The organism is Kitasatospora sp. NPDC030952 (genome assembly GCF_055571335.1).
In genome coordinates, this window is the sequence record NZ_JBVIFM010000003.1 from 179,988 (window position 1) to 237,456 (window position 57,469).

At 72.5% G+C, this 57,469-nt stretch carries 47 protein-coding genes and 1 pseudogene (2 of these 48 only partly in view); 28 read left to right on the plus strand and 20 right to left on the minus strand.

All coding sequences use genetic code 11. The annotated features are described in order from the left end of the window. From ACZ47G_RS08430 to ACZ47G_RS08450, 5 genes are all read right to left on the minus strand, one after another. A protein-coding gene (locus tag ACZ47G_RS08430) for an amino acid ABC transporter ATP-binding protein (protein ID WP_465740886.1) crosses the window boundary here: on the minus strand, positions 1 to 367 show its beginning. 386 nt of this gene lie to the left of the window's left edge; only the first 367 of its 753 coding nucleotides appear in the window; its start codon is at positions 365 to 367; its stop codon lies off the left edge, out of view. Positions 368 to 480: 113 nt separating this feature from the next. Next, a complete protein-coding gene (locus ACZ47G_RS08435; protein ID WP_465740681.1) occupies positions 481 to 1,515 on the minus strand; it encodes an amino acid ABC transporter permease in 1,035 nt (344 codons plus the stop codon). Between the two features lie 28 nt (positions 1,516 to 1,543). Continuing rightward, a complete protein-coding gene (locus ACZ47G_RS08440) occupies positions 1,544 to 2,488 on the minus strand; it encodes an ABC transporter substrate-binding protein (RefSeq protein WP_465740682.1) in 945 nt (314 codons plus the stop codon). A 10-nt stretch (positions 2,489 to 2,498) separates the two neighbouring features. Continuing rightward, complete coding sequence (locus ACZ47G_RS08445) at positions 2,499 to 3,002, minus strand: GNAT family N-acetyltransferase (protein ID WP_465740887.1); 504 nt, start codon at positions 3,000 to 3,002, stop codon at positions 2,499 to 2,501. Positions 3,003 to 3,061: 59 nt separating this feature from the next. After that, positions 3,062 to 4,216, minus strand: coding sequence for an LLM class flavin-dependent oxidoreductase (locus ACZ47G_RS08450; protein ID WP_465740683.1), 1,155 nt, complete (start codon positions 4,214 to 4,216; stop codon positions 3,062 to 3,064). A 754-nt stretch (positions 4,217 to 4,970) separates the two neighbouring features. Here ACZ47G_RS08450 and ACZ47G_RS08455 point away from each other — a divergent pair. Both ACZ47G_RS08455 and ACZ47G_RS08460 read left to right on the plus strand, forming a co-directional pair. Then, positions 4,971 to 5,930 carry an amino acid ABC transporter permease gene (locus tag ACZ47G_RS08455; protein ID WP_465740684.1) on the plus strand — a complete coding sequence of 320 codons (960 nt, stop codon included), beginning with the start codon at positions 4,971 to 4,973 and terminating at the stop codon, positions 5,928 to 5,930. Then, complete coding sequence (locus ACZ47G_RS08460; RefSeq protein ID WP_465740685.1) at positions 5,927 to 7,852, plus strand: FAD/NAD(P)-binding protein; 1,926 nt, start codon at positions 5,927 to 5,929, stop codon at positions 7,850 to 7,852. The genes ACZ47G_RS08455 and ACZ47G_RS08460 overlap by 4 nt, the downstream gene beginning before the upstream one ends. Positions 7,853 to 7,891: 39 nt before the next feature. On the opposite strand, the gene ACZ47G_RS08465 is transcribed toward ACZ47G_RS08460, so the two are convergent. Then, the gene (locus tag ACZ47G_RS08465; protein WP_465740686.1) at positions 7,892 to 9,757 is read right to left on the minus strand and encodes a serine/threonine-protein kinase; all 1,866 of its coding nucleotides are present in this window, start codon (positions 9,755 to 9,757) and stop codon (positions 7,892 to 7,894) included. A gap of 136 nt (positions 9,758 to 9,893) precedes the next feature. Between ACZ47G_RS08465 and ACZ47G_RS08470 the strand changes: the two genes are divergently transcribed. After that, the gene (locus ACZ47G_RS08470) at positions 9,894 to 12,179 is read left to right on the plus strand and encodes an FdhF/YdeP family oxidoreductase (RefSeq protein ID WP_465740687.1); all 2,286 of its coding nucleotides are present in this window, start codon (positions 9,894 to 9,896) and stop codon (positions 12,177 to 12,179) included. Between the two features lie 102 nt (positions 12,180 to 12,281). Here ACZ47G_RS08470 and ACZ47G_RS08475 read toward each other — a convergent pair whose 3' ends face one another. Next, positions 12,282 to 13,820: an NlpC/P60 family protein gene (locus ACZ47G_RS08475; protein WP_465740688.1), complete on the minus strand. Its 1,539-nt coding sequence runs from the start codon at positions 13,818 to 13,820 to the stop codon at positions 12,282 to 12,284. 368 nt (positions 13,821 to 14,188) lie between these two features. Here ACZ47G_RS08475 and ACZ47G_RS08480 point away from each other — a divergent pair, with 368 nt between their 5' ends. Both ACZ47G_RS08480 and ACZ47G_RS08485 read left to right on the plus strand, forming a co-directional pair. Next, complete coding sequence (locus ACZ47G_RS08480; protein WP_465740689.1) at positions 14,189 to 15,373, plus strand: inorganic phosphate transporter; 1,185 nt, start codon at positions 14,189 to 14,191, stop codon at positions 15,371 to 15,373. A 25-nt stretch (positions 15,374 to 15,398) separates the two neighbouring features. Then, the gene (locus tag ACZ47G_RS08485; RefSeq protein ID WP_465740690.1) at positions 15,399 to 15,647 is read left to right on the plus strand and encodes a hypothetical protein; all 249 of its coding nucleotides are present in this window, start codon (positions 15,399 to 15,401) and stop codon (positions 15,645 to 15,647) included. Positions 15,648 to 15,787: 140 nt separating this feature from the next. Here ACZ47G_RS08485 and ACZ47G_RS08490 read toward each other — a convergent pair. Both ACZ47G_RS08490 and ACZ47G_RS08495 read right to left on the minus strand, forming a co-directional pair. After that, positions 15,788 to 17,269, minus strand: a pseudogene (locus tag ACZ47G_RS08490) (MDR family MFS transporter); the annotation flags it as partial. A gap of 203 nt (positions 17,270 to 17,472) precedes the next feature. Next, entirely contained in the window at positions 17,473 to 17,922 is a 450-nt protein-coding gene (locus ACZ47G_RS08495) for a MarR family winged helix-turn-helix transcriptional regulator (RefSeq protein ID WP_380452836.1), read from the minus strand. 112 nt (positions 17,923 to 18,034) lie between these two features. Here ACZ47G_RS08495 and ACZ47G_RS08500 point away from each other — a divergent pair, with 112 nt between their 5' ends. After that, the gene (locus ACZ47G_RS08500) at positions 18,035 to 19,084 is read left to right on the plus strand and encodes a DUF3533 domain-containing protein (protein ID WP_465740691.1); all 1,050 of its coding nucleotides are present in this window, start codon (positions 18,035 to 18,037) and stop codon (positions 19,082 to 19,084) included. 91 nt (positions 19,085 to 19,175) lie between these two features. Here ACZ47G_RS08500 and ACZ47G_RS08505 read toward each other — a convergent pair whose 3' ends face one another. The 4 genes from ACZ47G_RS08505 to ACZ47G_RS08520 form a co-directional block, all read right to left on the minus strand. Then, positions 19,176 to 20,387: an ROK family transcriptional regulator gene (locus ACZ47G_RS08505; protein WP_465740692.1), complete on the minus strand. Its 1,212-nt coding sequence runs from the start codon at positions 20,385 to 20,387 to the stop codon at positions 19,176 to 19,178. 71 nt (positions 20,388 to 20,458) lie between these two features. Next, entirely contained in the window at positions 20,459 to 21,001 is a 543-nt protein-coding gene (locus tag ACZ47G_RS08510; protein ID WP_465740693.1) for a GtrA family protein, read from the minus strand. A gap of 46 nt (positions 21,002 to 21,047) precedes the next feature. Beyond that, positions 21,048 to 23,444 (minus strand): endopeptidase La, encoded by a 2,397-nt coding sequence (gene lon / locus ACZ47G_RS08515; RefSeq protein WP_465740694.1) that lies wholly within the window; start codon positions 23,442 to 23,444, stop codon positions 21,048 to 21,050. A gap of 165 nt (positions 23,445 to 23,609) precedes the next feature. Beyond that, positions 23,610 to 24,425, minus strand: a complete 816-nt coding sequence (locus ACZ47G_RS08520) for a rhomboid-like protein (protein ID WP_465740695.1) — start codon at positions 24,423 to 24,425, stop codon at positions 23,610 to 23,612. A 562-nt stretch (positions 24,426 to 24,987) separates the two neighbouring features. Here ACZ47G_RS08520 and ACZ47G_RS08525 point away from each other — a divergent pair. The 7 genes from ACZ47G_RS08525 (at position 24,988) to ACZ47G_RS08555 (ending at position 35,520) form a co-directional block, all read left to right on the plus strand. After that, positions 24,988 to 25,725, plus strand: a complete 738-nt coding sequence (locus ACZ47G_RS08525; RefSeq protein WP_094742879.1) for a response regulator transcription factor — start codon at positions 24,988 to 24,990, stop codon at positions 25,723 to 25,725. Positions 25,726 to 25,804: 79 nt separating this feature from the next. Then, positions 25,805 to 26,935, plus strand: a complete 1,131-nt coding sequence (locus ACZ47G_RS08530) for a sensor histidine kinase (RefSeq protein WP_380452827.1) — start codon at positions 25,805 to 25,807, stop codon at positions 26,933 to 26,935. 285 nt (positions 26,936 to 27,220) lie between these two features. Beyond that, positions 27,221 to 30,976 carry a multifunctional oxoglutarate decarboxylase/oxoglutarate dehydrogenase thiamine pyrophosphate-binding subunit/dihydrolipoyllysine-residue succinyltransferase subunit gene (locus ACZ47G_RS08535; protein WP_465740696.1) on the plus strand — a complete coding sequence of 1,252 codons (3,756 nt, stop codon included), beginning with the start codon at positions 27,221 to 27,223 and terminating at the stop codon, positions 30,974 to 30,976. A 249-nt stretch (positions 30,977 to 31,225) separates the two neighbouring features. Continuing rightward, positions 31,226 to 33,133 (plus strand): serine/threonine-protein kinase, encoded by a 1,908-nt coding sequence (locus ACZ47G_RS08540; RefSeq protein WP_465740697.1) that lies wholly within the window; start codon positions 31,226 to 31,228, stop codon positions 33,131 to 33,133. A gap of 33 nt (positions 33,134 to 33,166) precedes the next feature. Next, positions 33,167 to 33,349, plus strand: a complete 183-nt coding sequence (locus ACZ47G_RS08545; RefSeq protein ID WP_350504423.1) for a DUF6104 family protein — start codon at positions 33,167 to 33,169, stop codon at positions 33,347 to 33,349. A gap of 193 nt (positions 33,350 to 33,542) precedes the next feature. Beyond that, complete coding sequence (locus ACZ47G_RS08550; RefSeq protein ID WP_380462648.1) at positions 33,543 to 34,466, plus strand: DUF4097 family beta strand repeat-containing protein; 924 nt, start codon at positions 33,543 to 33,545, stop codon at positions 34,464 to 34,466. Between the two features lies 1 nt (position 34,467). Further along, a complete protein-coding gene (locus tag ACZ47G_RS08555) occupies positions 34,468 to 35,520 on the plus strand; it encodes a helix-turn-helix transcriptional regulator (protein ID WP_465740698.1) in 1,053 nt (350 codons plus the stop codon). Positions 35,521 to 35,732: 212 nt separating this feature from the next. Here ACZ47G_RS08555 and ACZ47G_RS08560 read toward each other — a convergent pair whose 3' ends face one another. Both ACZ47G_RS08560 and ACZ47G_RS08565 read right to left on the minus strand, forming a co-directional pair. After that, on the minus strand, positions 35,733 to 36,695 hold the full coding sequence (locus ACZ47G_RS08560) for a zinc-binding dehydrogenase (protein ID WP_380462644.1): 963 nt from the start codon (positions 36,693 to 36,695) through the stop codon (positions 35,733 to 35,735). Positions 36,696 to 37,003: 308 nt separating this feature from the next. After that, positions 37,004 to 38,197, minus strand: coding sequence for an NAD(P)-dependent malic enzyme (locus tag ACZ47G_RS08565; RefSeq protein ID WP_465740699.1), 1,194 nt, complete (start codon positions 38,195 to 38,197; stop codon positions 37,004 to 37,006). 598 nt (positions 38,198 to 38,795) lie between these two features. Between ACZ47G_RS08565 and ACZ47G_RS08570 the strand changes: the two genes are divergently transcribed. The 5 genes from ACZ47G_RS08570 (at position 38,796) to ACZ47G_RS08590 (ending at position 43,688) form a co-directional block, all read left to right on the plus strand. Continuing rightward, entirely contained in the window at positions 38,796 to 39,722 is a 927-nt protein-coding gene (locus tag ACZ47G_RS08570; RefSeq protein ID WP_465740700.1) for an ABC transporter substrate-binding protein, read from the plus strand. Positions 39,723 to 40,223: 501 nt separating this feature from the next. Further along, the gene (locus ACZ47G_RS08575) at positions 40,224 to 41,153 is read left to right on the plus strand and encodes an ABC transporter substrate-binding protein (RefSeq protein WP_465740701.1); all 930 of its coding nucleotides are present in this window, start codon (positions 40,224 to 40,226) and stop codon (positions 41,151 to 41,153) included. 37 nt (positions 41,154 to 41,190) lie between these two features. Beyond that, the gene (locus ACZ47G_RS08580; protein WP_465740702.1) at positions 41,191 to 42,165 is read left to right on the plus strand and encodes an amino acid ABC transporter permease; all 975 of its coding nucleotides are present in this window, start codon (positions 41,191 to 41,193) and stop codon (positions 42,163 to 42,165) included. Beyond that, on the plus strand, positions 42,162 to 42,965 hold the full coding sequence (locus tag ACZ47G_RS08585) for an amino acid ABC transporter ATP-binding protein (RefSeq protein WP_465740703.1): 804 nt from the start codon (positions 42,162 to 42,164) through the stop codon (positions 42,963 to 42,965). Before ACZ47G_RS08580 ends, ACZ47G_RS08585 begins: the two co-directional genes overlap by 4 nt. A gap of 135 nt (positions 42,966 to 43,100) precedes the next feature. Then, entirely contained in the window at positions 43,101 to 43,688 is a 588-nt protein-coding gene (locus ACZ47G_RS08590) for a CGNR zinc finger domain-containing protein (RefSeq protein WP_465740704.1), read from the plus strand. A gap of 7 nt (positions 43,689 to 43,695) precedes the next feature. Here ACZ47G_RS08590 and sodX read toward each other — a convergent pair whose 3' ends face one another. Beyond that, positions 43,696 to 44,058 carry a nickel-type superoxide dismutase maturation protease gene (sodX, locus tag ACZ47G_RS08595; protein WP_465740888.1) on the minus strand — a complete coding sequence of 121 codons (363 nt, stop codon included), beginning with the start codon at positions 44,056 to 44,058 and terminating at the stop codon, positions 43,696 to 43,698. Positions 44,059 to 44,325: 267 nt separating this feature from the next. On the opposite strand from sodX, the gene sodN reads away from it, so the two are divergent. The 8 genes from sodN to ACZ47G_RS08635 all read left to right on the plus strand — a co-directional run bounded on the left by sodN (position 44,326) and on the right by ACZ47G_RS08635 (position 50,587). Continuing rightward, on the plus strand, positions 44,326 to 44,721 hold the full coding sequence (gene sodN, locus ACZ47G_RS08600) for a superoxide dismutase, Ni (RefSeq protein WP_045699892.1): 396 nt from the start codon (positions 44,326 to 44,328) through the stop codon (positions 44,719 to 44,721). 330 nt (positions 44,722 to 45,051) lie between these two features. Further along, positions 45,052 to 46,104, plus strand: a complete 1,053-nt coding sequence (locus tag ACZ47G_RS08605) for a FecCD family ABC transporter permease (protein ID WP_465740705.1) — start codon at positions 45,052 to 45,054, stop codon at positions 46,102 to 46,104. Continuing rightward, positions 46,101 to 46,898: an ABC transporter ATP-binding protein gene (locus ACZ47G_RS08610; RefSeq protein ID WP_465740706.1), complete on the plus strand. Its 798-nt coding sequence runs from the start codon at positions 46,101 to 46,103 to the stop codon at positions 46,896 to 46,898. The genes ACZ47G_RS08605 and ACZ47G_RS08610 overlap by 4 nt, the downstream gene beginning before the upstream one ends. 17 nt (positions 46,899 to 46,915) lie before the next feature. Continuing rightward, complete coding sequence (locus ACZ47G_RS08615; RefSeq protein WP_465740707.1) at positions 46,916 to 47,908, plus strand: ABC transporter substrate-binding protein; 993 nt, start codon at positions 46,916 to 46,918, stop codon at positions 47,906 to 47,908. 111 nt (positions 47,909 to 48,019) lie between these two features. Beyond that, the gene (locus ACZ47G_RS08620; protein WP_465740708.1) at positions 48,020 to 48,403 is read left to right on the plus strand and encodes a nuclear transport factor 2 family protein; all 384 of its coding nucleotides are present in this window, start codon (positions 48,020 to 48,022) and stop codon (positions 48,401 to 48,403) included. A 9-nt stretch (positions 48,404 to 48,412) separates the two neighbouring features. Continuing rightward, the gene (locus tag ACZ47G_RS08625; protein WP_465740709.1) at positions 48,413 to 48,889 is read left to right on the plus strand and encodes a GNAT family N-acetyltransferase; all 477 of its coding nucleotides are present in this window, start codon (positions 48,413 to 48,415) and stop codon (positions 48,887 to 48,889) included. 137 nt (positions 48,890 to 49,026) lie between these two features. Beyond that, the gene (locus tag ACZ47G_RS08630; RefSeq protein WP_350504437.1) at positions 49,027 to 49,437 is read left to right on the plus strand and encodes an ATP-binding protein; all 411 of its coding nucleotides are present in this window, start codon (positions 49,027 to 49,029) and stop codon (positions 49,435 to 49,437) included. A gap of 154 nt (positions 49,438 to 49,591) precedes the next feature. Continuing rightward, complete coding sequence (locus ACZ47G_RS08635; protein WP_465740710.1) at positions 49,592 to 50,587, plus strand: RNA polymerase sigma factor SigF; 996 nt, start codon at positions 49,592 to 49,594, stop codon at positions 50,585 to 50,587. A gap of 79 nt (positions 50,588 to 50,666) precedes the next feature. Here the strand turns inward: ACZ47G_RS08635 and ACZ47G_RS08640 are convergent, their stop codons facing one another. After that, on the minus strand, positions 50,667 to 51,083 hold the full coding sequence (locus ACZ47G_RS08640; RefSeq protein ID WP_465740711.1) for a hypothetical protein: 417 nt from the start codon (positions 51,081 to 51,083) through the stop codon (positions 50,667 to 50,669). Positions 51,084 to 51,133: 50 nt separating this feature from the next. Here ACZ47G_RS08640 and ACZ47G_RS08645 point away from each other — a divergent pair, with 50 nt between their 5' ends. Together ACZ47G_RS08645 and ACZ47G_RS08650 are read left to right on the plus strand one after the other, a co-directional pair. Next, complete coding sequence (locus tag ACZ47G_RS08645) at positions 51,134 to 52,105, plus strand: diacylglycerol/lipid kinase family protein (RefSeq protein WP_465740712.1); 972 nt, start codon at positions 51,134 to 51,136, stop codon at positions 52,103 to 52,105. Positions 52,106 to 52,473: 368 nt separating this feature from the next. Continuing rightward, positions 52,474 to 52,725 carry a WhiB family transcriptional regulator gene (locus ACZ47G_RS08650; protein WP_014138019.1) on the plus strand — a complete coding sequence of 84 codons (252 nt, stop codon included), beginning with the start codon at positions 52,474 to 52,476 and terminating at the stop codon, positions 52,723 to 52,725. Between the two features lie 507 nt (positions 52,726 to 53,232). On the opposite strand, the gene ACZ47G_RS08655 is transcribed toward ACZ47G_RS08650, so the two are convergent. The 3 genes from ACZ47G_RS08655 to ACZ47G_RS08665 form a co-directional block, all read right to left on the minus strand. After that, a complete protein-coding gene (locus ACZ47G_RS08655) occupies positions 53,233 to 54,753 on the minus strand; it encodes a sensor histidine kinase (protein ID WP_465740713.1) in 1,521 nt (506 codons plus the stop codon). A gap of 424 nt (positions 54,754 to 55,177) precedes the next feature. Further along, entirely contained in the window at positions 55,178 to 56,236 is a 1,059-nt protein-coding gene (locus ACZ47G_RS08660; RefSeq protein WP_465740714.1) for an SIS domain-containing protein, read from the minus strand. A gap of 227 nt (positions 56,237 to 56,463) precedes the next feature. Beyond that, positions 56,464 to 57,469, minus strand: partial view of an extracellular solute-binding protein gene (locus ACZ47G_RS08665; RefSeq protein ID WP_465740715.1) — the 3' portion only. It continues 308 nt past the right edge of the window; only the last 1,006 of its 1,314 coding nucleotides appear in the window; the start codon falls outside the window, past its right edge; its stop codon occupies positions 56,464 to 56,466.

Here is a 57,469-nt window from a genome sequence, read left to right on the forward strand (position 1 = left end):
CCCCGGCCCGGGGCCGGCCCAGCGCGGCGATCGGCGCCTCGACCAGGTTCTCCAGCACGGTCAGGTGCGGGAAGAGGTTGAAGTTCTGGAACACGAAGCCGATGCCGGTGCGCTGGCGCAGCACCTCGCGCTCCTTGAGCTCGTACAGCCGGTCGCCGGAGCGCCGGTAGCCGATCAGCTCGCCGTCGATGGCGACGTGGCCGCGGTCGAGCTTCTCCAGGTGGTTGATCGCCCGCAGCAGGGTGGACTTGCCGGAGCCGGACGGGCCGAGCACCACGGTGACCGAGCCGGCCGGGACGTCCAGGTCGACCCCGCGCAGCACCTTCAGCCGGCCGAAGCTCTTGTGCAGGCCGCGGACCTGCACCATCGGGGCGGCCTCGGTCGGATCGGCCTCGGTCGGATCGGCCTTGCTCGGGGCGGCCTTGCTCGGCGCGGTCTTGGTCGGCGCGGTCGTGGTCGGCGCGGTCGTGGTCGGCGCGGTCACGGGGTCCCTCCGGGGGTACGGGCGGCGATACGGACGGCGGTATGGACGGCGGCACGGGCACTGGTACGGGCGGGCAGGCTCCGCAGGAAGGTCCGCAGGCGCTGCAGCGGGGTGGGCGGCGGGGTGCGCAGGGTGCCGCGGGAGAAGTAGCGCTCGACGTAGTACTGGCCGATCGACAGCACCGTGGTCAGCACCACGTACCAGACGGTGGCGACCATCAGCAGCGGCACCACCCGGCCGGTCCGGCCGTAGATCACCTGGGCCTGGTAGAACAGCTCGCCGATGGCCATCACATAGACCACCGAGGTGCCCTTGAGCAGCGAGATCACCTCGTTGGCGGCGGCCGGCAGGATGCCCCGCATGGCCTGTGGCAGCACGATCCGCCAGGCCTGCCGCCGGCGCGGGATGCCGAGCGCGGCGGCGGCCTCGCGCTGGCCGGCGTCCACCGCGATGATGCCGCCGCGGATGATCTCGGCGGCGAACGCGGCCTGGTGCAGCCCGAGGCCGAGCACGGCGGCGCCGAGCGCGCCGAGCACGCCGACCGTCTCGAACTCGCCGAAGGTCGGGCCGAACGGGATGCCGAAGCCGAACCGCTTGTAGAGGTAGGAGAGGTTGAACCAGAACACCAGCTGGACGATCAGCGGGATCGAGCGGAACACCCAGACGTACGCCCAGGCGATGGTCCGCAGCACCGCGCTGCGGGACAGCCGCATCCCCGCCACCACGGCGCCGAGCAGGAAGCCCAGCCCGGTGCCGTAGGCGGTGAGTTCGAGGGTGCGGCCGATCGCCTGGAGGATGGTGTCGGCGGTGAAGTACCGCCGGAAGGTGGGCCAGTCCCAGGCGGGGTTGGTGGCCAGGCCGTGCAGGAACTGGGCCAGTACGACGAGGGCGGCGAGCCCGGCCGCCCAGCGCCACGGGTGCCGGGCGGGGACGGTCCGCAGGCCGTCCAGTTCGGCGGCGTCCAGGCCGGGGCCGGTCGCGGGTCCGGGCGGGGACGGCGGTGCCGGGGTGTCGACGGTCACGGGGGTCATCGGGGGACTCCTTCAACGGGCCCTGGCGTCACGGGTGTTCGGGCGGGCTGATCAGCGACTCCGGGATCGCCGAGTCGGTGAGCCCCCACTTGCGGAGGATCCGCTCGTACGTCCCGTCCTTGATCAGCTGGTTGACGGCCGCCTGGAACGCCGGGGTGAGCGGGGAGCCCTTCTTGAAGGCGAAGCCGACGTCCAGCCGGTGGAACTCGTTGAGGAAGCGCACCCCGGCGGCCTCCTGCGCGGCCTGGTGGCGCAGCCCGTTGATGGTGGACATCTCGACGTCCACCCGGCCCTGCTGGAGGCCGGTGAGCAGGGCGCCGCCCTCGCTGAACGCCTTGACCTCGTACGGCTTCTTCCCCGCGTCGGCGCACACGCCCTTCTTGCTGTTGAGCGTGGTCTCGAAGGTGGTGCCGGCGCCGGTGCCGATGGTCAGCCCGCAGAGCTGGGTCAGGTCGGTGACCGGCTGGACGGCCGTGTTGTCCTTCTTCACCGCGAAGCCCTGGCCGTCGTCGATGTAGGTGACGAAGTCGACGGTCTTCAGCCGCGCGGCGGTGACCCCGAAGTTCCCGGTGCCGACGTCGAACTTGCCGCTGTCCAGGGCGGGCAGGATGGTCTCGAAGGCGGCCTCCTGGCGCTGCACGGTCAGGCCGAGCAGCTTGGCGACGGCGTCGGTGAAGTCCACGTCGACCCCGACCGGCTTCTTGCTCGCCTGGTCGGCGTAGAAGGCGCTGGGCGGGGCGCCGACGGACGAACCGAACTTCACCACACCGGACTTGCGCACCTCCTCGGGCAGCAGCGCGGCGGCGGCCTCCGACCTGGCCAGGCCGGAGACGACGTCCTCGGTGGCGGCGGCCGGCCCGCCCGCCCCGGCCGCGCCCGCGATCTTCGGGTCCGAGCCGCACGCGGCCAGCGCCAGGACCGGCAGCAGGGCGGCGGCCGCGAGGAGGCGGCGGCGGACGGTGGTGGTTCTCACGGGGGGCCTTTCAGTGGGTCGGGAGCAGAGCCGGCAGGGGCTTCTCGAACGGGAGCGGGCCGGTGGGAACGGGCCGCCCCTCCTGCCCGTCGGCGGTGACGTCGAACAGCGGGGTGTAGCCGGCCGCCAGGTAGAGGGCCTTGGCCTCGGGCTGGCGCGGGCCGGTGGTGAGGTACATCCGGTGGTAGCCGGCGGCCGCGGCCGTGCGCTCCAGCTCGGCCAGCACCCGGCGGGCCAGGCCGCGGCGGCGGTGCGCGGAGTGTGTCCACATCCGCTTGACCTCGGCGGTCCGCTCGTCGTGGCGCATGTAGGCGCCGCCGGCCACCGGTTCGCCGCCCGCCAGCAGGAGCAGCAGCGCGCCGTGCGGCGCGGCGAAGGCGTCGGCCGGGTAGCGGGCCATCTCCTGATGGGCGCCGGGGCCGTAGCGGGTGACGTACTCGTGGGTGAGTTCGCGCAGCAGCGGTTCGACCAGCGGGTCGTCCAGGGTGACCTTGCGGAACTCCTCGCGGGGCACCTCGCGGAACTCCTCACCGGGCACCTCGCTCACGACTGCACCGCTCACGCCCCTGCCGCTCACGCCTGCACCGCGATCAGCTGGTGCCGGTCCCGTTCGGCGCGCGTCGCGGCCTCGGCCTTGGCGGCATCCCGCTTGGCGACCTCCTCGCGGACGATCGGGATGACGTACCGGCCGAAGTCGATCGCGTCGTCCAGCAGGTGGTAGCCGCGGGCGGAGAGAATGTCCACGCCGAGGTCGTAGTAGTCCAGCAGCGCCTGGGCGACCGTCTCCGGGGTGCCGACCAGCGCGTTGGAGTTGCCCGCCCCGCCGGTGGCCGCGGCGGTCGGGGTCCACAGTGCGCGGTCGTAGCGCTCGCCGGCCTCGGCGATCTCGATCAGCCGCTGGGAGCCGGTGTTTTCGGGCTGGGCGGTGACCGGGCGGCGGCGGGACGCGAGCTCGCCGCTCTCCCGGCGGGCCCGGATGGCGGCCACCGTGCGGTGCGCCTTCTCCCAGGCCAGCTCCTCGGTCGGCGCGATGATCGGCCGGAAGGCCACCTGGATCCGCGGCGGGTCCGTCCGGCCGGCGGCCAGCGCGGCCTCCTTCACCCGCTCGATCTGCTCGGCGGTGCGGGCCAGCGGCTCGCCCCACAGGCAGTAGATGTCGGCCTCCGCGCCGCCGGCCGCGTAGGCGGCGTCCGAGGAGCCGCCGAAGGAGACCGCCGGGCGCGGCTGCTGCACCGGGAAGACGTCGGAGACGAAGTCGTTGAAGCGGTAGTGGGGGCCCTCGTGGTCGAAGGGCTCCCGGCTGGTCCACGCCTTCTTGACGATGCCGATGTACTCGCGGGTGCGCTCGTAGCGCTGGTCCTTGGTGACGAAGTCGCCCTCGCGCCGCTGCTCGTGGTCGGTGCCGCCGGTGATGAAGTGGACGGTCAGCCGGCCGTCGCTGATCCGGTCGAGGGTGGCGAAGGTCTTGGCGGCGAAGGTCGGGTACGAGACGTTCGGCCGGTGGGCGAGCAGGATCTGCAGCTTGTCGAGGTGCGAGGCGAGGAAGGCCGCCGCGGCGGCGGGCTCCGGAGAGCCGGAGCCGTACGCGAAGAGCACCCGGTCCCAGCCGTGGTCCTCGTGCGCCCGGGCCAGCCGCAGGGTGTAGTCGCGGTCGAAGGAGGCGGTGGTGCGCGGACTGGTCTCCGAACCGTCGCCGGTGGCGGCGATGCCGAGGAATTCGACGGGCATGGCGGAACCTTTCGGGGTGGGTCTGATCCGGGGGGCTGCGGGTGGGCAGGCCGGAGGTGGCCGTGGCGGGGCGCGGCCGTCGGGCAAAGGGGCGGTGGAGCGGTGGCGGGGCGAGCGGGTGCGAAGGGTGCGAGGAGGGCGCGAGGAGAGGGAGAACGGCCGGAGCGCGGTGCGAGGGCGGTGCGAGGGCGGTGCGAGGGCGGTGAAGTGCGAGGCGGCAGCGTGCGCCTGACGGTCCGCCAGTTCAACTGGCGGACGACGGTTCCCGGCCCGCGACGGGGCACACCGAGGGAGGACTCCCCGAAGGGATCAGGGCCGGACGGGCGGCCCGCTGCCGGGTCAGCCGCGACACGCCGCGGACCACACCCGACCGAAGTCGATGTGGTCGCGGGTGACCAGGGGCTGCTCGGCGTACATGGCCTCAAGTTGAGCAGTCGGCCGAGCGGTACGTCAACCATCCATCATTGCCGCACTGTTGCGATCTCCTGTCGCGTTTCCGGCGTGTTGCGGGCGGCCCCGAAGCGGACCGGATCGCCGTCCGATCACCGTCCGATCGAGGCCCGATCGCCGTCCAGTCGAGGACCGGTCGCGGCCCGGTCACCCTTGACAGCCGTCGATCGCGCATGCGTACGATCGCAGCGGAGTGCAGTGCGCTGCGCCGGCCGTGTTGAGGGACGCGGGCCGGCGCCCGAGGGCCCGTACGTGATCACCCCCGTACCTCTCCCCGCCCGCACTCCGCCCAGGAGCCGCCGCCATGGCCACCCCGCAGGACGTCCTGCCCGCCCCCGCCCCGGCCCTCGCCGGGAGCCCGCCGCCGCTCCCGGCCCCGGAGGCCCGGATCGTCGCCCGCCGCAAGCCCGGGCAGTGGATCGCCGCCGCCGTCGCCCTGCTGCTGGCCGCGATGGCGGTCGGCTCGGTGATCCGCAACCGGGCCTTCCAGTGGAGCGTGGTCGCCGAGTGGTTCACCGCCCGGTCCGTGCTCGACGGCCTGGCCCTCACCCTGTGGCTGACCGCCGTCACCCTCGCCCTCGGCTTCGTGTTCGGCACCGTCCTCGCCACCATGCGGCTGTCCACCAACCCCGTGCTGCGAAGCATCGCTTGGGCCTACATCTGGATCTTCCGCTCCACCCCGCCACTGGTGCAGCTGCTGTTCTTCTTCAACATCGGCGCGCTCTACCCGACCCTCGGCCTGGGCATCCCGTTCGGCCCCGAGTTCGTCACGGTGAGGACCGTCAACCTGATCGGCCCCACCCTGACCGCCGTCATCGGCCTCACCCTGCTGGAGACCGCGTACGCCGCCGAGGTGATCCGCGGCGGCATCCTCTCCGTCGACCGCGGCCAGTTGGAGGCCGCCGCCGCGCTCGGGCTGGGCCGGTGGCGGGTGCTGCGCCGGATCGTGGTGCCGCAGGCGATGCGCTCGATCGTGCCGACCGCCGGGAACATGCTGATCGGCGCGCTCAAGGGCACCAGCATCGTCAGCGTGCTGGCCGTCTCCGACCTGCTCTACTCGGTGCAGCTGGTCTACCTGCAGTCCTACCGGGTCATCCCGATGCTGATGGTCGCCACCATCTGGTACCTGGTGGTCACCACCGTGCTGTCCGTCGGCCAGTACTACCTGGAACGCCACTTCGCCCGGGGCGCCACCCGGGACGGCCTGCCGCCCACCCCGCTGCAGCGCGCCCGCGCGGCCCTCGGGAAGGCGGTCCGGGCATGACGTCCCTGGTCATCGTCGGCGCCGGGCCGCGCGGCACCGGACTGCTGGAGCGGATCGCCGCCAACGCCGCCGAACTACTGCCCGCCGACCGGGCGTTGGAGATCCACCTGGTCGACCCGTACCCGCCCGGCGCGGGCCGGATCTGGCGCCACGAGCAGTCCCCGCTGCTGCGGATGAACTCGATGGCCGAGGACGTCACCATGTTCACCGACGAGCGCGCCACCATCGAAGGCCCGGTCCGGCCCGGCCCCTCACTGGCCGAATGGGCCGTCCGGCAGCGGGAGTTCGCGCCCTACCGGGAGGTCGCCGACCCGGCCGTCCGGGCCGAGCTGGCCGCCCTGGCGGCCACCGACTTCCCCACCCGGCGGGCCCAGAGCGCCTACCTGGACTGGGTGTTCCGCCGCGCCGTCGCCGACCTGCCGGCCCACGTCACGGTCACCGTCCACCGCGGCACCGTACGGCGGATCGACGGACCGGCCGACGGACCGCAGACCGTCCACCTCGACGACGGCACGCTCACCGCCGACCACGTCGCCCTCACCCTCGGCCACCTCGACTCCGCCCCGCACCCCCGGTACGCCGCCGACACCGCCTTCGCCGCCCGGCACGGCCGCTTCCACCTCCCGCCCGCCTACTCCGCCGACGTCGAGGCGGAGCTGGCCCGGATCGCCCCCGGCGAACAGGTGGTGCTGCGCGGCCTCGGCCTGGCCTCCGTCGACCTGGTCGCGATGCTCACCGAGGGGCGCGGCGGCCGCTTCGCCCCCATCGGCGACGGGCCCGCCCTGCGCTACCTGCCGTCCGGCCGCGAACCGGTGCTGCACCTGGGCTCCCGGCGCGGCGTCCCGTACCACTCCAAGACCGACTACCGGCTCCAGGGACCGCCCGCCCCGCTGCCCCGGTACTTCGACGCGACCGCCGTGGACGCCCTGCTCGCCACCGGCCGTCCGCTCGAACTGCGCCGCGACGTCTGGCCGTCGATGGCCAAGGAGATCGGCTTCGGGCACTACCACGAGCTGTTCCACGCCCACCCGGAGCGCACCGCCCTGCCCTGGCCGGAGTTCCTGGCCCGCTACGACCGGTACGACTGGTACTCCCCCGAACTCGCCGCGCTGGTCGCCGAGGCCGTCCCCGACCCGGCCGACCGGATCGACTTCGAACGGCTCGACCACCCGCTGGCCGGCCTCGAACTCGGCTCCACCGAGGAACTCCAGGCCCGGCTGCGCGGGTACGTCACCGCCGACGTCGACCGCCGCGCCGACCCGGCCCACAGCGCCGACCTCGGCGCCTTCCTCGCCCTGCTCTCGCTGTTCGGCCAGCTCCCCCGGCTGCTGGCGGCCGGCCGGCTCACCGCCCGCTCGGTCGCCGAGGAGGTGGACGGCTGGTTCTTCGGCTACTTCGGCTTCCTCGCCTCCGGCCCGCCCGGCTTCCGGCTGCGCCAGCTGGTCGCGCTCTCCGAGGCCGGGGTGGTGCGCTTCCTCGGCGCGGGCGTACGGGTCGAACGGGACGAGTCCACCGGCACCTGGCGGGCCTCCGGAGCCACCGTGCCCGGCCACAGCGTCACCGCCACCGCGCTGGTCGAGGCCTACCTGCCCAAGCACGCGCTGGCCCGCACCCTCGACCCGGTCCTGGGTGAACTCCACCGCGCCGGAAGGGTGGTGGAGGAGGTGGTCAGCGACCGGGAGCACACCCACCGCTCCGGCCTGGTCACCATCGACCCGGCCGACAGCCGGCTGATCGACCCCGCCCTGGGCGGCGCCCCGCACCCCCGCCGCACCGCGCTCGGCCCGCACACCAGCCTGCGGGCGGCGACCGCCTTCGCCCGCCCGCGCACCGACTCGCCGGGGTTCCGGCAGAACGACGCCGCCGCCCGGGCGCTGCTACGGGCCCTGGCGGCGCTCCCGACGGCGGCACTGGTGGGGTGAACCGCGCCGGGGCCGGCCGCAGCGGCTCGCCCCGGGCGGTCAGGGGCCGAAGATCTCCTCCACCAGGTCCTCGTCCGTGACGAAGGGCGGCGCGGCGATCACCCGCTCCCCGGCACCCTTGGCGCCCGTCCCGCGCTCCAGTTCGCGGACCAGCTCCGGGACGGACTCCCCGCCGGCCTTCCGGATCCACCCGACCAGCCGCAGTGCCCGGTCGCGGTCGATCCGTACCCGCCAGGCCCGGACGATCCGGTGCGGCGCGCGGTGGAACCGGGCCTGCTTCCGGTACTCCGCCAGGTCCACCCGGGCCTGCACGCACCGCCGGTCGGTCGGGCCGAAGGCCTCGATCAGCTGGGGCAGCAGTTCCTCCAACCGGGCCACCGCGCCGGGGAAGTCGCCCCGCCGGGCCTGGCAGGCCGCGAGGTCGGCCCCGGCCTGGAGGACGAGCGGGCCGCGCGGTCCCCGGGCCGACCTCAGTGCGGGCAGCAGCGCGGTCAGCAGGCGGATCGCGGTGACCGACTGACCGCTCTCCCGGACCAGTGCGGTCAGCTCGTACCGTGTCTCCAGGGTGAGCGGATCGATCGGCCCGAGCACCTGGGTCAAGTCCTCGATCAGGCCCTCCAGCTGCCGGACGGCCTCGCCCGGCCGGTCGGACTTGCCGAGGTACCGGGCGAGGTCCCGCCGGGCGGCGACCACCTCCGGATCGGTCCCTCCGAGCGCCCGCACGGCGGCCGCCACCACCGGCCGGAGCCGGTGCGCGGCCAGCGCGGGCCGCTCGTCCGCCGCCACCCGTACGGTCGTCGCCAGCCGGGCCCGGACGGCCGCCGCGTCCTCGACCGGCACCGGCGCCGGCCGCCCGCCCCGGACGCCGCCGGGCACCGGCCGGGGGTACAGCAAGGCGGGCCGGCCCACCGGCCGCAGCAGCGGCTCCCCGGGCTGCCGGAACCGGCCGCTTCGGACCGGTTTGACCGGCTTGACCGGCTTGACCGGCTTGACCGGTGGAGCGGGCGCCACTCGGTCCTTCACGGTCCGGACCACGGGTGGCGCCGCGGGGAGCTCCGCCGGGGGCAGCTCCCGCCCCTCCGCCAGGTCGGCGAGCCGCTGGGCGACCGTACGGGCGTCGGCCGGCCGGTCCTCCGGCTTCTTCGCCAGCAACTGGGCTAGCAGCAGCGGGAGTTGGCGGGGCAGCCGGTACTTCTCCGGGTCCACCTCCGGCGGCGGCTGGTCGAGGTGCTGGTACATCAGCACCGGCGTCGAGTCCCCGCTGAACGCCCGCTTGCCGGTGAAGAGTTCGACCAGCACGCAGCCCAGCGCGTAGAGGTCCGCCCGCCCGTCCACCCGGCCGCCGGTCCAGCGCTCGGGCGCCAGGTACGGCGGGCTGCCGATGACCGTCCCGGTGGTGGTCAACCCGCTGCCGCCGACGTCGAGTTGGGCGATGCCGAAGTCCAGCACCTTGGCGAGGCCGTCCTCGGTGATCATCACGTTGTCCGGCTTGATGTCCCGGTGCACCATGCCCGCGTCGTGGGCCGCCGCCAGCGCCTCGCAGATCTGCCGCGCCCAGCACAGGCCCTGCTGCGGCTCCGGCCGGCCCTCCCGGATCACCTGGGTCAGGGTGCGGCCGGTCAGCAGCTCCATCACCAGATAGGTGACCTGCTGCTCGTCGGCCTCGCCGTGGCCGAGGTCGTGCACGGTGACGATGTGCGGGTGCGACAGGTTGCCCGCCGCCGACGCCTCGCGGGCGAACCGCAGCGCGGCCTTCGCCTGGTCGCCGTCGTCGTGCCGGATGACCTTGACCGCCACCGGCCGCTGGACCCGGGTGTCCTGGGCCCGCCACACCACCCCGAAACCGCCCTGGCCCAGCTTCTCCCGCAGCTCGTACCGGCCGTCCAGAACGTCCCCGACTCGCACTGCGCCCGCCCCTCCCGTGGTGACGCCCAGACTCTACCGACGGCCCTCCCCACCCGATGGCTCAGGTGGAAGGATGGGCGGAGAGCCCCGCAACGGTGCGCCGGCTCGTACCAGCACAGCCCCGAGGAGCGCAGTCATGGCCAAGCAGGCCCCGCAGAGCGACCCGGCGCAGGACGCCCCCGAGGTGTCCGCGCCCCAGCACGCGGCCGCCGGCCTGCCCGCCGTCGGCCACAGCCTGCGGATGGCCGCCGAGCAGATGGGCGCCCGCCGCACCGTCGCCACCCTGCTCAAGGTCAACCAGCCGAACGGCTTCGACTGCCCCGGCTGCGCCTGGCCCGAGCCGGACAGGACCCACACCGCCGAGTTCTGCGAGAACGGCGCCAAGGCCGTCGCCGAGGAGGCCACCGAGCGCCGGATCCGGGCCGAGTTCTTCGCCGCCCACCCGGTCGCCGACCTGGCCGAGCGCTCCGGCTACTGGCTGGGCCAGCAGGGCCGGCTCACCCAGCCGATGCTGCTGGACGAGGGCGCCACCCACTACACCCCGGTCTCCTGGGACGACGCCTTCGCGCTGATCGCCGAGGAGCTGCGCGCCCTGGACACCCCGGACGGCGCCGCCTTCTACACCTCCGGCCGCACCAGCAACGAGGCCGCGTTCGCGTACCAGCTGTTCGCCCGCCGGCTCGGCACCAACAACCTGCCGGACTGCTCCAACATGTGCCACGAGTCGTCCGGTTCGGCGCTGACCGAGACGCTCGGCGTCGGCAAGGGCAGCGTCAGCCTCAAGGACCTCTACCAGGCCGACCTGATCATCGTGGCCGGCCAGAACCCGGGCACCAACCACCCCCGGATGCTCTCCGCCCTGGAGCGCGCCAAGCGGGCCGGCGCCACCGTCGTCAGCGTCAACCCGCTGCCGGAGGCGGGGCTGGAGCGGTTCAAGAACCCCCAGCACGCGCGCGGCCTGGTCGGCCACGGCACCAAGCTCACCGACCTGTTCCTGCAGATCCGCCTCGGCGGGGACCTCGCGCTGTTCCGCGCGCTCAACCGGATCGTGCTGGAGCAGGACGGCGTCGACCGCGCCTTCGTCGCCGAACACTGCCACGGCTACGAGGAGTTCGAGGCGCAGGCGCTGAAGACCGAGCGCGACGAGGTGCTCGCCGCGACCGGCCTGCCCTGGGAGCAGATCGAGGAGCTGGGCCGGCTGGTGCTGGCCTCGAAGAAGATCATCGTCTGCTGGGCGATGGGCCTCACCCAGCACAAGCACGCCGTGCCGACCATCCGCGAGGTGGTCAACTTCCTGCTGCTGCGCGGCAACATCGGCCGCCCCGGCGCCGGGGTCTGCCCGGTGCGCGGGCACAGCAACGTCCAGGGCGACCGCACCATGGGCATCTTCGAACGCCCCAGCAAGGCGTTCCTCGACGCACTGGAGAACGAGTTCGGCTTCGAGCCGCCGCGCGAGCACGGCCTCGACTCGGTGGACACCATCCGCGCGATGCGGGACGGCCGGGTCAAGGTGTTCTTCGCGATGGGCGGCAACTTCGTCGCGGCCACCCCGGACACCGAGGTCACCGAGGCGGCGATGCGGCGCTGCCGGCTGACCGTCCACGTCTCCACCAAGCTCAACCGCTCGCACGTGGTCACCGGCGCCCGCGCCCTGATCCTGCCCACCCTCGGGCGCACCGACCGGGACGTCACCGGCGCCGGCGCCCAGTTCGTCAGCGTCGAGGACTCGATGGGCCAGGTCCACTCCTCCCGCGGCGGACTGCGCCCGCCCGCACCCGGCCTGCTCTCCGAGACGGCGATCGTCTGCCGCCTGGCCCGCACCGTCCTCGGGCCGCGGGACACCGTGCCGTGGGAGGACTTCGCGACCGACTACGACACCCTGCGCGCCCGGATCGCCCGGGTGGTGCCGGGCTTCGAGGACTTCAACGAGAAGGTCCGCCGCCCCGGCGGCTTCACCCTCCCGCACGGCCCGCGCGACACCCGCACCTTCCCCACCGCGACCGGCAAGGCCAACTTCACGGTCAACCCGCTGACCGCCCCCGAGGTCCCGCCGGGCCGCCTGCTGCTGCAGACCCTGCGCTCCCACGACCAGTACAACACCACCGTCTACGGCCTGGACGACCGCTACCGCGGCATCAAGGGCGGCCGCCGGGTGGTCCTGGTCAACCCCGCCGACGCCACCGAACTCGACCTCGCCGAGGGCCGGTACGTCGACCTGGTCAGCGAGTGGACGGACGGCACCGAACGCCGCGCCCCGCACTTCCGGGTCGTCCACTACCCCGTCGCCCGCGGCGGCGCGGCGGCCTACTACCCGGAGACCAACGTCCTGGTCCCGCTCGACTCCACCGCGGACATCAGCAACACCCCCACCTCCAAGGCCGTCGTCATCCGCTTCGAGCCCGACTCGGCGCCGACGGGCTGACCCGCCCCCGAACAGCACGGAGGCCGCCCGGCGTCCCAGGACGCGGGGCGGCCTCCTGGTGTCCGGCCGGACAGGGCGGCCGGACAGGGCCTCGGTGCCGGGTCAGTGCAGCAGGCCGCCCAGCGGCAGCGTGGCCGTGGGGCTGCCCGGTGCGGCGGCGCTCGACGAGCCGGTGGTGCTCGGCGTGCCGGTACCGGTCGGGGTCTGCGTCGGACTCTGGGTCTGGGTCGGGCTGCCCGTGGGGGTCTGGGTGGGCGTGCCGGTCGGCGTCTGGGTCGGCGTGCCCGTCGGGGTCTGGGTCGGGGTGCCGGTGGGCGTCCCGGCCGGCGTGCCCGGGTCGGTCGGCGTGGGCGTGCCGGTGGCCGGCGTGCCGCCCGGGGCGGGCGTCGCCGGGGTGCCGCCGGGCGCGGGGGCCGGGGTCGACGGGGCCGGGCTGGGCGCGATCGGGGTGGCGGAGTCCCAGCCCTTGGGCAGGTCCGGCACCTTCCAGGCGCCGCCGGCGTCGTCCGCCGCGCCGTCCGGGTCGGGCCGGACGGCGCCGAGGATCGGCATCGAGCCGATCGGCGACACCTTGATGAAGGCGCCGGGCCGCGGGGCCTGGACGATGAGTCCGCCGCCGATGTACATCGCGACGTGCGAGGCGTCCTGGAAGTAGACCACCAGGTCGCCGGGCCGCAGCTGGTTGAGCGGGACGTGCTGGAGCTGCGCCCACTGCTCCTGGCTGGTGCGCGGGATGGCCTTGCCGGCGTGCAGCCAGGCCTGCGAGGTGAGGCCGGAGCAGTCGTAGGAGTCGGGGCCGGTGCCGCCCCACAGGTACGGCTTGTTCAGCTGGGCGAGGGCGTAGGCGACGGCGCCGCGGCCGGCCAGTGAGGGGGTGCGCTCGCCCTTGCCGAGGGCGCCGGAGGCGAGGAAGGCGAGCTGGGCCTCGTCGGCCTGGGCCTTCTCCAGCTGTTCGAGTTCGGTCCGCTGGGCGCCGGTCAGCGAGGAGACCAGTTGTTCGACCGAGGCGAGGTCGGCGGCGACCTTGGTCTTGGCCGCGTCCTGCTGGCTGACCAGCGTCCGGGAGGTCGTGAGGGCGTCCTCGGTCTGCTTCTTCAGGCCGTCGAGGGCGTCCCGGTCGGCCTTCAGCTTGTCCAGGAACTCGGACTGCGAGCGGCTGGCCGCGGCGAGCAGTTCGGCGATGGTGACGGCCTCGTACGGGTCCTTGGAGAGCAGCAGTTCGGCGTAGGCGGAGGTGGCGCCGTTGCGGTACTGGGCGGCGGCGAGCTGGGAGGCGATGTCCGTCCCGGCGTCGACCTGCTTCTGCTGCCGGTCGAGCTTGCCCTGGAGGTCGGTGAGCGCGGCCTGCTGCTCGGTGACCTTGGCGACCGCGCCGTTGTACTGCTCGGTGGCGGCCTCGGCGCTCTGGTAGAGCCCGTGGAGCTGGTCGAGCAGCGGTCCGAGGGTGGCCTTGGCGGCGGCGAGCGGGTCGGCGCCGGGCGCGACGGCGATGCCGGTCCCGGGGTCGGGCGAGGCGTAGGCGGCCTGGGTGGCGACCGGCAGGGCGAGTGCGGCGGCCGCGAGGACGGCTCCGCACCTCAGGGCCGCCCGTACCCAGGGACGTGCCCCCGACGTCTCCGTGCGCTGTGCAGCCCCGCCCATGGGTTGGTCCTCCCCGCCCTTGCCCTGTCCTGCCCCGGTGGCGCCGTCCGCGGGCTCCCCCCGGGGACGATCCCGGAGATCCTCCCACGGGTTACTCGGCGGAAACAGAGCGCACGCGGACCAGGAGGTTAATTTCCGATTGATCTGTTGATCTGTGAGACAGCTCTCAGCAAACGGGGGCGAACCAGGACGTTCTCGGCTAAGGTCCAGCTCAGCGCGGCCGAGGTCACCCTCCCGAAAGCTCCCGGCCACCGCCGGGACACCGGCGGAACCACGATTCCCGACCCAGTTCACCTTCCGTTCACCAGACGGACCTACGGTCGCGACGTCATCAACGTCCGTGCGACAACTAAGACGATTGTTTGGGTATGGAACACATCTCGTTCCTGGTGGCCGTGGTGATCATCACGGCGCTCGCCTTCGATTTCACCAACGGGTTCCACGACACCGCCAACGCGGCCGCCACCGCGATCGCGACCGGTGCCCTTCGTCCCAAGGTCGCGGTCACCATCGCGGCCCTGCTCAACTTCGCGGGCGCGTTCCTGTCCGTGAAGGTCGCCACCACCATCTCCGGCGGCATCGTCAACGAGAAGGCGGGCGTCCATCCCGAGATCATCTTCGCCGCACTGGCCGGAGCGATCCTGTGGAACCTGCTGACCTGGCTGCGCGGCCTGCCGTCCAGCTCCTCGCACGCGCTGTACGGCGGCCTGATCGGCGCCACGATCGTCGGCGTCGGCATGAACGGCGTCAACTTCGACACCGTGATCACCAAGATCATCATCCCGGCGGTCGCCTCCCCCGTCGTCGCCGGACTCGCCTCCTGGGGCGCCACCAAGCTGGCCTACGCGATCACCCGCAAGGGCAACGGCGCCGCCACCGACAAGGGCTTCAAGACCGGCCAGATCTTCTCCTCGTCGCTGATCTCGCTCGCGCACGGCACCAATGACGCCCAGAAGACGATGGGCATCATCACCCTGACCCTGGTCTCCGTCGGCGCCCTTCCGCACGGCGCACTGCCCCCCACCTGGGTGATCGTCTCGGCCGGCGCCGCGATCGCGCTCGGCACCTACATGGGCGGCTGGCGGATCATCCGCTCGATGGGCAAGGGCCTGGCGGACATCAAGCCGCTGCAGGGCTTCGCCTCCGAGTCGGCCGTCTCCACCGTCATTCTGACCTCCTCGCACATGGGCTTCGGCCTCTCCACCACCCAGGTCTGCACCGGCGGCATCATGGGCGCCGGCCTCGGCGGCCCGAAGCCGGAGCTGCGCTGGAGCCTGGTCCGCCGCATGGTCTACACCTGGGGCCTGACCCTGCCGGCCGCGGCCCTGGTCTCCGGCGGGGCGGCCGTGCTGGCCCGCCAGGGCGCCTGGGGCGTCGCCCTGGTCGGCGCGGTGCTGGTGGCCGGTTCGGCCACGATGTGGATGATCTCCCGCCGTCAGCCGGTGAGCGCGGACAACGTCAACGACGTCCCCGAGATCACCCCCGTCGAGGTCACCACCGCCACCCCGGCCAACGCCGCCCCCACCCCCGCCTCGACCACGGTCGCGGCCTGAGCGCCGAGACCGAGGAGCACTCACCATGCACATCAAGTGGAACGCCCTGGCCCAGACCGCCGGCATCAGCTTCGGCGTCACCGTCGCCGTGGTCGCCGTCTTCGCCCTCGGCATCCTGGCGCTGTCCCGCCGGGAGGCCGCGCTGAGCGCCCGTGAGGCGGGCGGCCGGGCGGCCGGCGGCGGCAAGCCCGCCCTGCTGGCCGGCGCGTACGCCTGCTTCGCGCTCTGCGCCTGCGCCGTGGTCTACGGCCTGGTGCTGATCGCCGCGCCGTAGGGCCGTCAGCACCCGCGCCGTACCAGCACCCGCAGCACCCGCAGCACCCGCAGCACCCGCAGCACGCCGAACGGGCCGGGGAGTGTCGAACACTCCCCGGCCCGTTGCGCGTTTCCCCGGCGCCGTCAGCTCTCCTGGCTGGTCCGCAGCGCGGTCTCCCGGATGAACAGCACGGTGACGAAGGCCAGCGCCGCGAAGGGCGCGGCCCAGAGGAAGACGGTGCCCACGCCGTGACCGAAGGCGTCGGTCACCAGCGGGAGGATCGGGGCGGGCAGCTTCGCGAGGTCCGGGATGCCGCCGCCGGCCGCCGCGTGCCCGGCCGGGATGTGCGCCGCGGCCAGGTTCTCGGTCAGGTAGTGGCCGACCTTGTTGGTCATCAGCGCGCCCAGCGCGGAGACGCCCATCGCGCCGCCCATGGTGCGGAAGAAGGTGACGACGGAGCTGGCCGCGCCGAGCTCGTGCCGGGGCACCGTGTTCTGCACCGCGAGCACCAGGTTCTGGCTGGTCAGGCCGAGGCCGATGCCGGTGAGCGCCATGTAGAGGGAGAGCAGCCCGTAGTTGGTGTCGACCCGGGCGGTGCCGAGCAGGCCGAAGCCGACGGCGAGCAGCGCGGTGCCGGTGACCAGGTAGGCCTTCCACTTGCCGTACTTGGTGATCAGCCGGCCGGCCACGGCGGAGGAGACCGCCAGGCCGATGATCATCGGCAGGGTCATCAGGCCGGCCGTCGTCGGCGACTTGTCCCGGGCCAGCTGGAAGTACTGGCTGAGGAAGGTGGTCGCGCCGTACATCCCGACGCCGACCAGCACGCTGGCGATCGCGGCCAGGGTGACGGTGCGGTACTTGAAGAGGTCCGGCGGGATGATCGGCTCGGCGGCGCGGCGCTCGACCACGATCGCCAGGGCGCCCAGCAGCAGGCCGCCGCCGACCATCACCGCGGTCTGCCAGGACAGCCACGGGTAGTTGGTGCCGGCCAGGGTGATCCAGATCATCAGCAGGCTGACGGCGCCGGTGATGACCAGCGCGCCTAGGTAGTCGATCTTCACCTTGCGCTTGACCACCGGCAGCTTGAGGGTGCGCTGCACCACCAGGATCGCGGTCACGGCGAACGGGATGCCGACGTAGAAGCACCAGCGCCAGCCGAGCCAGGAGGTGTCGACGATGACGCCGCCGATCAGCGGGCCGCCGATGGTGGCGAGGGCGAAGACCGCGCCGAAGTAGCCGCTGTACCGGCCGCGCTCGCGCGGCGGGACCATCGCGGCCAGGCAGATCTGGCCGAGCGCGACGACACCGCCGGCGCCGACGCCCTGCAGGGCGCGGCAGGCGATCAGTTCGCCGGTGTTCTGCGAGAGCCCGGCCAGCGCGGAGGTGGCGATGTAGATCAGCAGGGCTATCTGGAGCAGCAGCTTCTTGCTGACGAGGTCGGAGAGCTTGCCCCAGATCGGGGTGGCGGCGGTCATGGTGAGCAGCGCCGCGGTGATGACCCAGGTGTAGGCGGACTGGCCGCCGTGCAGGTCGGTGAGGATGTGCGGCAGGGCGTTGGAGACGACGGTCGAGGAGAGCACGGCCACGAACAGGCCGAGCAGCAGGCCGGACAGTGCCTCCATCACCTGCCGGTGGGTCATCGGTCGGTCGTCGACGGCGGCTGCGGTGCCGGTCGAGGCCTCGGTGGTCACGGTCATCTGGGTCCTTCGGCGAGGCGGGCTGGGCGTGGAGCGCGGGGGTACGCGAGGCATGAAAATTTGTTGCCTTAAGCAACCATACGACCGATGGTTGACTAGGGCAACTTTCTTCAAGCTCCAGCAAAGCCCGCGCCCGGGCGACCCGTTCACTCCGCCGGCGGCTCCCCCAGCACCTCGTTGAAGCGGTGCAGCAGCTCGGCGAACCGGTCCACGTCCTCGCGCGGCCAGCCGTTCATCACCTCGCGCACCCGTCGCATCCGGACATCCCGGGCCGACTCGTAGCGCCGCCGGCCGTCCTCGGTCAGCGAGACCAGCGCCGCCCGGCGGTCCAGCGGGTCCGCCTCCCGGGCGACCAGGCCGAGCTCCTCCAGCGCGCGGATCTGCCGGCTCACCGTCCCCTTGCCGACCGCGAAGTGCACGCCGACGTCCGTCACCCGCACCCGCCCGGCCTGCTCGATGTAACCGAGCATGCTGTACGCCATGCCGTCCAGCCCGGGGTGCACCCGACGTGAGAGTTCCGCCACTCTCGCGCGGCCCCGCCGGAACATCAGCCCGACCTCACGCTCCACCGCCACCAGGGCTTCCTCGTCCGTCACCGCGCCAGTATCGCCCAGCGGCGGTGGCCGAGAATCGGCGCGGGAGGTAGGACAACCCAGTTAGTTCATGGTATTAAGTATCCGTTTTCCGCCGATACGCAAGGAGATGTGGATGGCCGCCCCGGGGCAGGGATTCGTCGCGGAACTGAAGGGCGCGGTCACACCGCGTGCGGCACTGCTCGTGATCGGAGTGCTGCTGCTGCAGCTCGGCTTCATCACCTCGTACGTCGGAGCGCTGCACCACCCGACCCCGCACAAGCTGTCGATCGCGGTGGTCGCCCCGCCGCAGGTCACGCCGAAGCTGGTCCAGGGCCTGGAATCGGTGCCGAACGAGGCCGTCAAGCCCGTCACCGCGCCGGACGCCCAGACCGCGACCCAGCAGATCAAGGACCAGAAGATCTACGCCGCGCTGGTCGTGGACCCGAACGGCACCGAGGACACCCTGCTCACCGGCAGCGCCCGCGGCACCTCCGCCGCCAAGGCCGCCGAGAGCATCACCACCGCGCTGGACAAGTCCCAGGGCCGCACCGTCAAGGTCGAGGACGTCGTCCCGCTGGCCAAGGGCGACACCAACGGCCTCACCGCGTTCTACCTGGTCATCGGCTGGTGCGTCGGCGGCTACCTGGTCGCCTCCATCCTCGGCATCAGCGCGGGCTCCAAGCCGGCCAACGTCCACCGCCTGCTGATCCGCCTCGGCGTCCTGGCGCTGTACTCGGTCGGCGCCGGCCTCGGCGGCACGATCATCGCCGGACCGGTGCTGGACGCGATGCCCGGCTCGATCCTGGCCCTGACCGCCATCGGCACCCTGGTGGTGTTCACGGTCGGCGCCTTCACCATGGCGCTGCAGTGCCTGTTCGGCATCATCGGCATCGGCCTGGCCGTGCTGGTCTTCGTGGTGCTCGGCAACCCGAGCGCCGGCGGCGTCTACCCCGCCCCGATGATGCCGCCGTTCTGGCGCGCGATCGGCTCGCTGATCCCCAACGGCGCCGGCACCAGCGCCACCAAGTCGATCGCCTACTTCGGCTCCACCAACCTGGGCATCCCGATCCTGGTCCTGGTGATCTGGGCGGTGATCGGCATCGGCGTCGCCTTCCTCGCCGTCCTGCGCGGCCCGCGCGACGGCGAGCGCGAGCTCACCACCGAGGCCCCCGCCGCGGCCTGAGCCTCGACGCGGCACCGATCCGGCACCGATCCGAGCCCCCGGCCACCACGGCCGGGGGCTCGGCCGCGTTCCGAACGGGTACGGGCCGGGCTCAGCCGCCCGCGAGCGGCCCCGGGTCGGCGACGATCGCGCGCACCACGCCCACCGCCGCGCCCAGCAGCGGGCCGCGCCGGCCCAGCCGGGAGACCGTCAGCCGCTCCGGCGTCCACGGCCGCACCGTCACCCGGGCGGTCAGCTCGCGCCGCATCGCCGGCAGCAGCCAGGGCGCCAGCCGGGCGTAGCCGCCGCCCAGCACCACCTCGGCCGGGTCCAGCAGGTTGACCGCCCCGGCGGCCGCGATGCCGAGCGCCGAGCCCGCCCCGGCCAGCGCGGCCCGGGCCGGTTCGTCCCCGGCGGCGGCCCGTTCGGCCAGCAGCGTGACCCAGTCGCCGCGCACGCCGGCCAGCCCGGCCGCCCGCAGCACCGCCGTCTCGCCCGCGTACTGCTCCAGGCAGCCGTGCGCCCCGCAGGCGCAGCGCGGCCCCTCCGGGTGGACGGGCATGTGCCCGAGTTCGCCCGCGTAGCCGCGCGCCCCGCGCAGCAGCCGGCCGCCGACCACCACGGCCGCGCCGACGCCGGCCTCGGCGGAGACGTACAGGAAGTCCTCCGGGCGCTCGCCCAGCCACCGTTCGGCCAGTCCGCCGAGGTTGGCCTCGTTGTCCGCCTCCACCGGCAGCTCCCCCAGGCCGTCCCCGGCCAACCGCAGCGCCGGGCGGAGGGCGGCGGCCAGCGGGATGTCCTGCCAGCCGAGGTTGGCGGCCCGCTGGAGCACCCCGCCGCCGACCAGTCCGGGGACGGCCAGGGTGAGCCCGGCCGGGCGCAGGCCCGACTCGGCGACGGCCGAGTGGATCAGCCGGGCGAGGTCGGTCATCACGACGGCGGGCGGCCGGCCGCGGTTGGCGCTCTCCTGGCGGCGCCAGGCGCGGACCTCCCCGCGCAGGTCGACCACGCAGACGCCGAGGTGGCGGACGCCGATCTCGGCGCCCAGGCCGCCGGGGCCCAGCGGGTTGAGTCCGAGCGCGGTGCCGGGGCGGCCGACCTTGCCGCTGGGGGCGGCCGGGCCCTCCTCGACGACCAGGCCGCCGGAGATCAGCTGTTCGGCGAGCGAGGAGACCGCGGCCCTGGTCAGCCCGGTCTCGGCGGCCACCTCTGCGCGCGAGCGGGGGCCGCGGGCGATCACCCCGAGCACCAGGGCCAGGTTGGCCCGGCGCATCCCCTGCTGGCTGGCGGGCCCGGCCCGAACGCCGTCCGGCTCCCCGCGCATAACTCTCACCTCACGGTCTCGGAGCGCTCACGGTCTCGGAGCGGCTCACGGTCCCGGCGCACCTCTTGGACTCAGGTCGCGTCCCGTGGCATCTCGGGTGCAGCGTAACCGGGTTCCACCTCGGGGTGCGTCCGCACGGCGGGGCTGGTGAAGACCCAGCGGCGCATCGCCCAGAAGCGGAACAGCATGGCGACGAAGGTGCCGACGACCATCCCGCTGAGGAAGTCCGCGACCTCCTGCTGGAACGGGCTGAGGTAGGGCTCGCGCAGGCCGAGGGCGTACCGGGAGAGCGCCAGCGGGATCACGTTCACGCCGATCGCCACCGCGCTGACCAGGAAGTACAGCAGGGCCTCCGGTGGGCGCCCGTCCGTCCGGAAGGCCCAGCGGCGGTTGAGTACATAGGAGACGACGGTGGCGATCACCGTCGCCACCGTCAGCGCCACCACCGGCGCGTGCGCCAGGACGGTGAACTTGAGCTCGAAGTCGATCACCGTGGTGAGCGCGAAGCAGCCGCCGCCGACCAGCAGGAACTTCACCGGTCGGCGGTGCCGCACCAGGAACGGGCGCAGCCGGGCCGGCACCCGGGCCAGGGCGCGCTGCGTGGGGGACGGCATCTCCGCAGTGTTGCACGCGGAGCGGCCGTCCCCCCCGTCGGCCACGTCAGGCCGCGGCGACCAGCACCCCGGCGGGCTCCAGGGCCAGCGCGAGCACCTCTCGGACGTCCGCCACCGGGTGGACGGTGAGCCGCTCCAGCACCTCGGCCGGGACGTCGTCCAGGTCGGCCTCGTTGCGCTTGGGGATGATCACCGTGGTGAGGCCGGCCCGGTCGGCGGCGAGCAGCTTCTGCTTCACCCCGCCGATCGGCAGCACCCGCCCGGTGAGCGACACCTCGCCCGTCATCGCCACGTCGGTGCGCACCTTGCGGCCCGAGAGCAGCGAGGCCAGCGCCGTGGTCATGGTGATGCCGGCGCTCGGCCCGTCCTTGGGGACGGCCCCGGCCGGGACGTGCAGGTGCACGCCGCGGTCGCGCAGCGAGGTGACCGGCAGTTCCAGCTCGGCACCGCGCGAGCGCAGGAAGGAGAGCGCGATGTGCGCGGACTCCTTCATCACGTCGCCCAGCTGCCCGGTGAGGGTCAGCCCGGTGCCGCCGGTCTCGGCGTCGGCCAGCGAGGCCTCGATGTAGAGGACGTCGCCGCCGGCGCCGGTGACGGCGAGGCCGGTGGCCACGCCGGGGACGGCGGTGCGCCGCTCGGCGGGCTGCTGGGCGGACTCCGGCACGTGGTGCGGTCGGCCGATCAGGGCGCGCAGGTGCTCCGCGCCGACCGCGGCGGGCAGCTCGCGCTCGCCCAGCTCGGCCTGTGCGGCGATCTTGCGCAGCACCCGGGCGATCGAGCGCTCCAGGGTGCGCACGCCCGCCTCCCGGGTGTACTCCCCGGCGAGCCGGCGCAGCGCCTCCTCGTCGACGCTGACCTGCCCGTCGCCGAGGCCGGCCTTCTCCAGCTGGCGCGGGAGCAGGTGGTCGCGGGCGATGACGACCTTCTCGTCCTCGGTGTAGCCGTCCAGGCGGACCAGCTCCATCCGGTCGAGCAGCGGCTCGGGGATGGCCTCCAGCACGTTGGCGGTGGCGAGGAAGACGACGTCGGAGAGGTCGAGCTCGACCTCCAGGTAGTGGTCCCGGAAGGTGTGGTTCTGGGCCGGGTCCAGCACCTCCAGCAGGGCGGCGGCCGGGTCGCCCCGGTAGTCGGAGCCGACCTTGTCGATCTCGTCGAGCAGGACGACCGGGTTCATCGAGCCGGCCTCCTTGATCGCCCGCACCAGCCGGCCGGGCAGCGCGCCGACGTAGGTGCGCCGGTGGCCGCGGATCTCCGCCTCGTCCCGGACACCGCCGAGCGCGACCCGGACGAACTTGCGGCCCATGGCGCGGGCCACCGATTCACCGAGCGAGGTCTTGCCGACGCCGGGCGGGCCGACCAGGGCGAGCACCGCGCCTCCCCGGCGGCCGCCGATCAGGCCGAGCCCCTGGTCGGCCCGGCGCTTGCGGACGGCCAGGTACTCGACGATCCGCTCCTTCACGTCGCTGAGGCCGGCGTGGTCGGCGTCCAGCACGGCGCGGGCGCCGGCGATGTCGTACGCGTCCTCGGTGCGCTCGTTCCAGGGCAGCTCCAGGACGGTGTCCAGCCAGGTGCGGATCCAGGAGCCCTCGGGCGACTGCTCGGAGGAGCGCTCCAGCTTGTCGACCTCCTTGAGCGCGGCCTCGCGGACCTTCTCGGGCAGGTCGGCGGCCTCGACCCGGGCGCGGTAGTCGCCCTCCTCGTCGGCCGGGTCGCCGTTCAGCTCGGCCAGCTCCTTGCGGACGGCCTCCAGCTGGCGGCGGAGCAGGAACTCCTTCTGCTGCTTGGCCACGCCCTCCTCGACGTCCTTGCGGATGGTGTCGTTGACCTCCTCCTCGGCGAGGTGGTCGCGCAGCAGGGTGAGCGCGTACTCCAGCCGGGCGACCTGGTCGGCCTCCAGCAGCACCTTGAGCTTCTGCTCGGCGGTGGCGAAGGGCGCGTAGCCGATGTTGTCGGCGAGCTCGCCGACGCCCTCGATCCGGTCGACGCGGTCGACGATCTGCCAGGCGCCGCGCTTGCGCAGCCACTGGGTGGACAGCGCCTTGTACTCCTTGACCAGCTCGGCGGCCCGACCGGCCACCGGCATGCCGACCGAGGACTCCTTGAAGGGCGTGGTCTCCACCCAGAGGGCGGCGCCGGGGCCGGTGGTGCCGACCCCAATCCGGACCCGGCGCACGGCGCGCACCAGCGCGGCCGGGTCGCCGTCGGCGAGGCGGCCGACCTGCTCCACGGTGGCCAGCGTGCCGGCCGCCGCGTACGAGCCGTCCACCCGCGGGACCAGCAGGACCTGGGGCTTGCCGGAGCCGGTGGCCGCCGCGCGGGCGGCCTCGACCGCGGCGCGCACCTCGGTGTCCTTGAGGTCCAGCGGAACGACCATGCCCGGGAGCACGACCTCGTCGTCGAGCGGCAGCACGGGCAGGGTGAGCGGTGTGGACGTCGATGCCATGATCTCTCCCCAGTCAGCGAACTTGAGTCGACCTGACTAAGGCTTCGCGGGCGCCGGATGTTCCCGGCACCTTGTTCGCTGTGAGCGAACGCGCCGTCACCGGAACGGTCGAGCGGAGGCCCCGTCAAAAGAGCGGGGAAAGAGCGGCCCAAGAGGGCCCCGGCGTCAGCGCGCGGCGGACGGCGGCCGCACCCCGGCCCGCACCACCGCGAAGACCTGAGCGGTCGAGGAGGCGGCGGAGCCGACCGTCCGGAGCCGCGCCGAGCGGATCCGCGGCCGCGGCGGGCGGCGCTCGATCCGGCGCAGCCAGGGCCACAGCGCCATCCCCGTGAGCAGCGCGGCCGGGTGCCCCACGGCCGTGACCAGGTCCTTCCCGGTGACGATCTGCTGGACGATCATCAGCCCGGCACCGGCCAGCACCGGCACCCGGGCGGACCGCGGCAGCGCCCCGGCCGCCGCACCCAGGCAGGCGAACACGCCGTAGCTGACCCCGATGTCCAGCCGGTCCATCGCCTCCGGCGCCAGCCGCCCGGCCTCCACCGCGGTGATCACCACCCCCTGGGAGAGCAGCGTGGCCGCGACGTGCCCGATCGCGAACACCGCCGCCGCCCGGGCCGGGCCGACCCGGCGCTCCAGCGGCGCCAGGGTGAGGGCGAAGCCCCACAGGTAGGGAACCCAGTCGCCGCCGGCCACCCAGACCCCGCTGAGCACGAGGGCCCGCAGCGGGTGCTGGAGCAGGTTGTGGCCGTCCGAACTGGAGGCCTCCTGCAAGCGCTGGACGAGTTCCGGATCGGCGAGCCGGGCGAGGGTGGAAGTCGCTCCCACCACGGCCAGATATCCGAGCGTGAAGGGAGTGCGCCGGGGCGTCGGCACGCGTTCCAGCAGCCACTCGAAGACGCCGCCGCGAAGTCCGTACCGGAGCATTCCGTACGGCACCCGCGCGGACCCGTGCCCGGCGGAGTCCCGCCGCAGTCCCGCCATGACGCCTCCGCTCCACGCCCGCGACCGGCGGTGCCCGAAGGTGCCCGGAGTACCGGCGCGGACGCCGAATTCCGCCCTGCGAGGCGTTGTCGCGGCCACGCTACGTCGAGGTTCTGAGAGGCACCTGAGAAAAGCCCGTGAAGACCGTCGACGCGGAGAGCGGCCGGATTACCGACATTGGTCCAGACCTTCTCCCGATTAACGCGTCAGTAGGGGCTCTGACCGGCGACTTGGCGTCAACTGGACTGCATACGTACCGTTACGCAGTGAAAATTCGCCGGGTAAGGTATCGGCCCGTGCCCACTCGTGCAGTGGGCCCAAGGGCGGCCGGACAGCCGCTCTCCGCGGGCCGGAAACGTCCGGTCCACCTGCCGGGAGGCATCCGCTGTCCGTACGCTGCGGAGTGCGCGGGAGAAGTGGGCGGAAGACCATCCGCCCGCCGCTCCCGGGTGCGCGACGGGACGGCGGACCCGGCACAGTCCACGACGGAACAAGACTACGAGCGGAGCCCCGCCATCCCCACAGGTGGCCGGCCCGCAGCCCTGGGGGCGGTGGCGTGACCGTGACAGAAATTCAGCAGGACAACCCCAACACCGGCGGCACTGTGAGCAGCCAGCGCAGAGTGCTGGTGGTGGAGGACGAACCCACGATCGCCGAGTCGATCGCCGCCCGGTTGGGCGCCGAGGGGTTCAAGGTCGCCGTGGCCCACGACGGCCCCGGCGCGGTGGACGGCTTCCACACCTGGCAGCCGGACCTGGTGGTCCTGGACATCATGCTGCCCGGCTTCGACGGGTTGGAGGTGTGCCGCCGGATCCAGGCCCAACGCCCGGTGCCGGTACTGATGCTGACCGCCCGGGACGACGAGACGGACCTGCTGGTCGGCCTCGGCGTCGGTGCCGACGACTACATGACCAAGCCCTTCTCGATGCGCGAACTGGCCGCCCGGGTCAACGTGCTGCTGCGCCGCGTCGAGCGCGCCCAGCAGGCCGCCCGCACGCCCGCGCTCGGCAGCCTGCGCTTCGGCGAGCTGGAGATCGACCACGTGCAGCGCCGGGTCCGGCTCGCCTCGGGCGACGTCCACCTGACGCCGACCGAGTTCGACCTGCTGGCCTGCCTGGCCGCCCAGCCGCGCGCGGTGCTCACCCGCGAGCAGCTGCTGGCCGAGGTCTGGGACTGGACCGACGCGTCCGGCACCCGCACCGTCGACAGCCACGTGAAGGCGCTCCGCCGCAAGATCGGTGCCAGCTGGATCCGCACCGTCCACGGCGTCGGATACGCGCTGGAGGCCCCGCTCTCCTGACGGGGGCTCCGGGCGACGGGCCACCGGGGGGCCCGTGTCCGGCACCGCCGTGACACCACGCGGGGATCACAGGGGACCAATGACCTTTCCACAGCAACGCAACGGGGACGCCGACGGCGCGCGCCCGCAGAACCTGGCAGCCCGCGCGGCCAGCCGGGTCTGGGCCGACATCCGTCCGCTCGACCCGGTCCGCTCGATCAAGGGCAAGCTCGCCCTGCTGGTGATCGTCTCCGTGTTCCTGGCCACCGGGATGGTGGTCGTCGCGATCCGGTCCGAGACCCAGATCCGGATCATCATGGTCTTCTCCATGATCGCCTCGCTGCTGTTCATGCAGTTCCTCGCGCACGGGCTGACCGCCCCGCTGCGCGAGATGACGGACGCCGCCCGCGCGATGGCCTCCGGCGACTACAGCCGCCGGGTCGAGGTGAGTTCGCGCGACGAGATCGGCGAGCTGGCGGCCGCCTTCAACGCCATGGCCGCCGACCTCCAGGCCGCCGACCGGCACCGCCGCGAGCTGGTCGCCAACGTCTCGCACGAGCTGCGCACGCCGATCGCCGCGCTGCGCGCCGTGCTGGAGAACGTGGTGGACGGCGTCGTCCAGCCCAATCCGGCGACACTGGGGGCCGCGCTGGAGCAGACCGAGCGGCTCGGCCGACTGGTCACCCACCTACTGGACCTCTCCAAGATCGACGACGGCGTGGTCGACCTGGACGCCCGCCCGTTCGAGGTGCGCGAGTTCCTGGACGGCGTGCTGCGCGGGGTCACCGTGGACGGCGCGACGGCCGGCGGGGCGTTCTCCCGGCGCGGCGACGTCCGACTGGCCCTGGAGGTCAGCCCGGCCGGGCTGACCGCCGTGGCGGACCCCGAGCGGCTCCACCAGGTGGTCGCCAACCTGGTCGACAACGCCTGCAAGCACTCCCCGCCCGGTGGCACCGTCACGGTGCGCGCCAGACCCGAGGGCGAGGAGGGCGGCCTGCTGCTGGAGGTCCAGGACGAGGGTCCGGGCATCCCGCCGGCGGACCGCGGCCGGGTCTTCGAACGGTTCAGCCGCAGCGGCACCGCGACCGCCGCCGGACCGGGCGCGGACGGCGGCACCGGGCTGGGCCTGGCGATCGCCCGCTGGGCGGTGGACCTGCACGGCGGGCGGATCGCCGTGGCGGAGTCGCCGCGCGGCTGCCGGATCGAGGTCCGGCTGCCGGGGCAGTCCTGAGCGCCGGGACATTTGTCACAGATCCGACACAGACGCATACGAAGATCGTCAATCGATTCGTCTAGTGGTTTGTCCGCTTTCGCCCCGCTTTGCGGGGCGATCGGGCCCGATCGGTTCCCCTCAGATACGGCTTTCTAACGTACTTTTTCAGCCAACCTGCAGGTCAGGACTGTGATCTGGGCGACGCCTGGGGCCCGGGGACTGCGCGATCACTGGTCAGGGGCGTAGCCTTAATCCCCGCTGTCCAAACATCCCAAAAGGAAGCGGAAGAGGGCGGTTGCCGCCGTGTCGCCACAGTCCCCTGAAACCCCCAACAGCTCGGCCCCACGCAGTACGGAGAAGCCCACTGGCTTCGGCCCCAATGAGTGGCTCGTCGATGAGATCTACCAGCAGTACCTCCAGGACCCGAACTCGGTAGACCGAGCCTGGTGGGACTTTTTCGCCGACTACAAGCCCGGTACCGAGGTGACCCCAGTGACCCAGGCCGCGACCCAGGCCGGCCCCACGCCGACCCCTGCCGCTGCCCCCGTGCCCGCCGCTGCTGCTCCGGCCGCACCTGCCGCACCCGCCGCCCCGGCCGCTCCGGCCCCGGCTGCCGCACCGCTCGCCGCCGCGCCCGCCGCGCCGCCGGCCCCCAAGGCCGCCGCCCCGGCCGCGCCCGCCGCCACCGCCGCGGCCGGCCCCGAGCTGGTCCAGCTGCGCGGCCCGGCCAAGGCCGTCGCCACCAACATGGACGCCTCGCTGGAGGTGCCGACCGCGACCTCGGTCCGCGCCGTCCCGGCGAAGCTGTTGATCGACAACCGCATCGTCATCAACAACCACCTGCAGCGCGCCCGCGGCGGCAAGGTCTCCTTCACCCACCTGATCGGTTACGCCCTGGTCCAGGCCATCAAGGCCGCCCCGGGCATGAACTACAGCTACAAGGTGGAGGACGGCAAGGCCTTCCTGGTCAAGCCGGAGCACGTCAACCTCGGCCTGGCCATCGACCTGGTCAAGCCGAACGGCGACCGCCAGCTCGTCGTCGCGGCCATCAAGAAGGCCGAGACCCTCGACTTCTACGGCTTCTGGCAGGCCTACGAGGACATCGTCCGCCGGGCCCGCGCCAACAAGCTGACCATGGACGACTTCACCGGCGTCACGGTCTCGCTGACCAACCCCGGCGGCATCGGCACCGTGCACTCCGTGCCGCGCCTGATGCAGAACCAGGGCACCATCGTCGGCGTCGGCGCCATGGAGTACCCGGCCGAGTTCCAGGGCTCCGCCCCGGAGACCCTGTCCCGGCTGGGCGTCTCCAAGATCATGACGCTGACCTCGACCTACGACCACCGCGTCATCCAGGGCGCGGCGTCCGGCGAGTTCCTGCGCGAGATCCACCGCCTGCTGCTCGGCGAGAACGGCTTCTACGACGAGATCTTCGAGTCGCTGCGGATCCCGTACGAGCCGGTCCGCTGGGCCACCGACGTCGCCACCACCCACGACGACGAGGTCAACAAGACCGCGCGCGTCATGGAGCTGATCCACGCGTACCGCGTGCGCGGCCACCTGATGGCCGACACCGACCCGCTGGAGTACAAGCAGCGCAAGCACCCCGACCTGGACGTGACCACCCACGGCCTCACCCTGTGGGACCTGGAGCGCGAGTTCGCGGTCGGCGGCTTCGGCGGCCAGAAGATGATGAAGCTCCGCGACATCCTCGGCCTGCTGCGCAACACGTACTGCCGCACCGTCGGCGTCGAGTACATGCACATCCAGGACCCGAAGCAGCGCAAGTGGCTGCAGGAGCGCCTGGAGAAGCCGTACGCGAAGCCCGAGCGCGAGGAGCAGCTGCGGATCCTCCGCCGCCTCAACTCGGCCGAGGCCTTCGAGACCTTCCTGCAGACCAAGTACGTCGGCCAGAAGCGCTTCTCGCTGGAGGGCGGTGAGTCGCTGATCGCCCTGCTGGACGCGACCATCGACGCCGCCGCCGAGCACCGCCTCGACGAGGCCGTCATCGGCATGGCCCACCGCGGCCGCCTGAACGTGCTGGCCAACATCGTCGGCAAGCCGTACGGCAAGATCTTCGGCGAGTTCGAGGGCAACCTCGACCCGAAGTCGATGCACGGCTCCGGCGACGTCAAGTACCACCTGGGCTCCGAGGGCACCTTCACCGGCCTGGACGGCGAGACCATCAAGGTCTCGCTCGCCGCGAACCCCTCCCACCTGGAGACGGTCGACCCGGTCGTCGAGGGCATCGCCCGCGCCAAGCAGGACATCCTGGACCAGGGCGGCACCACCTTCCCGGTGCTGCCGATCCAGATCCACGGCGACGCGGCCTTCGCCGGCCAGGGCGTCGTCGCGGAGACCCTGAACATGTCGCAGCTGCGCGGCTACCGCACCGGCGGCACGATCCACCTGGTGGTCAACAACCAGGTCGGCTTCACCGCCGCCCCGGCGTCCTCGCGCTCGTCGATGTACTGCACCGACGTGGCCCGGATGATCGAGGCCCCGATCTTCCACGTGAACGGCGACGACCCGGAGGCCGTGGTCCGCGTCGCGCGGCTCGCCTTCGAGTTCCGCCAGGCGTTCCACAAGGACGTCGTGATCGACCTCATCTGCTACCGCCGCCGCGGTCACAACGAGGCCGACAACCCGTCGTTCACCCAGCCGCTGATGTACGACCTGATCGACAAGAAGCGCTCGGTGCGCAAGCTGTACACCGAGGGCCTGATCGGTCGCGGCGACATCACCATGGAAGAGGCGGAGCAGGCGCTCCAGGACTTCCAGGGCCAGCTGGAGAAGGTCTTCGCCGAGGTCCGCGACGCGGCCCAGGCGCCGGCCGACGCCACCGCCGGCAAGCCGGTCGCCGACTTCCCGGTCTCCATCCAGACCGGCATCTCCCAGGAGATGGTCAAGCGGATCGCCGCCTCGCAGGTCAACCACCCGGACTGGCTGACCGTCCACCCGCGCCTGCTGCCCCAGCTGCAGCGCCGCGCCGCCTCGGTCGAGGACAACACCATCGACTGGGCGATGGGCGAGACCCTCGCCATCGGCTCGCTGCTCATGGAGGGCCACCCGGTCCGCCTGGCCGGCCAGGACAGCCGCCGCGGCACCTTCGGCCAGCGGCACGCCGTCCTGATCGACCGCAAGACCGGCGAGGACTACACCCCGCTGCAGTACCTCACCGAGGACCAGGCCCGCTACACCGTCTACGACAGCCTGCTGTCGGAGTACGCGGCCATGGGCTTCGAGTACGGCTACTCGCTGACCCGCCCGAACGCGCTGGTCATGTGGGAGGCGCAGTTCGGCGACTTCGTCAACGGCGCGCAGACCATGGTGGACGAGTACATCGCGTCCGCCGAGCAGAAGTGGGGCCAGCACTCCGGCGTCACCCTGCTGCTGCCGCACGGCTACGAGGGCCAGGGCCCGGACCACTCGTCCGCCCGCCCGGAGCGCTTCCTCCAGCTGTGCGCGCAGGACAACATGACGGTCGCGATGCCGACCCTGCCGTCGAACTACTTCCACCTGCTGCGCTGGCAGGCGCACAACCCGCACCACAAGCCGCTGATCGTCTTCACCCCGAAGTCGATGCTGCGTCTGAAGGCCGCGGCGAGTGCGACCGAGGAGTTCCTGTCGGGCTCGTTCCGCCCGGTCATCGGCGACACCACCGTCGACCCGGCGCAGGTCCGCAAGGTGGTCATCACCTCCGGCAAGTTCTACTACGACCTGGCGGCGGCCCGGACCGAGCGCGGCGTCACCGACACCGCCATCGTCCGTATGGAGCGGCTCTACCCGCTGCCGGTGGCCGAGCTCCAGGAGGAGCTGGCCCGCTACGGCGACGACGTCCAGTTCGTCTGGGCGCAGGAGGAGCCGGCCAACCAGGGTGCCTGGCCGTTCATCGCGATGAACCTGGTCGACCACCTGCAGGTCGTCATCGGCCGCAGCGGCGGCGACGCCCGTCTGCGCCGGGTCGCCCGCGCCTCGGCCTCGTCGCCGGCCGTCGGCTCGGCCAAGCGCCACGGTGCCGAGCAGCAGGCGCTGATCGAGGAGGTCTTCGCGCTCTGACGCGCCGAGGCCCCGCACCGCAGTGACGCCCGCGGCCCCGTCTCCCGACCAGGGAGGCGGGGCCGCGGGCGTTCCGCACTCCTGTCGTGCCCCGGCAAAGGTCGCAGCTCTGCAACCAATGCCGGACCTGCCCGCACGCTCTCCTGACGGATCGATAGGTTATGCATCGCCGGATCGCCGCCCGGCGCCCGTCATCGCGCCCGCGGCCCCGGCCGAACGACCTCACCGCGCTCCCAGGGGGACCACCACATGACCGCCGACACGCCACGTGACCCGGGCAAGCTCCCTCCGGTCTTCCAGCCGCTGCTCCCCGAGGACCCCCGGGAGGTCGGCGGCTACCGGCTGTTCGCCCGGCTCGGCGCCGGCGGCATGGGCCGGGTCTACCTCTCGTACACACCGGGCGGGCGCCCGGTGGCGCTCAAGGTGGTCCGTCCCGAGTTCGCCGAGGACGGCGAGTTCCGCCGCCGCTTCGCCCAGGAGGTCAGCAACGCCCAGCGGATCCACGGGCTGTACACCGCCCAGGTGATCGACTCCGGCGGCCTGGACTCGGACGCCCCCTGGCTGGTCACCGCGTACGTCCCGGGCCCGTCCCTGCAGCAGGTGGTGCGGGAGCACGGCGCCCTGCCGGTCCGCACCGTGCTGCTGCTGATGGGCGGCATCGCCGAGGCGCTGCAGGCGATCCACAGCGTCGAGGTGGTCCACCGCGACCTCAAGCCCGCCAACGTGCTGGTCGCCGGGGACGGCCCCCGGGTGATCGACTTCGGCATCGCCCGGGCCGCCGACGCCACCGCGCTCACCGGCACCGGCTACCGGATCGGCTCCCCCTCCTTCATGGCCCCCGAGCAGGCCCAGGGCCGCGCCGTCACCCCCGCCACCGACGTCTTCGCACTGGGCGCCCTGGCCGCCTACGTGGCGAGCGGCAGCGCGCCGTTCGGCGACGGCCCGGACACCGCGGTGCTCTACCGGGTGGTGCACGAGGAGCCGGACCTGGAGGCCGTCCCGGCGGACCTGCGCGAGCTGATCCAGCGCTGCCTGGCCAAGTCCCCGGAGGACCGGCCGAAGCCCGCCGAGATCATCCAGGCCGCCCGCAACCACCCGGAGGTCGGCGGCCAGCTGCGGTTCGCCGACGACTGGCTGCCCCGACAGGTCAACACCGAGATCACCCGCCGCTCCGACCTCCCCCGGACGCCGCCCACCCCGGCACCGGCCGCACCCACCGCCCCGCCGGTCCCGGCCGCTCCCCCGCGGCCGCTCGCCGCGCCGACCCACCCGGCCACCGCGGTCGCCCCGCCGCAGCAGCCCGTCGGCCCGCCGTCGGGCTTCACCCCGCCGCCGCTCGGCGCGTACGGCGCCCCGCAGCCGCCCACCGAGATGCCCACCGCCCCGGTGCTGCCCGCCCCGCCGACCGTCCGGCTCCAGCCGGAGCCGCCGACCTTCGACACCCCGCCGCCCGGCCCGGCGGTCACCACCGCCGTCCCGCTGCCCGCGCCGGAGCCGAAGCGCAAGGGCGGGGTGTCCTGGAAGGTGCTGCTCGCCGTCGCCCTGGTGACGGCGGTCGGCGGCACGGCGGGCGGCGTGGTGCTGATGAAGAAGCTGGACGACGGCAAGAAGCCGGCCGCGGCCACCACCCCGGCCCCCGCGGTCACCGCCAACCAGACCTCCCAGCCGCTGCCGCCGACGGCCTCGCCCAGGCCGACCACGTCGTCCGGCTCCCAGACCGGCTCCCCGAGCGCCACCACGACGCCGAACCCGGCGATGAGCGCCACGGCGAGCCAGATCAGGTACACCCCGGTCTACGAGAACCGCGACCTCTCCGCGCCGAGCCACGACTACTACTTCGACCTGATCGCGGGCAAGGTGACGTCCTCGTCCGGTGCGTGGGGCATGAGCCCGAGCTACGACGACTTCAACTGGAGCGACGCGGACCCGTACATCTCCCAGGCCTCCTCGCTCACGCCCGAGGAGTGCTCCGCGGCCATCGACAAGGAGCCGACGGCCAACCTGAAGTACTCCGACCTGCCCCCGGGACGGCTGTTCTGCCTGCGTCACCGCACCAACGGCAACATCGTGATCGCCAAGGTCGTCGAGATCAACGGCAGCGCGGGCTCCGCCAAGCTGACGCTGTCCCTCTACCGCAAGGACGTCGGTCTATCCTGACCAGGTCAATCCCCATCCGACCGGAGCGAAACCGTGTACTTCACCGACCGAGGCATCGAGGAGCTGGAGAGCCGGCGCGGCGAGGAGGAGGTCACCTTCGAGTGGCTGGCCGAGCGCCTGCGCGAGTTCGTCGACCTCAACCCGGACTTCGAGATCCCGGTCGAGCGGCTGGCCACCTGGCTGGCCCGGCTCGACGACGAGGACGACGACGAGTGACGCCCTGACGGCACGCGCGAAGGGCCCGGGAGGCGGTTGCCTCCCGGGCCCTTCGCGCGTTTCCCGTAGGGGACGGCTCCGGGAAGCGTCCGGGCTCGTCCCGGGGGCGAACCGCTTGCTTTTCCCGGCACGCGATATATCGTCTTCAGGAGAGAACGCGATACATCGCGATCCGCGACGGGAGGCGGCAGAGATGAGCCAGTGGACGATCGAGGGGCCCGGCAGGACCACCTTCGAGGAGCCGGTCAGCGCGCTGCACGTGCGCGTCATCGACGGCACCGTGAACGTGGTCGCGGCCGAGGGCCCGGCCCGACTGGAGGTCACCGACCTCAAGGGCGACCCGCTGCACGTCACGCTGGTGGACGGCGTCCTGACCGCCACCTACAAGGACATCAACAGCTGGGGCGAGTTCGGCGACTGGATCAAGTCGATCGGCTCGGTCCGCAGCTTCTTCGACTCCTTCAAGCGCAAGCGCTCCGTCGACCTCACCCTGACCGTGCCGGCCGGCACCGAGGTCAAGGTCGGCACCGTGTCGGCCCACTCCACCGTCACCGGCATCGACGGCCACGTCTCGGTGCAGAGCGCCAGCGGCGACACCACCCTGGCCGGGGTCACCGGGCGGATCGACGCCGGCACCGTCACCGGTGACGTGGACGCCCAGGCGGTCGGCGGCCAGCTCAAGGTCAACACCGTCTCCGGGCAGCTCACCGTGATCGCCGGGACGGCCGACCGGGTGCAGGCCAACACCGTCACCGGCGCCGTCACCCTGGACCTCGACGTGGCCGGCGAGACCGACGTCAAGGTCAACACCGTCAGCGGCCCGGTCGTGGTCCGCATCCCCTCGCTGGCCGACGCCACCGTCGAGGCCGGCTCCACCAGCGGCGACGTCTCCAGCACCTTCGACGAGCTCACCATGAGCAGCACCTGGGGCGCCAAGAAGATCTCCGGCCAGCTCGGCGAGGGCCGCGGCAGCCTCAACGTCACCACCGTCTCCGGCGCGGTCACCGTGCTGCGCCGCCCCGAGTCGGAGGACGACGCCCCGGTGGTGGTCAAGGAGCTCCCCGCCTCCCCCGCCGCCGACCGGCCCGCCGGCCCCGACCTCACCAAGGAGGCCTGAGATGACCCCCGTCTTCGGCCACGGCCGGCTCCGGCTCTACCTGCTGAAGCTGCTGGACGAGTCCCCGCGGCACGGCTACGAGGTGATCCGCCTGCTGGAGGAGCGCTTCCAAGGCCTGTACGCCCCCTCCGCCGGCACCGTCTACCCGCGGCTGGCGAAGCTGGAGCAGGAGGGCCTGGTCAGCCACAGCACCGAGGGCGGCCGCAAGGTCTACCGGCTGACCGACGCCGGGCGCGCCGAACTCGAAGCCCGGCAGGGCGAGTTGGACGATCTGGAGCTGGAGATCCACGACTCCGTGGCCCAGCTCGCCGGGGCGATCCGGGAGGACGTCCGGGACAGCGCCAAGGACCTGCGCGAGGAACTGTGGCAGGCCGCCAAGCAGGCCCCCCGGCCGGACCGCCCGGACACCGGCGGCAAGGCCGGCGGCGACCCGTGGGCCGGCCCCTGGGGCGACAACGAGTCCTGGCAGCGCGCCAAGGAGGAGTTCGCCCAGTTCAAGCGGCAGGCCAAGGAGCAGGCCAAGCGCGCCCGGGAGCAGGAACGGGCCGCCAAGGCCAAGGCGAAGGCCGCCGAGGATGAGGCCCGCCGACTGCGCGAGCAGGCCAAGGCCTCCCGCACCGCCGCCCAGCAGGAGGCGCTGCGGATCAAGCGCCGGGTCGAGCAGCAGGTGCGCGAGCACGCCGCGAAGGGCGACTGGCCGACCGGACTGGCCGAGGGCCTGTCCGAGCTGACCAAGGGCCTGGCCGGGCTGGCCGACGCGGCCCGCTGGGGCCACCCGACGGAGGAGGCCGCCGAGCCGTCCGAGCGGATCACGGTGACCAGGATCGACCTGGACAAGGACCAGGACGCCGCGGACGCCCCCGCCGACCTGCCGGAGTGGACCCGCACCGACCCGGCCGGCGACCCGGCCCGCGAACTGGAGCGGCTGCTCGACCGATTCCGCGACCAGGTCCGCGACGCGGCCCGGGACGGCGGGGTGAGCGCTGACAAGCTGACCGAGGCCCGCTCGGTGCTGGGCGCGGCCGGCGAGCGGCTGAAGCGGCTGCTCGGCTAAGACCGACCGGCGCATGGTGAGTGGGTGAAGGAGCGGCGTTGGGGTGCGTGCATCGCAAGGCGGAGGAGGGAGGCGATGCGGAGCATCGGGCGACCGACGACAACGCGGCGAGGTGCGTGCCCCGGCGTCGCGACGCCGCTCACCATGTGCCGGTCGGTCTATGCCGGGCGCCCGGTGCCCCTCCCGCGGGAGGGGCACCGGGCCGTCGCGGCTCAGGGGTTGAGCACGATCTTGCCGAAGACCTCGCCCTTGGCCAGCTTGGCGAAGCCGTCCCGGGCCTCGGCCAGTGGCAGCACCGAGTCGATCACCGGACGGACCCCGGTGTTCGCGCACAGCGCCAGCAGCCCGGCCAGCTCCTCCTTGGTACCCATGGTCGAACCGACCACCTTGAGCTCCAGGAAGAAGATCCGGTTCAGCTCGGCGGCCTTCGGGCTGGGGCCGGAGGTGGCACCGGAGATGACGATGGTGCCGCCCGGGCGCAGCGACTTCACCGAGTGCGACCAGGTCGCGGCGCCGACCGTCTCCATCACCGCGTCCACCCGGGCGGGCAGCCGGGCGCCGCTCTCGAAGGCCGCGTCCGCGCCGAGCTCGACGGCCCGGCGGCGCTTGGCCTCGTCCCGGCCGGTGACCCAGACCCGCAGGCCGGCCGCCTTGCCGAGGACGACCAGCGCGGTCGACACCCCGCCGCCGGCGCCCTGCACCAGGACGGTGTCACCGGGCTTGACCCCGGCGTTGGTGAACAGCATCCGGTACGCCGTCAGCCAGGCCGTGGGCAGGCAGGCGGCCTCCTCGAAGCTCAGCTCGGCGGGCTTGGGCAGCAGGTTCCAGGTGGGCACGGCCACCTGCTGGGCGAAGGTGCCCTGGTAGCGCTCGGTCAGGATGGAGCGGGGCTCGTTCGGGCCCACCCCGTGGCCGGACTGGCCGATGACGGAGTGGATGACCACCTCGTTGCCGTCCTCGTCGACGCCGGCGGCGTCGCAGCCGAGGATCATCGGCAGCTTCTCGGCGGGCAGCCCGACCCCGCGCAGCGACCACAGGTCGTGGTGGTTGAGACTGGCGGCCCTGACCGTGACCACGCTCCACCCGGGACGGGCCTGCGGCTCGGGGAGTTCGCCCAACTCCAGCCCGCTCAGCGGGTCGTCGGCGTCGATACGGGCGGCATAGGCAGCAAACATGCCCCGGACACTAGCCGGGACGGCCGGGGCCGGGAACCACGCGTAAGTGTGACGCGTGTCCCGCGCTGTGCTTTCCCCCGCTCGCCTCCGGGCGCTCAGACCCGCTGCCGACGGTCGTCGCTCCGGCGCTCGTACCGTGCTACTCCCCCGCTCGCCTCCGGGCGCTCGGACCCGCTGCCGACGGTCGTCGCTCCGGCGCTCGTACCTCGCTTGTCGCTCCTCGCTTTCGGCAGCGGCGCGCCCTTCGGCTCGGGGGGCAGGGGCGGGGGAGCGGCCCGCCGTGGCGGGCACGCTCCCCCGGCACCGCGTCAGGCCCGGGCCACGCCCTCGGCGCGGGCGGCCTCGGCCACGGCCTTGGTGACCGCCGGGGCGACCCGCTCGTCGAACGGCGAGGGGATGACCTTCTGCGGGGTCAGCTCGTCGGCCACCACCGCGGCCAGCGCCTTGGCGGCCGCCAGCTTCATGCCCTCGGTGATCCGGGAGGCCCGGACCTGGAGAGCGCCGGCGAAGATGCCCGGGAAGGCCAGCACGTTGTTGATCTGGTTCGGGAAGTCGCTGCGCCCGGTGGCGACGACCGCCGCGTACTTGTGCGCGACCTCGGGGTGGATCTCCGGGTTGGGGTTGGCCATCGCGAAGATGAACGCGCCCTCGGCCATGGTCGCCACGACCTCCTCCGGCACGGTGCCGCCGGAGACGCCGATGAACACGTCGGCGCCGGCCAGGGCGTCGGCCAGCGAGCCCTTGAGCTCCGAACGGTTGGTCAGCTCGGCGATCTCGGCCTTGACGTCCGTCAGGTCCTCGCGGCCCCGGTAGACCACGCCCTTGCGGTCGCAGACGGCGACGTCGCCGATGCCCGCGGCCAGCAGCATCTTGGCGATGGCGATGCCGGCCGCGCCGGCGCCGGAGATGACGGCCCGCAGCGAGCCGATCTCCCGGCCGGTCACCTTGGCGGCGTTCCACAGGGCGGCGGTGGTGACGATCGCGGTGCCGTGCTGGTCGTCGTGGAAGACCGGGATGTCCAGGGCCTCCTGGAGCCGGCGCTCGATCTCGAAGCAGCGCGGGGCGGAGATGTCCTCCAGGTTGACGCCGCCGAAGGACGGGGCCAGCCGGACCACCGTCTCGACGATCTCGTCCACCTCGGTGCAGGCGAGCGCGATCGGCACCGCGTCCACCCCGCCGAACTGCTTGAACAGGATGGCCTTGCCCTCCATCACCGGGAGCGAGGCCTCCGGGCCGATGTCGCCGAGGCCCAGCACCGCGGTGCCGTCGGTGACCACCGCGACGGTGTTGGACTTCCAGGTGTAGTCGTTGACCAGCTCCGGCTGCTCGGCGATGGCCGTGCAGACCCGGGCCACCCCGGGGGTGTAGGCGAGGGACAGGTCGTCCGCGTCGCGCACCGGCACGGTCGCCCGGATCTCCATCTTGCCGCCGCGGTGGAGCGCGAAAACGGCGTCGACCGGATCGTCGGTGTCCTGGGTGCTGCTGATGATCTCCGCTGCCACGATGACCTCTTCGTCATTGTTCTGGCGAGGTGCGCGGCCGACGGGCTGGGCGCCCCGTACCGGAAGCCGGAAACCGGGTACGCCGAAGCGGACCCGGGGTCGGGGCGGGGGCGCTGCCGTCGGGTGGCGCCCTCGGATGAGGGTTTTTTATGGGGTCTTGTCTTGTCCGCGTTGTGCTGCCGGGCCGAGCGTAGGTCGGACAAAGGCATCGCACCTATGCCTTTTCGTCCTCGTCACGCACCGTTCATCGCCGTGCTGTCGCGTCGACTGGGGCCCGGTGTCGGAAGCACCGAGCTCCGGCGGCGGCAACGGCGCTGAGACACGCGCACCCGCAGGAGTGAACCAGGAGTGAACGCAGACCCGTAGGGGATCCGGCGCCCCGGATACGGAGCCACGTGATGACTTCCGGTCCTGAGCACCCCGAGCCTGTCGGGGCTCGTCGGTCTGGTTCGAGCGTTCGGGGGTCACCCGGTACCGAATTCTGACACACCCGCCGCCGGGCCCGGCAGGGCGGGATGGCAGGATCGCATGTCCGCCATCCCGCGTACACCGGCGCGACACCGCGGTGACCGCGGTTCCGCCCTCAGGAGCATCCCTCATGCCTCACCTCCGCCCCGCCCGCCGTCGGGCCGTCGCCGCAGCCGCACTGGCCGCCGCCGGCTCCCTGTTCCTCACCGGTTGCGGCGGTGGCGGGCAGGCCGCCGCGAGCGACCCGGTCAAGGACATCCGCGGCAAACTGCCCAAGGCCCAGCGCTCGGCCGGCGTGCTGCGCGTCGGCATGGACGTCAACTACGCGCCGGTGGAGTTCCGCGGCCCGGACGGCAAGCCGACCGGCCTGGACCCGGAGCTCGCCGCCGCCCTCGGCCGGATCCTCGACGTGCGGGTCGAGTTCGTGGACACCCCGTTCGACAAGCTGATACCGAACCTGCAGGGCAAGCAGTTCGACGTGGCGATGTCCGCGCTCAGCGACGTCCGCCAGCGCCGCGAGGGCCTGGACGCCGACGGCAAGCAGGTCAACCCGGGCGTGGACTTCGTGGACTACTTCATCGCCGGCACCTCGATCGTCGTCCCGAAGGGCAACCCCAAGGGGATCCGGACCCTCGACGACCTGTGCGGCCGCACGATCGCCTTCCAGCAGGGCACCACCCAGGACGGCGTCGCCACCCGGCAGGTCGCCGTCTGCGCCCGCACCGGCAAGCAGCTGACGGTGCACCGCTTCGACACCGACGCCAAGGCGCTGGCCGAGGTGTCCGCCGGCACCGCCGCGGCCGGGCTGGACGACTTCCCGGTGGCCGCCTACGCGGCGAAGACCACGGACGGCGGGGGCCGCTTCGAGGTGACCGGCGCCCAGTCCACCTCCAACCCGTACGGGATCGCGGTGCGCAAGGAGGACACCGAGCTGCGCGACACCCTGTCCAAGGCGGTGGACCAGCTGATCCGCAGCGGCGAGTACGACAAGATCCTCGGCAAGTGGAACGTGAGCGCGGGCGCGGCGCAGAACGCGGTGGTCAACGGGGGCATCTGAGCCCACGGGCCGACGGAAGCGCGGCCGGGACACGGCCGGGGCACCGCAGGGGCACGGCAGGGGCACGGCAGCGAGTGCGGCGGGGCAGCGGCGGGGCTTCCCGAGGGAGCACAGGCGGATCTGCATACTTATACGCAGCGTGACAGGGGCACGCGATCCGTCCGAATAGCGGACAGCATGAGCCCTCGTTATCCGATTTTGATCTGGATGAGGGCCATCTGACCGTCATCAGATGGCAGGATTCCCCCCATCTCGGATCGAGCCGGCCACTGGGTCGAGGCGGTTCAGGTCGACGTCCACCTCGGCGGAGGGTGGCGGAAGCAGTACCCGCACCACTCCGGGCGGCCCCCTGCGCCCGGGCAACTGCACCACCCGGCAATGCACGTACGACGACGTACAGCGACATGTCCACCCGTACGGCTTCGTACGGCCAGCTGCCCCGGTGCGCCGCTCCCGCGGCGCGCTCCGCCCGATTTCTCTCCCCAGGAGGAGATCCCCCTCATGACCGTCCGTACCCAGCGCACCCGCCTCTTCGCGGCCGGCGTGGCTGCCGTCTCGGTGTCCCTCGTCCTGACCGGCTGCGGCAGCAGCAAGAGCAGCGAAGGCAGCGGCGCCCCGAACGCCTCCGCGACCGTCAACACGGTCAAGGCCGACGACAAGCTGGCCGCCCTCGTCCCCGCCGACATCAAGTCGGCCGGGAAGCTCGTGGTCGGCGCGGACGCCTCGTACGCGCCGGACGAGTTCAAGGACGACAGCGGCAAGGTCATCGGCATGGACGTCGACCTCGCCGACGCCATCGCCGCCAAGCTCGGCCTCAAGGCCGAGGTCCAGGACTCCGGCTTCACCGCGATCATCCCCGGCATCCAGTCGAACAAGTTCCAGCTCGGCATGTCGTCCTTCACGGACAACAAGGAGCGCGAGCAGGTCGTCGACATGGTGACCTACTTCAACTCCGGCAGCGCCGTCGCGGTCAAGAAGGGCAACCCGTCCAAGGTCGACCCGAAGGACCTCTGCGGCAAGAAGGTCGCCGTCCAGACCGGCACCACCCAGGCCGACGAGATCAAGGACACCCGCAACCCGGACTGCGCCAAGAACGGCAAGCCCGGCATCCCGAACGACGGCGACAAGTTCGACCTCCAGACGGACGTCACCAACGCCGTGGTCTCCGGCCGCGACGACGCGATGATGGCCGACTCCCAGGTCGTCGACTACGCGATCAAGCAGTCCGGCGGTCAGCTGGAGAAGCTCGGCGACACCTACGGTGTGGCCCCCTACGGCGTCGCCCTGGCCAAGGGCTCCAAGCTCACGCCGGCGATCCAGGGTGCCATCCAGTCGCTGATCGACGACGGCACCTACAAGCAGATCCTCACCAAGTGGGGCGTCGAGGCCGGTGCCCTGGACAAGTCGACCGTCAACGGCGCCGTCAGCTGACCCCTCGTACGCTTCATCTCTCCCCCGAGGCCACACCGTGAACTCTCTGGACAAGGGGACGGCGCAGAAGGGACGGCCTGAGACCATCAAGGCCGTCCCGGTCCGCCACCCCGGACGCTGGGCGGGCGCCGTCGTCATCGCCCTGCTCGCGGCGATGCTGCTGAGCGCCCTCTTCACCAACCCCGCTTTCAAGTGGGACATCGTCGGGCAGTACCTGTTCCACGACAGCATCATGCACGGGCTGCTCGTGACGCTGGAGCTGACCGCCCTCTCCATGCTCATGGGTGTGGTCGGCGGCATCATCCTCGCGGTGATGCGGCTGTCCCCGAACCCGCTGCTGGCCGGAACCGCCTGGGTCTACATCTGGGTCTTCCGCGGCACCCCGGTGCTGGTGCAGCTGGTGTTCTGGAACTTCCTCGGCCTGATCTGGGCCAAGCTGTCGATCGGCGTCCCGTGGGGGCCCGAGTTCTGGTCCGGACAGACCAACGTCCTGATCCCGACCTTCGTCGCCGCGCTGCTGGGCCTCGGCCTCAACGAGGCCGCCTACATGGCGGAGATCGTCCGCGGCGGCATCCAGTCGGTCGACGAGGGCCAGACCGAGGCCGCCCACGCGCTCGGGATGAGCCGGTTCCAGACCATGCGGCGGATCGTCCTGCCGCAGGCCATGCGGGTGATCATCCCGCCGACCGGCAACGAGACCATCTCGATGCTGAAGACCACCTCGCTGGTCTCCGTGATCTCCCTGGAGGAGATCTTCCGGGCCGGTCAGGTCATCTACTCCCGGAACTACCAGAACATCCCGCTGCTGATCGTGGTCAGCCTCTGGTACCTGTTCTTCACCTCGGTGCTGACCATCGGCCAGTACTACATCGAGCGCTACTACGCCCGAGGCTCCAACCGCACCCTCCCGCCCACCCCGCTGCAGCGACTGCGGGGCCTGTTCGCCGGGAAGCCCACCCCGAAGACGAGCGCCGACGTCGTCCCGGGGCTCGAGGGAGGTGGTCACGTATGACCGATCTGAGCAAGACCCCCACCGGTTCCGCGCCCACGGGCGAGCCGATGGTCCGGTCCGAGAACGTGCACAAGTCCTACGGCTCGGTCGAGGTGCTCAAGGGCATCGACCTGGAGGTCAAGCAGGGCGAGGTGTTCTGCCTGATCGGCCCGTCCGGCTCCGGCAAGTCGACCTTCCTGCGGTGCATCAACCACCTGGAGAAGATCAACGGCGGCCGCCTCTGGGTGGACGGCGAACTGGTCGGCTACCAGCAGCGGGGCGACAAGCTCCACGAGCTCAAGGACCGCGAGGTCGCCCTCAAGCGGCGCGACATCGGCATGGTGTTCCAGCGCTTCAACCTGTTCCCGCACATGACCGCCATAGAGAACGTCATCGAGGCGCCGGTCCAGGTCAAGCGCGAGAGCCGGGCCGACGCCCGCGAGCGCGGGATGGCCCTGCTGGAGCGGGTCGGCCTGGCCGACAAGGCGAAGAACTACCCCTCGCAGCTGTCCGGCGGCCAGCAGCAGCGCGTGGCGATCGCCCGCGCGCTGGCCATGAAGCCCAAGCTGATGCTCTTCGACGAGCCCACCTCGGCGCTCGACCCGGAGCTGGTCGGCGACGTCCTGGACGTCATGCGCGGCCTGGCCGAGGAGGGCATGACGATGGTGGTCGTCACCCACGAGATGGGCTTCGCCCGCGAGGTCGGCGACGCGCTGGTGTTCATGGACGGCGGCGTGGTGGTCGAGTCCGGCAACCCCCGCGAGGTGCTCACCAACCCCCAGCACGAGCGCACCAGGGCCTTCCTCTCCAAGGTCCTCTGAGCCCGTACGACCGGCGCCCGGCAGGCAGCTTCCTGCCGGGCGCCGCCGTTTGCCCCAGCCGGGTAATAGGCTGGAAGCGCCCAGCCCGTTACCGAAACAGTTGGACCCGTTACCGACACCTCTGGAAGGACCGCCGTGGAGCTCGCCTCGTACGCCGACCTCGCCGTTCGGCTGGTGAACACCGAGGAGCCCGAGCGCGGCACCGACGCGCTGACCTCGGTGGACGCGGTGCGCGCCCTGTTCTCCGACTCCTCCCGCGCCGCCGCGCTGGCCGACGAGTCCGACGTGCCCCGGCTGCGGGCGGTGCGGACCAGGCTGCGCGGGGTGTTCGAGGCGGCCGCCGAGGGGGACGAGGTCCGGGGCGTCGACCTGCTGAACAGCCTGCTGATGGAGTACCCCGTCAGTCCGCTGGTCTCCGGGCACGACTACCTGGACGACGCCGGCCGGCCGCGCTGGCACCTGCACCTGGCGGACAACTCGCCGACCGCCACCGCCCACTTCAGCGCCGTCGCCTGCATGGGCCTGGCCGTCCACCTCACCGAGCTGGGCGCCGACCGGCTCGGCATCTGCCAGGCCGCGCCCTGCCGCAACGCCTACCTGGACACCTCGACCAACCGCTCCCGCCGCTACTGCTCCGACCGCTGCGCGACCCGCGCCAACGTCGCCGCGTACCGGGCCCGCAAGCGCCAGGAGGCCGAGGCGGCCCTGCACTCGGGCGGCTAGACCGCGGCTAGAGCTCCTCGACGAACACCCCGAGCCGGCGGGCCAGGCCCGGCACCCGGGCCAGCCGGGGGCCGAGCAGCAGGCGCTCCAGCCCGCGACCGGGCGCCAGCCAGGCCGGGCTCGGGCGCAGCCGCAGCAGCACCCGGCCGAGCACCAGTTCGTCCGGGACGGGGCCGTAGCTGCGGCTGTCGCTGTCCACCGGGCGGTTGTCGGACAGCACCCACCAGCCGTTCGGGCGGCGCTCCGCGGCCCGCTTGACCACCAGCAGGTCCTGCTGGAAGGGGTGCCGGAACAGCACCACCGCGCCGGGCCGGACCGGCGCGCCGTAGCGGACGAGCAGCTGGTCGCCCTCGCGCAGGGTCGGCACCATCGACGGGCCCGCCACGTCGACCAGCCCGAACGGCACCGCGCCGCCCCCCGCACCGCCCTTCGGCTCCGTGCTCCGCGCCACGACTCCTCCTCCCGGATCCGCCCGGTCCGACCGCCCCAGTCTGCCGTACGGGCCGTCATCCGTTCGATGTCCGGATTACCCCGGTTCCGGGTCGGCCTTTTGCCCTAGGCCCACCGCCCGATCGCGAAACCCCGGGGGCGGAAGGGTAATCTCGGGCGCGGGAAGACGATCTAAGGAAGGACTCCCATGTTCTCTCGTCTGTTTGCACCTCGTGCCACGGCTCACGCCCACTGCGACCTGCCCTGCGGCGTGTACGACCCGGCGCAGGCCAAGCTGGAGGCCGAGTCGGTCAAGGCCACCCAGGAGAAGTACCAGGCCAACGAGGACCCGCACTTCCGCGCCCGCGCCATCATCATCAAGGAGCAGCGCGCCGAGGCCGTCAAGCACCACATCTCGGTGCTGTGGAGCGACTACTTCAAGGCCCCGCACTTCGAGAAGTACCCGCAGCTGCACCAGCTGATCAACGACACCCTGAAGGCCGCCTCGGCCGCCAAGGCGTCCACGGACCCGGCCACCGGCCAGGCCCTGCTGGACCTGATCGCCGAGGTCGACAAGATCTTCTGGGAGACCAAGCAGGCCTGAGCCTGACGCGTCGCCAGCCGGCCGCCCCCGTCCGCACCGTCGGACGGGGGCGGTCGTGCGTTCACGTCCGGCCCACCCCCGGTAAGGGTTGCCTGCCCTGAGTGGCTGTTATGCTGCCAGGGCGTCCGAGGGGGAAGTCCGGTGAGAATCCGGCGCTGACCCGCAACGGTGAGCACGGTCCGTATCCGTACGGCCGCGCCAGCCCGATCGCCCTCGGTCGCTGGACTCCCGACGACTCGCCGCGGACTGCGAGGGGACGGCGCCCGGGCACGCCCCCGGCCGGCGCCCGCCCCGGCACGCCCTGCGGCCCGAGGCAAGGCGCGACCGCACGTGAGTGACCCCGTTCGCCGAATACCGACCGTCCCGCTCGCCGCCGGCCTCGGCGTCGCCCTGCTGCTCTCCCTGGTCTGCGGGGTCGCCCTCGGCGCCTCCGGCATCGAACTCCCCCACGTGCTGCGACTGTTGGGCGCCGGACTGACGGGCGGCCGGCTGGACGCCGACGAGGCGGCGGCGTACGCGATCATCTGGGAGCTCCGGCTGCCGCGCACCCTGCTGGCCGCCGTGGTCGGCGGCGGACTGGCCGCCACCGGGGTCGCCGTCCAGGCGCTGGTGCGCAACGCCCTCGCCGACCCCTTCGTGCTCGGCATCTCCTCCGGCGCGGCCGTCGGCGCCAACGCCGTCCTGCTGCTCGGCGCCTTCGCCTCGCTCGGGGTGTGGGCGATCTCCGTCTCCGCGTTCGGCTCCGCGCTGGTCGCCATGGTGCTGGTCTACCTCGCCGCCCGCACCGCGTACGGGCTCACCCCGCTGCGGCTGGTGCTCACCGGCACCGCGCTCTCCTACGGCTTCTCCGCCCTGACCACCCTGATGGTCTTCTCCGCCGACCACGCCGAGGCCGCCCGGGACGCCATGATGTGGCTGCTCGGCAGCCTCGGCGGCGCCACCTGGGGTTCGGTGCCGATCGCCGCCTGCACCGTCCTGGCCGGACTCGCCTACCTGGCCTGCGCCGCCGGGCGGTTGGACGCGCTCGCGATGGGCGACGAGACCTCCGCCTCGCTCGGCGTGGACCCGGACCGGCTGCGCCGGGAGCTGTTCGTGGTGACCGCCGCCGTCACCGGCACCGTGGTCGCGGTCAGCGGGGCGATCGGCTTCGTCGGGCTGCTGATGCCGCACCTGGCCCGGATGCTGGTCGGCGCCGGGCACCGCCGGGTGCTGGTCATCGCGCCGCTCGCCGGGGCTTTGCTGCTGGTCTGGGTGGACATCGCCTCGCGCACCCTGCTGGCGCCCGCCGAACTGCCGGTCGGGGTGTTCACCGCGGTGCTCGGGGTGCCCGCCTTCCTGCTGATGATGCGTCGGCGCGGCCAGGCCTTCGGGGGTGCCCGATGAGCGGCGGCCGGGACCTGGGCCCTGTCCGGGACCTCGCCGTCGACGGCGTCTCGGTGGAGCTGGCCGGTGCCCGGCTGGTCCACGAGGTGAGCCTGGCGGCCGCCGCCGGGCAGGTGGTCGGGCTGATCGGCCCGAACGGCAGCGGCAAGTCGACCCTGCTGCGCTGCGTCTACCGGGTGCTGCGGCCGGCCGGCGGGGCCGTCCGGCTGGACGGCGAGGACCTGCACGCCCTCACCGCGCGCGAGGCGGCCCGCCGGGTGGCCGCGCTGACCCAGGAGCACCCCGCCGAGTTCGACTTCACGGTGGCCGAGGTGGTCGCCATGGGCCGGCTGCCGCACCGGCGCGGCCTGGGCGGCCCGACCGAGGCGGACCGGGAGCGCTGCGCGGCCGCGCTGCGGAAGGTCCGGGCCGACCACCTCGCCGAACGCGGCTTCCTGAGCCTGTCCGGGGGCGAGAAGCAGCGGGTGCTGATCGCCCGCGCCCTCGTCCAGGAGCCGCGGCTGCTGGTGCTGGACGAGCCCACCAACCACCTGGACATCGCCCACCAGTTGGAGGTGCTGGCGATCGCCCGCGAGGCCGGGCCGACGGTGCTCACCGCGCTGCACGACCTCAACCTGGCCGCGGGCCACTGCGATCGGCTGTATGTGCTGGCGGCCGGCCGGATCGTCGCCTCCGGCGAGCCCCACGAGGTGCTCCAGCCGGCGCTGCTGGCCGAGGTGTTCGGCGTCCGGGCCACCCCGGTCCGGCACCCCGGGACCGGCGCCCTCCAGCTGCTGTTCGACCGTCTCCCCTGATCCCCCGAGGAACTCCGATGCGCACCAAGGCCGTTGCCGCCACCGCCCTGCTCACCCTCGGACTGACCGCCTGCGGCGCCGAGATCGCCCCGGACCGGGCCGCCACCCCCTCCGCCCACTACCCGGTGACCGTGGAGAACTGCGGCGAGAAGCTCACCTTCGCGCAGAAGCCCGCCCGGGTGGTGACCAACGACGTCAACATCACCGAACTGATGCTCTCCCTCGGCCTCGCCGACCGGATGGCCGGCTACGTGATGCCCGACGACAAGGGCCGGGTCGACCAGGTGCCGTGGAAGGACGGCTACCAGCGGACCACCTGGCTCTCCAAGAAGGTGCTCACCAAGGAGATCGCCCTGGACGCCAGGGCCGACCTGGTGTTCGCCGGCTGGCACTACGGCTTCGACGAGGGCAGCGGGGTCACTCCCCAGGCCTTCAAGGCACTCGGCGTGGGGTCCTACGTGCTCAGCGAGTCCTGCCGCAGCGGCAAGGGCTCCGAGCGCGGGGTGATGGACCCGCTGGACGCGCTCTACACCGACCTGGCCAACCTCGGCGAGATCTTCGACGTCAAGGACCGCGCCGACAAGCTGATCGCCGAGTCCAGGGCCACCATCGCCGCCGTGCCGGCCCCCGGGCGCCGCCCGTCCGTCTTCCTGTACGACAGCGGGCAGGACAAGCCGTACACCGCGGGGAGGTTCGCCGCCGCGAACGAGATCATCGCGAAGGCCGGCGGGACCAACATCATGGCCGACCTGGCCGACACCTGGGTCACCGCCGGCTGGGAGAGCGTGGTGCGGCGCGACCCCGAGGTGATCGTGATCAACGACTACGCGACCCCGGGCGCCGAGGAGAAGCGCGCCTTCCTCAAGTCCTTCCCGCCGCTGGCCGGGGTCTCCGCGGTCAAGAACGACCGGATCGTGGTCATGGACTACGTCGACCTGGTCGAGAGCCCGCGCAACCCGGCCGCGATCAGCACCCTGGCCGACTTCCTGCGCACCGTCCCGGCCCGCTGACCGGCCCCTCGACGACCGCCCTCCGGTCGAGTCCGCCGGGCGTACGCTCGAAGGTGCGAACCGACGGAACCCGACCCGAACCGACGGAACCCGACCGGAGGAGCGAGGACCATGACCGCCATGGCGGCCCCCACCACCTTCGACGCCCGCGCGCTGCGCGAGGGCATCGAACGCCGTGACGCCGAGACCCTGCTGGCCCTCTACGCCGAGGACGCCGAGCTGCGCGTGGTCGACCGCAAGACCCAGCCCAGCCACCCCCTGGTGATGCACGGGCGCGACGAGATCGGCGCGATGCTCAGCGACATCTACGGCCGCGAGATGACCCACAAGCTGGAACAGGTGGTCGTCCAGGGCGACCAGGTCGCGTTCCTGGAGTCCTGCCGCTACCCCGACGGCGTGCGGGTGCTGATGGCCTCGATGGCCGGTCTGCGGGACGGCCGGATCGTCGACCAGACCTCCGTCCAGGCCTGGGACGAGACGGGGCCCGAGCAGTAGGCTCGCGGCATGATCCGCACCGCCGTCGTCACCGACGTTCCCGTCATCCTGGCCATGATCCGCGAACTGGCGGAGTACGAGAAGGCCCCGCAGGAGGCGGTGGCCACCGAGGAGCAGCTGCGCGAGGCGCTGTTCGGCGCCGCCCCGGCGCTGTTCGGCCTGATCGCGGAGGACGAGGCCACCGGCGAGCCGGTCGGCTTCGCGGTCTGGTTCCTCAACTTCTCGACCTGGCGCGGCACCCACGGGATCTACCTGGAGGACCTGTACGTGCGCCCGGCGGCCCGCGGCGGCGGCCACGGCAAGGCGCTGCTGCTGGAGCTGGCCCGGATCGCCGTGGAGCGCGGCTACGCGCGGGTGGAGTGGTCGGTCCTCGACTGGAACCAGCCCTCGATCGACTTCTACAAGTCGCTGGGCGCGGTGCCGATGGACGACTGGACGGTCCACCGGCTCACCGGCGAGGCACTCCTGGCCGCCGGAAGCCGTTGAACGGACGCACGGAGTAGGGGCAAAGCCCCTGCCACCCTGCGTCGCAATGCCTTACCATGAGTAACTCCCGCACCGGGTGCGGAGGACGCCCCCTCGGGGGTACCGAGCAAGTACAGTGCGTCACCCAGGAGGCAAGGGTGTCCCAGATCGACAGCGATCTCGGCGTTCAGGACTTCGTGGAGGTCCGGCTGCCAGCGGCGGGGGCCTACCTCTCCGTGCTGCGAACAGCGACGGCCGGGCTCGCCGCCCGGCTGGACTTCACCCTCGACGAGATCGAGGACCTGCGGATCGCGGTCGACGAGGCCTGCGCCATCCTGCTCCAGCAGGCGGTGCCGGGCTCCGTCCTGTCCTGTGAGTTCCGCCTGGTCGGCGACTCGTTGAAGGTGACCGTCGCCGCTCCCACCACGGACGGCAAGGCCCCCGAACGGGACACCTTCGCCTGGACGGTGCTCTCCGCGCTGGCCGGCGAGGTGGACTCCTCGGTCGCCGAGGACAACACCGTCACGATCAGCCTGCACAAGAAGCGCGGCGGCTCCGCCGCCCACTGACCGGGCACCGAGCAGCACCCTGCAAGGGCCGTCCGCCGTTCCCCACCCGGGGTCCGACGGGCGGCTCCCGGTACCGCCCCCCACGCGGTACGACCAACGAGACGATGCCGGGGCCGCGGCCCCGGTGCTCCCGGAACGGAACGGGGGAATGGCCGTGAGTGATCTGGACCGTACCGGCCTCGCGACGGCGGGACCTGCCGTACCGACCCAGGCGAGCGTTTCCGGCCTCGCCGCCAACGACGAAGCGCACCCGAAGGACGCCCACCGGATGAGCCACCCGACCGAGCCGACGTCCGAGCCGACGCCCGCCTCCCCTCCTGCGCCGGAGCCGGCGGAGGAGGAGGCCGCGGAGCTGCACGGCGCCGTGCCCGCCCAGGGCTCGCACCGCTCCGGCGCGCCGGACCGGGAGGCCGCCCGAGCGCTGTTCGTCCGGCTGTCCGCGCTGCCCGAGGGCTCCCCGGAGCGCGTCGAGCTGCGCAACCAGCTGGTGCGGATGCACATCCCGCTGGTCGAGCACCTCGCCAGGCGGTTCCGCAACCGGGGCGAGCCGCTGGACGACCTGACCCAGGTCGCCACCATCGGACTGATCAAGTCGGTGGACCGCTTCGACCACGAGCGCGGGGTCGAGTTCTCCACCTACGCGACGCCGACCATCGTCGGCGAGATCAAGCGGCACTTCCGCGACAAGGGCTGGGCGGTGCGCGTCCCGCGCCGCCTGCAGGAGCTGCGGCTGTCGCTCACCACGGCGACCAGCGAGCTCTCCCAGCGGCACGGCCGCTCCCCCACGGTGCACGAGCTGGCCGAGCACCTGGGGATCTCCGAGGAGGACGTCCTGGAGGGCCTGGAGTCCGCCAACGCGTACTCCACGCTGTCCCTGGACGTGCCGGACAGCGACGACGAGTCGCCGGCCGTCGCGGACACCCTGGGCGCCACCGACGAGGCCCTGGAGGGCGTCGAGTACCGCGAGTCGCTCAAGCCGCTACTGGCCCAACTGCCGCCCCGGGAGCAGAAGATCCTGGTGCTGCGGTTCTTCCGGAACATGACCCAGTCGCAGATCGCCGCCGAGGTGGGGATCTCCCAGATGCACGTGTCCCGGCTGCTGGCCCGCACCCTGGCCCAGCTGCGGGAGAAGCTCCTCGTGGAGGAGTAGCAGGAGCGAGAGGGACGGCCGCCGCAGCTCGGAGCTGCGGCGGCCGTCCGTCTCGTTCGGGGCGGTTCCGCGGGGGCGCTCAGTCCTCCTGCGGGGCGTACAGGGCCGCCGTCGTCCTCGGGTTCAGCAGCGAGCCGATGCCCACCAGGCCGAGCAGGCCGACCAGCACGCCGACCGCGACCATCGCGCCGCCGCTCTGGACCATGTAGTAAGCGACCGGCAGGCAGATCGAGTTGGTCAGCACGGCCGGGCTGCGGCCCCAGCGGCGCTCCTTGAGGAGCGCGCGGGCGGCCAGTATCGGCAGCACCCCGAGCAGCACGATGACCAGGCCGCCGAACTCGTTCAGGGCCAGCTGCTTGGCCTGGCCGGACAGCGCGGACACCATGTCCGAGACGCCGACGACGGCCAGCGCGGCGCCCTCCAGAGCGGTGATGGCGGCGCCCAGGGTGAGCGGGACCGGGCGGGCGGGTGCGGGGGCGGAGGTTTCTGCGGTCACTCCAGCAGGGTAGCCGCCGGTCGGTCCGTACCGCCCCGTAGGCTTTCCCCATGCGCGCTCTCCTGGTCGTGAACCACAAGGCCACCACCACCAGTGGCCGGACCAGGGACGTACTGATCCACGCGCTGCGCAGCGACCTCAAGCTGGACGTCGCCGAGACGCAGTACCGGGGCCACGCGCGCGACCTGGCCCGGGACGCGGCGCAGGACGGCACGGTCGACCTGGTGGTGGCGCTCGGCGGCGACGGCACCGTCAACGAGGTGGTGAACGGGCTGCTGACGCAGGGCCCGGGCGAGAAGGTCCCGCGACTGGCCGTGGTGCCGGGCGGTTCGACCAATGTCTTCGCCCGCGCGCTGGGCCTGCCGAACGACCCGGTGGAGGCCACCGGCGCCCTGCTGAACGCGCTGGAGCAGGGGCGCGAGCGGCCGATCGGGCTGGGCAAGGCGATGACCGACGGGCTGCCGGACCGCTGGTTCACCTTCACCGCCGGCCTCGGCTTCGACGCCGGGGTGGTCGGCCGGGTCGAGGAGCAGCGGCGGGCCGGGCGCAGGTCCACCCACGCCCTGTACGTCGGGCAGGCCGTCCGGCACTACCTCACCCAGCGTGAGCAACGCCGATCGGGCCCGGTGGCCCTGGAGATTCCGGGCCACGAGGCCGTTCCGGGCCTGGCGTTGACGATAGTCAGCAACACCTCGCCGTGGACGTTCCTCGGCAACCGTCCGGTCTACCCCTCACCGCTCGCCTCCTTCGACACGGATCTGGACGTCTTCGGGATCACCCGTATGACGGCGTTCGGTACCGCTCGAACGATCCGTCAGATCCTGCGGTCGTACGCGCCTTCGAGCGACGGCGCCCCGCCGGCCGGGCCGTCCGGGAAGCACGTCGTCTCCTATCACGACGTCAGACACTTCACCTTGGTTTCCCAGGAACCCGCGCCGTTCCAGGTGGACGGGGACCATCTTGGAGACCGGAGTCGCGTCAGTTTCACAGGCGTTCGGCGGGCACTGCGTGTGATTGTGTGACCGGAAGTGGGCTTCGCCCTTCTTCTCGAACGCACAAGCCCCCTTCACTCCATAGAAGTACTGGCTGTGAGCTAGGCGACACCGAAGAATCAAAAATTCCTCCCCGAAGGGGGTTGTATCCGAGCCCGAGGTTTGCGAACCTCTACATGGCGATCGGGACACATCGCAGCGACGGCGACTCCGGAACCACAGGAGCACCGACCGCGGGGTGTCCCTCGAATCGCCGAATCCCCCCAGCACAGACCACCCGGGCCCGGTAGGCCTTTGGTCTCTTTTGTTGTTGTGGGATTCGTGAAAGCGTTCACATTCACAAGCCATTCGATTATGCCGATCGGGCCACCCCCCGCGGCAGGAGGAGTTGGACGACCATGGACTGGCGCCACCGCGCTGTCTGCCGCGAAGAGGACCCCGAGCTGTTCTTCCCGATCGGGAACACCGGTCCTGCTCTGCTGCAGATCGAGGAAGCCAAGGCCGTGTGCCGCCGCTGTCCGGTGATGGAGCAGTGCCTCCAGTGGGCTCTCGAAACCGGCCAGGACGCCGGCGTCTGGGGCGGCATGAGCGAGGACGAGCGTCGCGCGATGAAGCGCCGTGCCGCCCGCAACCGCGCCCGCACCGCCTGATCAGCAGCATCCGGTCACACGCCGTAGTACCAGCAGTAACCGCAGGACCGCTCCACAACCGATCAACACATGATCAAAGGCTTCCCTGCACCTCCTGGTGAAGCCTTCCGCACCAAGGGCCTTGCTCAGCGAGGTCCCGCGACACCGGACCGTCCAGCCACTTGATACTGTTCACTTAGAGCAATACTGTGGAGCTATGGCGCTCACCGTGTGCAACGCACATGCGAGGTGTCGCACCACCCAGAGCCCCCGTTCCGGCCGACTCCCCCCGACGGCCGGAACGGGTTGAGAGGCCCTGTCGACCCACCCCCCCCCGGTCGACAGGGCCTCGTTTCTGTTTCCGCGCCCGGACGTTCCGCACCCGACGTTCCGCGCTCCGACGTGCACCCCGAGTTCCACACCCCGGCGTTCCGCGCGCCGACGTTTCCGCGCGCCGGCGCACAGAGCGTTCACCCGGCGCTTCCGCCGGGCGCACGCCCCTGTCACACAACCGAGTGCGCCAAGAACTCAGCGGACCGGGATCTCCAGGATCACCTTGGTGCCGCCGTTCGGACCGGCCACCATGTCGAAGGTCCCGCCCAACTCGCCGGTGGCCAGCGTCCGGACGATCTGCAGCCCGAGGTTGCCGGCCGTCTGCGGGTCGAAGCCCTCCGGCATGCCCCGGCCGTCGTCCTGCACGGTGATCAGTAGGTACTCCTCCGGCCGGGCACCGCCGTTCCAGCTGTCCGACCAGCCCTTGCCGGTCGCCGGCGCCCGGCCGCGCAGCGCGCTCACCTCCAGGTTCCCGGAGGCCGTCGGGCCGAAGGCGTGTTCCAGGGCGTTCTGCAGCAGCTCGGTCAGCACCATCGACAGCGGGGTGGCCACCTCGGCGGAGAGGATGCCGAAGCTGCCGCTGCGGCGGGTCGCCACCCGGCCGTCCTGGGACAGCTCCATCACCATCGCCAGCACCCGGTCGGCGATCTCGTCGAAGGCCACCTGCTCGTCCAGCGCCTGGGAGAGCGTCTCGTGCACGATCGCGATCGAGCCGACCCGGCGCACCGCCTCGTCCAGCGCGGCCCGGCCGGACTCGGACTCCATCCGGCGGGACTGCAGTCGCAGCAGGGCCGCGACGGTCTGCAGGTTGTTCTTCACCCGGTGGTGGATCTCCCGGATGGTGGCGTCCTTGGTCATCAGTTCGCGGTCGCGGCGGCGCAGCTCGGTGACGTCCCGGCAGAGCACCAGCGAACCGGTCAGCGTGCCCTTGGGCTTGAGCGGGATCGCCCGCAGGGTCACCACTCCCCCCTGGACCTCGACCTCGGTCTGGCGCGGCGCCCAGCCGCTGGCCAGCTTCACCAGCGCCTCGTGCACGGCCGCGCGGGAGGGCGGGACGAGCTCGGCGGTGGCCCGGCCCAGGTGGCTGCCGACCAGGTCGGTGGTGAGGCCGAGCCGGTGGTAGGCGGAGAGCGCGTTGGGGCTGGCGTAGGTGACGATGCCGTCCGCGTCCAGCCGGATCAGGCCGTCGCCGACCCGGGGCGCGGCGTCCATGTCGGCCTGCTCTACGCCGGGGTACGGGAAGCTGCCGGCCGCGATCATCTGGGCCAGGTCGGAGGCGCTCTGCAGGTAGGTGAGCTCCAGCCGGCTGGGGGTGCGCACGGTCAGCAGGTTGGTGTTGCGGGCGATCACCCCGAGCACCTTGCCCTCGCGCCGGACCGGGATCGACTCGACCCGGACCGGGACCTCCTCGCGCCACTCCGGGTCGCCCTCGCGCACGATCCGCCCCTCGTCGAAGGCGGCGTCCAGCAGCGGGCGGCGCCCGCGCGGGACGAGGTGGCCGACCATGTCGTCCTGGTAGGAGGTGGGCCCGGTGTTGGGCCGCATCTGGGCCACCGAGACGTAGCGGATGCCGTCCCAGGTGGGGATCCACAGCACCAGGTCGGCGAAGGAGAGGTCGGAGAGCAGCTGCCACTCCGAGACCAGCATGTGGAGCCATTCCACGTCGGCCCCGGTCAGGGTGGTGTGGCGGCGGACGAGTTCGTTCAACGAGGGCACATGGCGAGGGTAGCGCCGCCGGTCGGCGGCGGGCTCGGCGGACCGTGTGGTGGCGGTGGATGACTGTCCGGAGTTGTTTAGACCAATCTGCCGGGCGGCCTGGACAACCCAGATTGGTCTAGTCCACAATGGAAGGGCACCAAGGAGAGGCCCACCGCGCAACTGCCCTGACCGCGCGCGGCTTCTCCTCGGTCGGACGCCGCCGAACGAGGACCCCGCACAGTTCTCGATCGACACCGGTGACCGACGACAGCTCCGGGCTGCGGTGCCGCATGGGTTGAGGGTCCCGTGTCGGCGCCGTGGCCCGTAGTGCGTTCCGGGCCGTGCCGCCTCCGGCCCCTCCCCTCCCCCGAAGCCACGTTCCGCCGCTCAGCGGTCCGGCCCCCTGTCCACAGCCTGTGGACAGGGGGCCGGGCTCGTTCCCTCAGCGGGTCTCGGTGACCTTGGCGAGGGCGCGCGGGGCGTCCGGGTCCTGGCCGCGGGCGATGGTGACCTCGTAGGCCAGCTGCTGCAGCGGCAGGATCTCCAGGATCGGCTGGATCTCCTCGGGCACCCCGGCGGGCAGCGCGAAGCCCGCGGAGGCGGCGTCCACCTGGGCCTGCTGGCCGATCACCACGAGGTCCGCGCCGCGGCCGCGCAGCCGGTCCAGCACCGGCTGGAGGGCCTCGCCGCCCTTGCCGTCCGGGACGATCGCGATCACCGGCGAGACGTTGTCCACCATGGCCAGCGGGCCGTGCAGCAGGTCGGCGCCGGAGAACGGGGTGGCCGGGATGTACGTGGTCTCCATCAGCTTGAGCGCCGCCTCGCGGGCGGTCGGGTAGCCGTAGCCGCGTGAGGTGATGACCAGCCGCTGGGCGAAGCGGTAGCGCTCGGCCAGCGCCCTCACCTCGGCCTGGCGGGACAGCACCCCGGCGGCCAGGGCCGGCAGCTCCTTGGCGGCCGATCCGTCCCCGCCGCGCAGGCCCTCGACCAGCAGGTAGAGGGCGAGCAGCTCGGCGGTGTAGGTCTTGGTGGCCGGCAGCGCCTTCTCCGGGCCGGCCAGCACGTCGATGTGGAACTCGGAGACCTCGGCGAGCGGGGAGTCGGGGTTGTTGGTGACGGCGAGGGTGATCGCCCCGGCCTCGCGGGCGGCCTTGGTGGAGGCGACCAGGTCCGGCGAGCCGCCGGACTGGCTGACCGTGATCACCAGGACGTCGGTGAGGTCCGGCTTGGCACCGTAGGCGGTGGTGGTGGACATCGAGGTGAGGCCGGCCGGCTTGCCGAGCAGGATCTCGATCAGGTACTTGGCGTAGAGCGCCGCGTTGTCGGACGTGCCGCGTGCGGTCAGCAGGACGAAGCGCGGGCTGCGGGCGGCGATCCCGGCCGCGATCTCGCGGATCTTCGGCGCCCCCTCGTCGAGGATGCGCTGGAGGACGGCCGGCTGCTCGGCCATCTCCGCCGCCATGATCCGGCCGGGGACGGAAACAGTCTGCGGGTCGGACATCTGGGTTGCCTCCGATGAGATGGGTCGACCCCGCCCGGGCGGGTTGCCCGACGGGGATCTCTACGGCGGCGAGTCCGCACACTCGCTGCGGTTCCTGCTGCGCCATCCTACGAGCGCGCCCCCGGCGCGGCACCCCCGGCCCGCCCCCGCCCGGAGGCGGGCGAAGGCGGGCGGAGGCGGCGCGGCGGGGGCGTGACGGGAGGCGGTGCGGCGGGGCGGACCGGGCGTCAGGACGGGTTGTTGATCAGCTGGTCGATCGCGGCGTCGGCGTCCTTGGTGGCCTGGTCCACGGACTTGCCCTTGAGGATCGCGGTCAGCATGTCGGGGATGATCTTCTGCTTCTCCACCGCGCCCCAGCCGGGGGCCAGCGGGGTGAACCAGGCGTCCGGGACGGCGTTGGCCGCGGCGGCGGTGGTGGGCTTGTTCTTCAGCGGGTTCAGCTGGGTGAGGTTGTTCGGCAGGATGTCCTTGTCGGCCAGCGCCTGTTCGGACTTGGCACTGGTGAACATCCGGATCCAGTCGGTGGCCGGCGCGACCTGCTGGGACTTGGCGGTGACGGCGAGGTCGGAGCCGCCGATGAAGGTGGGCAGCGGCTTGCCGTCCGGGCCGGGCATGGTGGCGACCTTGACGGCGTCCTTGAGGGTCGGGTCGCCGGTGACCGGCGCGGTGACGCTGGCGGCCTCGTAGCCGTTGCCGTAGAAGGACGCGGCGTGCCCGCGCGCCATCGACTCGAACTGGTTCTGCTCGTTCTGCGTCAGGTCGCCCTTGTTGTACTTGCGGACCAGGTCGGCGAAGTGGCTGATGCCCTGCTGGGACTTGGCGTCGTGCAGGGTGCCGTGCCAGTTGCCGGAGCTGTCGAACTTGGCGATGCTGCCGCCGTACGCGGCCACGTAGCTCATCGCGGCGTACCAGTACGGGCCGGGCAGGTAGAGCGGCGAGAAGGTCTTGTCCGACTTGTTCTTGTCGGCGATCTTGTCCAGCGCGGTCAGCAGTTCGGTCTCGGTCCTGGGGAACTCCGCGCTGCCGGTGGCCTGTTGGAAGGAGCCGGAGTTGTAGACGGCGACCCGGGCGCCGGCGTAGTACGGCACGCACCACAGCTTGTCCTGGTACGTGCAGGTGTTGGCGAGCGCCTTGATCCAGCTGTCGGAGTTGTCGAAGGTGGTGCGGTCCACCGGGGCGAGCGCGCCGGAGAGCACGTACTTCATGGTCTCGGTGTTGCCGAGCTCGACCACG

Bases quoted from the DNA above. Each gene is read 5' to 3' on its own strand.
- ACZ47G_RS08435 (WP_465740681.1), bottom strand. From the start codon at position 1,515: ATGACCCCCGTGACCGTCGACACCCCGGCACCGCCGTCCCCGCCCGGA.
- ACZ47G_RS08450 (WP_465740683.1), bottom strand. From the start codon at position 4,216: ATGCCCGTCGAATTCCTCGGCATCGCCGCCACCGGCGACGGTTCGGAG.
- ACZ47G_RS08455 (WP_465740684.1), top strand. From the start codon at position 4,971: ATGGCCACCCCGCAGGACGTCCTGCCCGCCCCCGCCCCGGCCCTCGCC.
- ACZ47G_RS08460 (WP_465740685.1), top strand. From the start codon at position 5,927: ATGACGTCCCTGGTCATCGTCGGCGCCGGGCCGCGCGGCACCGGACTG.
- ACZ47G_RS08470 (WP_465740687.1), top strand. From the start codon at position 9,894: ATGGCCAAGCAGGCCCCGCAGAGCGACCCGGCGCAGGACGCCCCCGAG.
- ACZ47G_RS08475 (WP_465740688.1), bottom strand. From the start codon at position 13,820: ATGGGCGGGGCTGCACAGCGCACGGAGACGTCGGGGGCACGTCCCTGG.
- ACZ47G_RS08480 (WP_465740689.1), top strand. From the start codon at position 14,189: ATGGAACACATCTCGTTCCTGGTGGCCGTGGTGATCATCACGGCGCTC.
- ACZ47G_RS08485 (WP_465740690.1), top strand. From the start codon at position 15,399: ATGCACATCAAGTGGAACGCCCTGGCCCAGACCGCCGGCATCAGCTTC.
- ACZ47G_RS08500 (WP_465740691.1), top strand. From the start codon at position 18,035: ATGGCCGCCCCGGGGCAGGGATTCGTCGCGGAACTGAAGGGCGCGGTC.
- ACZ47G_RS08505 (WP_465740692.1), bottom strand. From the start codon at position 20,387: ATGCGCGGGGAGCCGGACGGCGTTCGGGCCGGGCCCGCCAGCCAGCAG.
- ACZ47G_RS08510 (WP_465740693.1), bottom strand. From the start codon at position 21,001: ATGCCGTCCCCCACGCAGCGCGCCCTGGCCCGGGTGCCGGCCCGGCTG.
- lon (WP_465740694.1), bottom strand. From the start codon at position 23,444: ATGGCATCGACGTCCACACCGCTCACCCTGCCCGTGCTGCCGCTCGAC.
- ACZ47G_RS08520 (WP_465740695.1), bottom strand. From the start codon at position 24,425: ATGGCGGGACTGCGGCGGGACTCCGCCGGGCACGGGTCCGCGCGGGTG.
- ACZ47G_RS08530 (WP_380452827.1), top strand. From the start codon at position 25,805: ATGACCTTTCCACAGCAACGCAACGGGGACGCCGACGGCGCGCGCCCG.
- ACZ47G_RS08540 (WP_465740697.1), top strand. From the start codon at position 31,226: ATGACCGCCGACACGCCACGTGACCCGGGCAAGCTCCCTCCGGTCTTC.
- ACZ47G_RS08550 (WP_380462648.1), top strand. From the start codon at position 33,543: ATGAGCCAGTGGACGATCGAGGGGCCCGGCAGGACCACCTTCGAGGAG.
- ACZ47G_RS08555 (WP_465740698.1), top strand. From the start codon at position 34,468: ATGACCCCCGTCTTCGGCCACGGCCGGCTCCGGCTCTACCTGCTGAAG.
- ACZ47G_RS08560 (WP_380462644.1), bottom strand. From the start codon at position 36,695: ATGTTTGCTGCCTATGCCGCCCGTATCGACGCCGACGACCCGCTGAGC.
- ACZ47G_RS08570 (WP_465740700.1), top strand. From the start codon at position 38,796: ATGCCTCACCTCCGCCCCGCCCGCCGTCGGGCCGTCGCCGCAGCCGCA.
- ACZ47G_RS08575 (WP_465740701.1), top strand. From the start codon at position 40,224: ATGACCGTCCGTACCCAGCGCACCCGCCTCTTCGCGGCCGGCGTGGCT.
- ACZ47G_RS08585 (WP_465740703.1), top strand. From the start codon at position 42,162: ATGACCGATCTGAGCAAGACCCCCACCGGTTCCGCGCCCACGGGCGAG.
- sodX (WP_465740888.1), bottom strand. From the start codon at position 44,058: ATGGTGCCGACCCTGCGCGAGGGCGACCAGCTGCTCGTCCGCTACGGC.
- sodN (WP_045699892.1), top strand. From the start codon at position 44,326: ATGTTCTCTCGTCTGTTTGCACCTCGTGCCACGGCTCACGCCCACTGC.
- ACZ47G_RS08610 (WP_465740706.1), top strand. From the start codon at position 46,101: ATGAGCGGCGGCCGGGACCTGGGCCCTGTCCGGGACCTCGCCGTCGAC.
- ACZ47G_RS08615 (WP_465740707.1), top strand. From the start codon at position 46,916: ATGCGCACCAAGGCCGTTGCCGCCACCGCCCTGCTCACCCTCGGACTG.
- ACZ47G_RS08620 (WP_465740708.1), top strand. From the start codon at position 48,020: ATGACCGCCATGGCGGCCCCCACCACCTTCGACGCCCGCGCGCTGCGC.
- ACZ47G_RS08625 (WP_465740709.1), top strand. From the start codon at position 48,413: ATGATCCGCACCGCCGTCGTCACCGACGTTCCCGTCATCCTGGCCATG.
- ACZ47G_RS08645 (WP_465740712.1), top strand. From the start codon at position 51,134: ATGCGCGCTCTCCTGGTCGTGAACCACAAGGCCACCACCACCAGTGGC.
- ACZ47G_RS08650 (WP_014138019.1), top strand. From the start codon at position 52,474: ATGGACTGGCGCCACCGCGCTGTCTGCCGCGAAGAGGACCCCGAGCTG.
- ACZ47G_RS08660 (WP_465740714.1), bottom strand. From the start codon at position 56,236: ATGTCCGACCCGCAGACTGTTTCCGTCCCCGGCCGGATCATGGCGGCG.